Origin of the sequence: Dactylosporangium sp. NPDC051485 (assembly GCF_040682015.1) — a bacterium.
Classification (GTDB): domain Bacteria; phylum Actinomycetota; class Actinomycetes; order Mycobacteriales; family Micromonosporaceae; genus Dactylosporangium.
Window position 1 is genome coordinate 1 of the sequence record NZ_JBFAZW010000008.1, and the last position, 55634, is coordinate 55634.

General features: G+C 70.8%; 55 protein-coding genes, 1 tRNA gene and 1 other RNA gene (1 of these 57 running past the window's edge). 31 read left to right on the plus strand and 26 right to left on the minus strand.

The window, feature by feature from the left end; all coding sequences use genetic code 11:
* Positions 1–158: 158 nt before the first annotated feature.
* Positions 159–386 (minus strand): helix-turn-helix domain-containing protein, encoded by a 228-nt coding sequence (locus AB0M46_RS05990; RefSeq protein ID WP_363333206.1) that lies wholly within the window; start codon positions 384–386, stop codon positions 159–161.
* Between the two features lie 117 nt (positions 387–503).
* Between AB0M46_RS05990 and AB0M46_RS05995 the strand changes: the two genes are divergently transcribed.
* Positions 504–1007 carry a hypothetical protein gene (locus tag AB0M46_RS05995; protein ID WP_363333207.1) on the plus strand — a complete coding sequence of 168 codons (504 nt, stop codon included), beginning with the start codon at positions 504–506 and terminating at the stop codon, positions 1005–1007.
* Here AB0M46_RS05995 and AB0M46_RS06000 read toward each other — a convergent pair.
* Positions 1000–1848, minus strand: a complete 849-nt coding sequence (locus tag AB0M46_RS06000; protein ID WP_363333208.1) for a hypothetical protein — start codon at positions 1846–1848, stop codon at positions 1000–1002. The genes AB0M46_RS05995 and AB0M46_RS06000 overlap by 8 nt on opposite strands.
* A 152-nt stretch (positions 1849–2000) precedes the next feature.
* Here AB0M46_RS06000 and pruA point away from each other — a divergent pair, with 152 nt between their 5' ends.
* Positions 2001–3620 carry an L-glutamate gamma-semialdehyde dehydrogenase gene (pruA, locus tag AB0M46_RS06005; protein ID WP_363333209.1) on the plus strand — a complete coding sequence of 540 codons (1620 nt, stop codon included), beginning with the start codon at positions 2001–2003 and terminating at the stop codon, positions 3618–3620.
* Here the strand turns inward: pruA and AB0M46_RS06010 are convergent.
* Positions 3617–4870, minus strand: a complete 1254-nt coding sequence (locus AB0M46_RS06010) for a hypothetical protein (RefSeq protein WP_363333210.1) — start codon at positions 4868–4870, stop codon at positions 3617–3619. The two genes, pruA and AB0M46_RS06010, sit on opposite strands and share 4 nt — an antisense overlap.
* A gap of 125 nt (positions 4871–4995) precedes the next feature.
* Between AB0M46_RS06010 and AB0M46_RS06015 the strand changes: the two genes are divergently transcribed.
* The 9 genes from AB0M46_RS06015 to ssrA all read left to right on the plus strand — a co-directional run bounded on the left by AB0M46_RS06015 (position 4996) and on the right by ssrA (position 14950).
* The gene (locus AB0M46_RS06015; protein WP_363333211.1) at positions 4996–6933 is read left to right on the plus strand and encodes a protein kinase; all 1938 of its coding nucleotides are present in this window, start codon (positions 4996–4998) and stop codon (positions 6931–6933) included.
* A gap of 81 nt (positions 6934–7014) precedes the next feature.
* Positions 7015–7530, plus strand: a complete 516-nt coding sequence (locus AB0M46_RS06020) for a PadR family transcriptional regulator (RefSeq protein ID WP_363333212.1) — start codon at positions 7015–7017, stop codon at positions 7528–7530.
* Positions 7531–7580: 50 nt separating this feature from the next.
* Positions 7581–8699 (plus strand): peptide chain release factor 2, encoded by a 1119-nt coding sequence (gene prfB / locus AB0M46_RS06025; protein ID WP_363333213.1) that lies wholly within the window; start codon positions 7581–7583, stop codon positions 8697–8699.
* Positions 8700–8898: 199 nt separating this feature from the next.
* On the plus strand, positions 8899–9579 hold the full coding sequence (gene ftsE / locus AB0M46_RS06030) for a cell division ATP-binding protein FtsE (protein ID WP_190251422.1): 681 nt from the start codon (positions 8899–8901) through the stop codon (positions 9577–9579).
* Positions 9580–9646: 67 nt separating this feature from the next.
* Positions 9647–10522: a permease-like cell division protein FtsX gene (gene ftsX, locus AB0M46_RS06035; RefSeq protein ID WP_363333214.1), complete on the plus strand. Its 876-nt coding sequence runs from the start codon at positions 9647–9649 to the stop codon at positions 10520–10522.
* A 350-nt stretch (positions 10523–10872) separates the two neighbouring features.
* The gene (locus AB0M46_RS06040) at positions 10873–12159 is read left to right on the plus strand and encodes a M23 family metallopeptidase (protein WP_363333215.1); all 1287 of its coding nucleotides are present in this window, start codon (positions 10873–10875) and stop codon (positions 12157–12159) included.
* Between the two features lie 424 nt (positions 12160–12583).
* Positions 12584–13063: an SsrA-binding protein SmpB gene (gene smpB / locus AB0M46_RS06045; RefSeq protein WP_363333216.1), complete on the plus strand. Its 480-nt coding sequence runs from the start codon at positions 12584–12586 to the stop codon at positions 13061–13063.
* 69 nt (positions 13064–13132) lie between these two features.
* Entirely contained in the window at positions 13133–14506 is a 1374-nt protein-coding gene (locus AB0M46_RS06050) for an SRPBCC domain-containing protein (protein ID WP_363333217.1), read from the plus strand.
* Positions 14507–14576: 70 nt separating this feature from the next.
* Positions 14577–14950, plus strand: a transfer-messenger RNA (tmRNA) gene (ssrA, locus tag AB0M46_RS06055).
* A gap of 446 nt (positions 14951–15396) precedes the next feature.
* Here ssrA and AB0M46_RS06060 read toward each other — a convergent pair.
* The 4 genes from AB0M46_RS06060 to AB0M46_RS06075 form a co-directional block, all read right to left on the minus strand.
* Positions 15397–15768: a type II toxin-antitoxin system VapC family toxin gene (locus tag AB0M46_RS06060; protein WP_363333218.1), complete on the minus strand. Its 372-nt coding sequence runs from the start codon at positions 15766–15768 to the stop codon at positions 15397–15399.
* Complete coding sequence (locus AB0M46_RS06065) at positions 15765–16016, minus strand: type II toxin-antitoxin system prevent-host-death family antitoxin (protein ID WP_363333219.1); 252 nt, start codon at positions 16014–16016, stop codon at positions 15765–15767. The genes AB0M46_RS06060 and AB0M46_RS06065 overlap by 4 nt, the downstream gene beginning before the upstream one ends.
* Before the next feature lie 290 nt (positions 16017–16306).
* Positions 16307–16723: a DUF4143 domain-containing protein gene (locus tag AB0M46_RS06070; protein WP_363333220.1), complete on the minus strand. Its 417-nt coding sequence runs from the start codon at positions 16721–16723 to the stop codon at positions 16307–16309.
* Between the two features lie 720 nt (positions 16724–17443).
* A complete protein-coding gene (locus tag AB0M46_RS06075; RefSeq protein ID WP_363333221.1) occupies positions 17444–17971 on the minus strand; it encodes a Uma2 family endonuclease in 528 nt (175 codons plus the stop codon).
* Positions 17972–18733: 762 nt separating this feature from the next.
* Here AB0M46_RS06075 and AB0M46_RS06080 point away from each other — a divergent pair.
* Positions 18734–21166: a chitobiase/beta-hexosaminidase C-terminal domain-containing protein gene (locus AB0M46_RS06080; protein ID WP_363333222.1), complete on the plus strand. Its 2433-nt coding sequence runs from the start codon at positions 18734–18736 to the stop codon at positions 21164–21166.
* A gap of 43 nt (positions 21167–21209) precedes the next feature.
* Here the strand turns inward: AB0M46_RS06080 and AB0M46_RS06085 are convergent, their stop codons facing one another.
* Positions 21210–21965 (minus strand): hypothetical protein, encoded by a 756-nt coding sequence (locus AB0M46_RS06085; protein ID WP_363333223.1) that lies wholly within the window; start codon positions 21963–21965, stop codon positions 21210–21212.
* A gap of 153 nt (positions 21966–22118) precedes the next feature.
* Here AB0M46_RS06085 and AB0M46_RS06090 point away from each other — a divergent pair, with 153 nt between their 5' ends.
* Positions 22119–22457, plus strand: a complete 339-nt coding sequence (locus tag AB0M46_RS06090; RefSeq protein ID WP_363333224.1) for a hypothetical protein — start codon at positions 22119–22121, stop codon at positions 22455–22457.
* A 28-nt stretch (positions 22458–22485) separates the two neighbouring features.
* On the opposite strand, the gene AB0M46_RS06095 is transcribed toward AB0M46_RS06090, so the two are convergent.
* The 3 genes from AB0M46_RS06095 to AB0M46_RS06105 are packed head-to-tail and all read right to left on the minus strand — an operon-like array spanning position 22486 to position 25207.
* The gene (locus AB0M46_RS06095; protein ID WP_363333225.1) at positions 22486–23325 is read right to left on the minus strand and encodes a hypothetical protein; all 840 of its coding nucleotides are present in this window, start codon (positions 23323–23325) and stop codon (positions 22486–22488) included.
* 38 nt (positions 23326–23363) lie between these two features.
* The gene (locus AB0M46_RS06100; RefSeq protein WP_363333226.1) at positions 23364–24005 is read right to left on the minus strand and encodes a response regulator transcription factor; all 642 of its coding nucleotides are present in this window, start codon (positions 24003–24005) and stop codon (positions 23364–23366) included.
* Positions 23993–25207, minus strand: a complete 1215-nt coding sequence (locus tag AB0M46_RS06105; protein WP_363333227.1) for a sensor domain-containing protein — start codon at positions 25205–25207, stop codon at positions 23993–23995. Before AB0M46_RS06105 ends, AB0M46_RS06100 begins: the two co-directional genes overlap by 13 nt.
* 112 nt (positions 25208–25319) lie before the next feature.
* On the opposite strand from AB0M46_RS06105, the gene AB0M46_RS06110 reads away from it, so the two are divergent.
* The gene (locus AB0M46_RS06110) at positions 25320–26708 is read left to right on the plus strand and encodes a hypothetical protein (protein ID WP_363333228.1); all 1389 of its coding nucleotides are present in this window, start codon (positions 25320–25322) and stop codon (positions 26706–26708) included.
* On the opposite strand, the gene AB0M46_RS06115 is transcribed toward AB0M46_RS06110, so the two are convergent.
* Positions 26698–27699 (minus strand): sigma-70 family RNA polymerase sigma factor, encoded by a 1002-nt coding sequence (locus AB0M46_RS06115; RefSeq protein ID WP_363333229.1) that lies wholly within the window; start codon positions 27697–27699, stop codon positions 26698–26700. The two genes, AB0M46_RS06110 and AB0M46_RS06115, sit on opposite strands and share 11 nt — an antisense overlap.
* 44 nt (positions 27700–27743) lie before the next feature.
* Here AB0M46_RS06115 and AB0M46_RS06120 point away from each other — a divergent pair, with 44 nt between their 5' ends.
* The 4 genes from AB0M46_RS06120 (at position 27744) to AB0M46_RS06135 (ending at position 30735) form a co-directional block, all read left to right on the plus strand.
* Entirely contained in the window at positions 27744–28532 is a 789-nt protein-coding gene (locus tag AB0M46_RS06120) for an alpha/beta hydrolase (protein ID WP_363333230.1), read from the plus strand.
* 91 nt (positions 28533–28623) lie between these two features.
* Positions 28624–29139, plus strand: a complete 516-nt coding sequence (locus tag AB0M46_RS06125; RefSeq protein WP_363333231.1) for a hypothetical protein — start codon at positions 28624–28626, stop codon at positions 29137–29139.
* A 49-nt stretch (positions 29140–29188) separates the two neighbouring features.
* On the plus strand, positions 29189–30175 hold the full coding sequence (locus AB0M46_RS06130; RefSeq protein ID WP_363333232.1) for an aldo/keto reductase: 987 nt from the start codon (positions 29189–29191) through the stop codon (positions 30173–30175).
* Positions 30172–30735, plus strand: a complete 564-nt coding sequence (locus AB0M46_RS06135; RefSeq protein ID WP_363333233.1) for a GNAT family protein — start codon at positions 30172–30174, stop codon at positions 30733–30735. The genes AB0M46_RS06130 and AB0M46_RS06135 overlap by 4 nt, the downstream gene beginning before the upstream one ends.
* A 160-nt stretch (positions 30736–30895) precedes the next feature.
* Here the strand turns inward: AB0M46_RS06135 and AB0M46_RS06140 are convergent, their stop codons facing one another.
* A complete protein-coding gene (locus tag AB0M46_RS06140; RefSeq protein WP_363333234.1) occupies positions 30896–32455 on the minus strand; it encodes an MFS transporter in 1560 nt (519 codons plus the stop codon).
* 61 nt (positions 32456–32516) lie between these two features.
* Between AB0M46_RS06140 and AB0M46_RS06145 the strand changes: the two genes are divergently transcribed.
* The 4 genes from AB0M46_RS06145 (at position 32517) to AB0M46_RS06160 (ending at position 35196) form a co-directional block, all read left to right on the plus strand.
* The gene (locus tag AB0M46_RS06145) at positions 32517–32966 is read left to right on the plus strand and encodes a MarR family transcriptional regulator (protein WP_363333235.1); all 450 of its coding nucleotides are present in this window, start codon (positions 32517–32519) and stop codon (positions 32964–32966) included.
* Positions 32967–33018: 52 nt separating this feature from the next.
* Complete coding sequence (locus tag AB0M46_RS06150) at positions 33019–33393, plus strand: hypothetical protein (RefSeq protein WP_363333236.1); 375 nt, start codon at positions 33019–33021, stop codon at positions 33391–33393.
* A 62-nt stretch (positions 33394–33455) separates the two neighbouring features.
* Complete coding sequence (locus AB0M46_RS06155; RefSeq protein WP_363333237.1) at positions 33456–34139, plus strand: response regulator transcription factor; 684 nt, start codon at positions 33456–33458, stop codon at positions 34137–34139.
* Entirely contained in the window at positions 34132–35196 is a 1065-nt protein-coding gene (locus AB0M46_RS06160; RefSeq protein ID WP_363333238.1) for a HAMP domain-containing sensor histidine kinase, read from the plus strand. The genes AB0M46_RS06155 and AB0M46_RS06160 overlap by 8 nt, the downstream gene beginning before the upstream one ends.
* 27 nt (positions 35197–35223) lie before the next feature.
* Here the strand turns inward: AB0M46_RS06160 and AB0M46_RS06165 are convergent, their stop codons facing one another.
* On the minus strand, positions 35224–36006 hold the full coding sequence (locus AB0M46_RS06165; protein ID WP_363333239.1) for an S-methyl-5'-thioadenosine phosphorylase: 783 nt from the start codon (positions 36004–36006) through the stop codon (positions 35224–35226).
* A gap of 265 nt (positions 36007–36271) precedes the next feature.
* On the opposite strand from AB0M46_RS06165, the gene AB0M46_RS06170 reads away from it, so the two are divergent.
* From AB0M46_RS06170 to AB0M46_RS06190, 5 genes are all read left to right on the plus strand, one after another.
* On the plus strand, positions 36272–36826 hold the full coding sequence (locus AB0M46_RS06170) for a YqgE/AlgH family protein (RefSeq protein WP_363333240.1): 555 nt from the start codon (positions 36272–36274) through the stop codon (positions 36824–36826).
* 78 nt (positions 36827–36904) lie between these two features.
* Positions 36905–36977, plus strand: a tRNA-Ala gene (locus AB0M46_RS06175).
* Between the two features lie 789 nt (positions 36978–37766).
* Entirely contained in the window at positions 37767–38852 is a 1086-nt protein-coding gene (locus tag AB0M46_RS06180; RefSeq protein ID WP_363333241.1) for a hypothetical protein, read from the plus strand.
* Between the two features lie 733 nt (positions 38853–39585).
* Positions 39586–39948 carry a hypothetical protein gene (locus tag AB0M46_RS06185; protein WP_363333242.1) on the plus strand — a complete coding sequence of 121 codons (363 nt, stop codon included), beginning with the start codon at positions 39586–39588 and terminating at the stop codon, positions 39946–39948.
* Positions 39945–40490 carry a DUF6036 family nucleotidyltransferase gene (locus tag AB0M46_RS06190; protein ID WP_363333243.1) on the plus strand — a complete coding sequence of 182 codons (546 nt, stop codon included), beginning with the start codon at positions 39945–39947 and terminating at the stop codon, positions 40488–40490. The genes AB0M46_RS06185 and AB0M46_RS06190 overlap by 4 nt, the downstream gene beginning before the upstream one ends.
* A gap of 172 nt (positions 40491–40662) precedes the next feature.
* Here the strand turns inward: AB0M46_RS06190 and AB0M46_RS06195 are convergent, their stop codons facing one another.
* Complete coding sequence (locus AB0M46_RS06195) at positions 40663–41010, minus strand: hypothetical protein (RefSeq protein WP_363333244.1); 348 nt, start codon at positions 41008–41010, stop codon at positions 40663–40665.
* Positions 41011–41344: 334 nt separating this feature from the next.
* On the opposite strand from AB0M46_RS06195, the gene AB0M46_RS06200 reads away from it, so the two are divergent.
* Positions 41345–42235: an alpha/beta hydrolase gene (locus tag AB0M46_RS06200; RefSeq protein ID WP_363333245.1), complete on the plus strand. Its 891-nt coding sequence runs from the start codon at positions 41345–41347 to the stop codon at positions 42233–42235.
* 142 nt (positions 42236–42377) lie between these two features.
* Here AB0M46_RS06200 and AB0M46_RS06205 read toward each other — a convergent pair whose 3' ends face one another.
* A complete protein-coding gene (locus AB0M46_RS06205) occupies positions 42378–42638 on the minus strand; it encodes a Txe/YoeB family addiction module toxin (RefSeq protein ID WP_363333246.1) in 261 nt (86 codons plus the stop codon).
* 106 nt (positions 42639–42744) lie between these two features.
* On the opposite strand from AB0M46_RS06205, the gene AB0M46_RS06210 reads away from it, so the two are divergent.
* Positions 42745–43233: a histidine phosphatase family protein gene (locus AB0M46_RS06210; RefSeq protein ID WP_363333247.1), complete on the plus strand. Its 489-nt coding sequence runs from the start codon at positions 42745–42747 to the stop codon at positions 43231–43233.
* Positions 43234–43605: 372 nt separating this feature from the next.
* Positions 43606–43971 carry a hypothetical protein gene (locus AB0M46_RS06215; protein ID WP_363333248.1) on the plus strand — a complete coding sequence of 122 codons (366 nt, stop codon included), beginning with the start codon at positions 43606–43608 and terminating at the stop codon, positions 43969–43971.
* A 654-nt stretch (positions 43972–44625) separates the two neighbouring features.
* Here AB0M46_RS06215 and AB0M46_RS06220 read toward each other — a convergent pair.
* The 5 genes from AB0M46_RS06220 to AB0M46_RS06240 form a co-directional block, all read right to left on the minus strand.
* Positions 44626–45195 carry a hypothetical protein gene (locus AB0M46_RS06220; protein WP_363333249.1) on the minus strand — a complete coding sequence of 190 codons (570 nt, stop codon included), beginning with the start codon at positions 45193–45195 and terminating at the stop codon, positions 44626–44628.
* Positions 45196–45384: 189 nt separating this feature from the next.
* Positions 45385–46209: a hypothetical protein gene (locus AB0M46_RS06225; RefSeq protein ID WP_363333250.1), complete on the minus strand. Its 825-nt coding sequence runs from the start codon at positions 46207–46209 to the stop codon at positions 45385–45387.
* Complete coding sequence (locus AB0M46_RS06230) at positions 46202–46729, minus strand: SigE family RNA polymerase sigma factor (RefSeq protein WP_363333251.1); 528 nt, start codon at positions 46727–46729, stop codon at positions 46202–46204. The genes AB0M46_RS06225 and AB0M46_RS06230 overlap by 8 nt, the downstream gene beginning before the upstream one ends.
* A 160-nt stretch (positions 46730–46889) precedes the next feature.
* Complete coding sequence (locus tag AB0M46_RS06235; RefSeq protein ID WP_363333252.1) at positions 46890–47786, minus strand: DMT family transporter; 897 nt, start codon at positions 47784–47786, stop codon at positions 46890–46892.
* Positions 47783–48916 (minus strand): glycosyltransferase, encoded by a 1134-nt coding sequence (locus tag AB0M46_RS06240; protein WP_363333253.1) that lies wholly within the window; start codon positions 48914–48916, stop codon positions 47783–47785. Before AB0M46_RS06240 ends, AB0M46_RS06235 begins: the two co-directional genes overlap by 4 nt.
* A 72-nt stretch (positions 48917–48988) precedes the next feature.
* Here AB0M46_RS06240 and AB0M46_RS06245 point away from each other — a divergent pair, with 72 nt between their 5' ends.
* Complete coding sequence (locus AB0M46_RS06245) at positions 48989–49741, plus strand: SDR family oxidoreductase (RefSeq protein ID WP_363333254.1); 753 nt, start codon at positions 48989–48991, stop codon at positions 49739–49741.
* Between the two features lie 182 nt (positions 49742–49923).
* On the opposite strand, the gene hpnH is transcribed toward AB0M46_RS06245, so the two are convergent.
* The 5 genes in view from hpnH to hpnE are tightly spaced (each overlapping or abutting the next) and all read right to left on the minus strand, a layout consistent with a single transcriptional unit that may run on beyond the window.
* Positions 49924–50928: an adenosyl-hopene transferase HpnH gene (gene hpnH, locus AB0M46_RS06250; protein ID WP_363333255.1), complete on the minus strand. Its 1005-nt coding sequence runs from the start codon at positions 50926–50928 to the stop codon at positions 49924–49926.
* Positions 50925–52469 (minus strand): 4-hydroxy-3-methylbut-2-enyl diphosphate reductase, encoded by a 1545-nt coding sequence (locus tag AB0M46_RS06255; protein ID WP_363333256.1) that lies wholly within the window; start codon positions 52467–52469, stop codon positions 50925–50927. Before AB0M46_RS06255 ends, hpnH begins: the two co-directional genes overlap by 4 nt.
* Complete coding sequence (shc, locus tag AB0M46_RS06260; protein WP_363333257.1) at positions 52466–54376, minus strand: squalene--hopene cyclase; 1911 nt, start codon at positions 54374–54376, stop codon at positions 52466–52468. The genes AB0M46_RS06255 and shc overlap by 4 nt, the downstream gene beginning before the upstream one ends.
* Complete coding sequence (locus AB0M46_RS06265) at positions 54376–55389, minus strand: polyprenyl synthetase family protein (protein WP_363333258.1); 1014 nt, start codon at positions 55387–55389, stop codon at positions 54376–54378. The genes shc and AB0M46_RS06265 overlap by 1 nt, the downstream gene beginning before the upstream one ends.
* Positions 55386–55634, minus strand: the final stretch of a protein-coding gene (hpnE, locus tag AB0M46_RS06270) for a hydroxysqualene dehydroxylase HpnE (RefSeq protein ID WP_363333259.1). The gene runs 1119 nt beyond the window's last position; only the last 249 of its 1368 coding nucleotides appear in the window; the start codon falls outside the window, past its right edge; its stop codon occupies positions 55386–55388. The genes AB0M46_RS06265 and hpnE overlap by 4 nt, the downstream gene beginning before the upstream one ends.

Sequence of the window (55634 nt, forward strand, 5' to 3'; positions counted from 1 at the left end):
GCCAAACCCTCGGCTGGGACACCCCAGCCGAACGCCTCGCCCAGTTCCTCACCACCAACTGAAACGCCGTGTTGCAACGACCCCTGGAAACCACCGTCAGGGTATAAATCCGAAAAGTCGCGGCACGAAGTGCCCGACTTTTCGCCCAAGGCCCCCGCTCAGTCGAAGTCCGGCTCGACCAGCGGGTTGTTGCGCACCCACTCCGCCGTCTCGGCGTACTTGCGCTCGATGTACTCCTCGAGCTTGCTCCGCTCGATGCGCCACTGGCCGCGCCCGCCCACCTTGATCGCGGGCAGCTCCCCGCTGCGCACCATGTGGTACACCTGCGAGGTCGACACGTTCAACTGCTCGGCGACGTCGGCCATGAGCAGGAATCGCGGCTCCATCGCCTCAGTTTGCCACCGTTTGCCTTCCATTGGTTGCGGCGAAGCCCGTCGACCCAGCATTCGACACGCCCGACGTGCGTGTCGAAACCCGGGCGAGGGTGTAGTACAGGGAGCGTGATGACCGACCTCACGCGCGTGTACCTGCCCGCCACCCTCGCCCAGCTCGCCGTTCTGCGCGAGAGCGGCGAGCTGCCGTCGCCCACCGAGGCGCACGCGGTCACGCCGGCGCTGCGGGAGTGGTACGCCGAGGGCGACGAGGAGGAGTTGGAGTACGTCGCCTTCACCCGCGCCGCCCAGAGCGCCCTGCGGCTGCTGCGCCACGACGCGAAGGCCCCGCGCCGGCGGGTCGTCGTCTCCGTCGACCTGCCGGGGGCGGTGCTGAAGATGAACGGGCTCGAGCTCGGCTCCAGCGACGTCGAGATCGGCGGGCGGATCACGCTGCACACGGTGGCCGCGATCCACATCGACGGGCACGAGGCCGAGGGCGACGTCGCCGCGGCCGCGGACGTCGTCGAGGAGGCGGAGGCGGGCGACCCCGACGCCCAGTTCACGGTGGACGGCGCCGAGGACCACGAGCTGGAGTGGTACGACCCCTCCGAGCTCGACCAGTTGGTCAGCTAGCCCGCTTGAGGGTCCGGCCGACCAGGATCATGGCCGCGAAGGCGCCCGCGAAGACCAGGATCAGGCCGTGGTTGACCTGCTCCGGCAGCCGGTTGGCGATGATCGCCGCGTCGAACTCGCTCTCCTTGGCCACCGCGTGCGACAGCGGCAGCCCGCCGATCCAGCCGATCAGCGCGGCGCCGAGGGTGAGCAGCCCGGGCACGGCCCCGGCCAGCGGGTACGCCGGCCACGGCAGCGCCAGCCCGGTGCGGCGCAGGTATGCGAAGGCCACGGCGCCGGCCGCGATGCCGGTGACGATCGAGGTGGTCAGCTGCATCCGGTAGGAGGCGTCGGCCATGCTGCCGACGGTCTCCTGGTTGCCGAAGAGGTTGACGAGGTCGTTCTGGAAGTACGCCACCAGCAGCCCGATCCCGGAGGCCACCACGCCGGCCGCCGCGCCCGCCGCGATCGCGCTGATCGGGCGCACCGCGGCCAGCAGCCCGCCGAGCACCCCGGCGACCACCACGGTGACGGCGACATAGGCGACCGAGGGCCCCGAGTGGTACGCCAGGAGCATCCCCGCCATCGCGAGCAGCCCGACGGGAAGCCCGCCGAGGCCGGCCGGTAGCAGCCGGCCGCGCGCGTCGGCGTCGGGGGCGAACCGGCCGACCGCCAGCACGCCGACGGCCGCCCCGGCGATCAGGGTCGGGGTCAGCACGGCCGGCAGCACGAGCGCGGCGACCGCGGCCCCCGGCACGTGCCCGAACGCCGAGAAGAGCGTCAGGAACAACAGCACGAGCGCGAACGCCGCCACGAACACGGCGCGCCCCGGCCGCCAGGCTTCCACGGTCGGCTCTACCACCTCAGCACGCTTCGCACCCACGAGAAAGCAGCGTACGCGAGCCGGCGGACCCGCCCACCGCCTGCGGGGCCGGACCCCAAGGCCACGGACGGCCAAGGTGCGAGGATGGAGAAGACCTCGCCAATGCTGCCGAGACGACGTGGGAGACCCTCATGGATGCCTTGATCACCGTGCCCGAGCCGAACAACGAGCCCGCGCGCGGATACGCCCCCGGAACCCCGGAGCGGGCGAGCCTGCAACGCCGCCTCGGCCAACTGGCCGCCGAGCGGCACGAGCTGACCATGACCATCGACGGCGCCGAGCGCATGGCCGCGGGCGCGCCGATCGACGTGGTCCAGCCGCACCGCCACGCCCATGTGCTGGGCGTCACACACAACGCCACCACCGGCGACGCGGCCGACGCGGTCGCCGCGGCCAAGCGGGCCGCCCCGGCCTGGCGCGACCTGCCCTACGCCGAGCGGGCCGCCGTGTTCCTGCGCGCCGCCGACCTGCTCGCCGGCCCGTGGCGGGACACGCTGAACGCCGCCACCATGCTCGGGCAGTCCAAGACCGCGACCCAGGCCGAGATCGACTCGGCGTGCGAGCTGATCGACTTCCTGCGCTTCAACGTGTCCTTCGGCCAGCAGATCCTGGCCGACCAGCCGCGCTCGTCGGCGGGGGTGTGGAACCGCTTCGACCACCGCCCGCTGGAGGGCTTCGTCTACGCGATCACCCCGTTCAACTTCACCGCCATCGCCGGCAACCTGCCCTCGGCCCCGGCCCTGATGGGCAACACCGTGGTGTGGAAGCCCTCGCCGACCCAGCAGCTGGCCGCGCACTACACCATGCGGCTGTTCGAGGCGGCCGGCCTGCCGGCGGGCGTGATCAACCTGGTCACCGGCGACGGCCTGGCCGTCTCCGAGGTCGCGCTGGCCGACGCGGACCTGGCCGGCATCCACTTCACCGGCTCGACCGCGGTGTTCCGCAGCCTCAACCGCACCGTCGCCGAGAACGTCTACCGCTCCTACCCGCGGGTGGTCGGCGAGACGGGCGGCAAGGACTTCGTGGTCGCGCACCCGTCGGCCGACCCGGCGCCGCTGGTCACCGCCCTCATCCGGGGCGCGTTCGAGTACCAGGGCCAGAAATGCTCGGCGGCCTCGCGCGCCTACGTCCCGCAGAGCCTGTGGGCGCGGATCAAGGACGAGCTCGTCGCCACCGCCGAGGGCCTGACCTACGGCGACGTCACCGACTTCACCAACTTCGGCGGGGCGGTGATCGACCGGCGCGCGTTCGACCGGCTGGCCGGCGCCCTGGACCGGATCAAGAACTCGTCGTCCTGCACCGTCGTGGCCGGCGGCACCGCCAACGACGCCGAGGGATTCTTCGTGCGGCCCACGATCGTGGAGTGCACCGACCCGGAGCACGAGGTCTTCACCACGGAGTACTTCGGCCCGATCCTGGCCGTGCACGTCTTCCCCGACGCCGAGTTCGACGCCGTGGTGGCCCAGGCCGAGTCGGCCGCGCCGTACGCGCTGACCGGCTCGATCTTCGCCACCGACCGGGCCGCGATCGACCGGGCCAGCCACGCCCTGCGCTTCGCGGCCGGCAACTTCTACGTCAACGACAAGCCCACCGGGGCCGTCGTCGGCCAGCAGCCCTTCGGCGGCGGGCGCGCCTCCGGCACCAACGACAAGGCCGGCTCCTGGCACAACCTCCTGCGCTGGACCTCGCCGCGCACGATCAAGGAGACCTTCGTGCCCCCGACGGACCACCGTTACCCGCACATGGGTTAGTCCTCTTGCACCGCCGCTGCCGCGACGATCCGCTCCAGCGCGAAGGCGCGATCGTCGCGGCGCAGCCGGCAGAAGGCCTCGATCGTCGGCCCGGCGAGCGCGGCGTGCTCGATCACCCGCTCGGAGGCCCGCCCGCCGGCGTCGACGTACCTGATCCACACGGGCGTCCCGCGCTCGACCGCCTCGGCGAGCAGCTGGGCCTGCGCCGGGGTGAGCCGGGGCGCCCGCCGGCGGATCTGCTCCAGCGGCGACGCATTGCGCTGCAGCGGTACGGCGAGACGCCGCGCCAGCTCGGCAGGGTTCGCGCGGCGCCGCAGGGTCACCCTGCCCGCCTCGGCCTCCGGCACATATCCGGCGGCCCGCAGGGCGGCGATCGTCTCGGCCGGTGGCTCGCTCGACCCGGCCACCGTGGGCGCGAACCGCTCCAGCTCCAGCGCCGCCGCCACCTCGTCGAGCAGGTCGGGGTCCTCGCTCACCACCACGCTGCCGACCGGCCGGACCCGCAGCCGCTGGGCCGGCACCAGCGGCCGCCCATCGGCGAGCGCCCTTCCCACCGGCCCGATCGCGAAGTACCCCGGCTGCGGCTCGGCACAGATGCCCAGTTCGGAGGCGTCGGTAAGGACTTGGTTCACTTTTTCGGATAGATCCGGCAAACCGCCGGTCGTCAGCGGTGCCGTCCAGTGCACGAGCGGGGCCAGGGAGTCGCCGGCCGCGGCGGTGTCGGGCGGAAGGTTGTGCAGGACCCGCACCACGACCTGTCGCAGGGGTGGCCCCGACCACCAGTTGACGAGCTGGAGGACCGGCCGCTCGGTGGTGGTTCTCATGATCCGCAGGCGGTCCGCGGGGATGAGCCGCGGTGCCGGCGGTACTGGCTCGAATGACCCGCCGGTGTCCGATGCATACGGAAAGATCGGCATCAGTCCGTCGCGGCCGGACCACACCAGGGCCCGCTGGGTCAGCACCTGCAGGACCGCCTCGACCTCGGGGTCGCCGGGCGCCCGGCCCAGCTCGGCGGCCAGCCGATCGGGCGGCACGGGCCCGTCGCCCAGCGCCTCCAGCACCTGCAAGGCGGGCAGCGGCAGCGTCTCCAGCACCCCGGCGACCGCGGCGCGGTCGGACAGGCGGGCCGCGAGGTCGTCGAGGTCGGCCGGCGCGGGGGAGGACAGCGCGTCGGGCCGGCGGCGCAGTATCTCGGTCAGCTCGGTGGCGTCGAGATTGCCCAGCCAGCCGACCAGCGCGCCGCTCTTCACGACACGTGACCTTACCGACGCCTCCTCGGCGGAAGGACTCCCCGGTTCGTGCCACGGGGCCGGGCGCTCCCACCCGGTCTGGCGGCGCTCGCCTACCGTCTTGACTGGAGGGGGAGGGACGGGCGATGAAGACGGCCACGGCGAAGACGATTGTGGGCAACCGCTACCGGCTGGAGTCGGAGGTGGCCCGGGGCGCCATCGGCGCGGTCTGGCGGGCGTACGACACCCAGGCGAGCGAGTGGGTCGCGGTCAAGGTGCTACGGCCCGAGGCGGCCGAGGTGCCGGAGCTCAAGGACGGCTTCCTCGGCGAGGCCGAGCTGCTGGCCGGCCTGGAGCACCCCTCCGTGATCCGGGTGAAGAACCTCATGACCGACAAGAACCTGCTGGCCATCGCCATGGAGCTGGTGGCCGGGCCGGACCTGCGCCGCCGGCTGCGCGCCGAGGGGCCGTTGCCGCCCGCGGTCGCCGCCGAGGTGGTCGCCCAGGTCGCCGACGCCCTCGCCTATGTGCACGCCCAGGGGATCGTCCACGGCGACGTGAAGCCCGGCAACCTCCTGGTGCCCACCGACGGCGGGGCCGTCCGGCTCGCCGACTTCGGCGTGGCCCGGCGGCTGGACCGGCCGGCCGGCCCGACCCACGCCACGCCCGAGTACGTCGCCCCGGAGGTGGTGGCGGGCGGCTCGCCGAGCCCGGCGTCCGACGTCTACGCCCTCGGCGTCGTGCTCTTCGAGCTGATCTGTGGCCGCAGCCCGTACCGCGGCGGCTCCCCCAACGACGTCCTGCGCCGCCACGCCGACTGCGTGCCGGTGCCCCCGCCCGGCATGCCGGCCGCGCTCTGGCCGGTGATCGAGGCGTGCATGGAGCTCGACCCGCGGATGCGCCCGACGGCGGCGTCGATCGTGGGGCGGCTGCGCGCGGCCGAGGGGGCGCTCGACGGGTTCGAGCCGCTGCCCCGCCTGGCCGCGGAGGCGGTCACGTTCTGGCAGCGCTCGGCCGAGCTGACCGCGCCGGTGCAGGCGCCGGTGCGGCGGGTGGACTGGGTGCCGCTGCCGACGGCGCCGACTTCGCCGGCGGCGGCGTCGGCCGCGCTGATGATGGCGGTGCCGATCGAGGACCTGCCCACCGAGGTGCTGGCGGAGGTACCGCAGGAGCCTCCGACGGCCGTTGTGTCCGACTCCGCCGATTCGGCCGGTTCGCCCGAGCCACCGACGACGGTCCTTTCTGCGGCCGATCCCGTGGTGGCTGAGATGGTCACGGAGGTGCTGGTCGCCGGGCCCGATGCTGTGCCGCTGTCCGATTCTGTCGCTGTATCCGATTCTTCGGATATTCCGGTCTTGGCGATGCCTGCCGTGGCGGCGGGGGAGCCGCTGTGGGCCGAGTTCGCGCCGGCGGCCGGGATGAGGGTCCCGCCGCAGCGGGACGGGTCGGCCGACGAGCTGCGCCTGGAGTCTTCGCCGGCCCCGGCCGTTGCGGATGGTGAGCCGGTTACGCAGATCGTTTCGCCGGCCCTGGCTGCCGTGGGTGGCGTGCCGGTCACGCAGATCGTCCCCGCCCCGCCGCCGGTGGCCGAGGAGCAGGGGTCGGCGCTGCCCGATCACCTGTTCGACGAGCCGGCCGAGGCGCACGGGGAGCCGTCCGCCCCTTCGGGTGGAGGTTCGGGCGCGGCGCGGCGGCAGCGGCTGGTCCTGGCCGCGATCGGCGGTAGCCTGCTCCTGATTCTCCTGCTCGCTGGCGGCCTCCTCCTGCTGACCGGCAACGGGCAGACGGGCGGCGGCGGGGACAGGAAGGTCAACGCCACCACGCCGGCCCCCTCCGGGTCGGCGGGGGCCGCCCCGGCGCCCAGCGCCACGCCGGAGGCCGGAGCGTCGGCGACGCCGGGCGAGACCGCCGCGGGCGGTGGCAACCCGGGCGGCGCAGGCTCCGGCAACGGCGGCTCGGGGGAGAAGCCGCCGACGAAGCGGCCGACCCCGACGCCGACGAAGACCGGGCTGCCCGGCATCGGCGACCCGATGCCGAGCTTCCCGTCGATGCCCGCGTTCCCGACGTTCCCGAAGATGTCCTAACTCGACAGTCGCAGCGCGACAGTTCACAGTGGATTTGTCGAAATCCTGGACTGCGTCGTCGAAAGATGGCAGCGTAGGGTCATGGCTGATTCTGGAGTCAACGCGACCGCGGCGGCGCTACTGGGCCTGCTGCACGAGGGACCGATGACCGGCGGGCAGCTGATGGCCGCTGCCCAGCGCCGGCTCGGGCCGTACTGGTCGATGACGCGCAGCCAGGTCTACCGCGAGCTGCCCGCGCTGGCCGACGCCGGCTACGTCAAGCTCGGCAAGCCCGGCGCCCGCTCCAGCCAGCCCTATGCGATCACCCCGGCGGGCAAGCGGGCGTTCGCCAGGTGGCTGTCCGAGCCGGCCGGCCGGGAGTCGCTGCGCAACCCGGTGGCGCTGCGGGTCGCGTTCGGCGCCCAGCAGTCCGCGGCCCAGCTGCAGGACGTGTACGCCCAGGCCCAGGAGTACCACACCGCGGCGCTCACCGAGGCGCGGGAAATGGCCAAGGAGGCCAAGAAGTCGGGCGACGACTTCTTCTCCGCCTCGCTGGAGTTCGCGGTCGGCTACCACAAGGCCGCGCTCACCTGGCTCAAGAGCGCGCCGGGAAAGTAGCTGGCCGCGCCGGAGAAATAACCGTGCGCCGCGCGGCGTAGTCTTGATGCGTGAATGCTCCGGACCACGCCGAGTCGCTCAAGAACCTCGACAACACCCTGCGCAACATCGAGGCCGTGCTCGACCTCGACCGCCTGCGCAAGGAGAAGGCCGATCTCGAGGAGCAGGCGTCCGTTCCCAATCTGTGGGACGACCAGGTTGCCGCGCAGAAGGTGACCTCACGGCTGTCCTATGTCCAGGGTGAGATCACCAAGCTCGAGCGCCTCCGGTCCCGGCTGGACGACGCTCAGGTCCTGCTCGAGCTGGCCGAGGCCGAGGGCGACGCCTCGTCGCTGCACGAGGTCGGCGACGAGATCGCCGGCCTGCGCAAGTCGATCGAGGAGCTGGAGGTCCGCACGCTGCTCTCCGGGGAGTACGACGCCCGGGAGGCCCTCGTGACGATCCGGGCGGGGGCCGGCGGCGTGGACGCGGCGGACTTCGCCGACATGCTCCTGCGGATGTACCTGCGCTGGGCCGAGCGGCACGGCTACAGCACCGACGTCTACGACACCTCCTACGCCGAGGAGGCCGGCATCAAGTCGGCCACCTTCGCGGTCAAGGCGCCGTATGCCTACGGCACGCTCTCCGTGGAGTCGGGCACCCACCGGCTGGTGCGCATCAGCCCGTTCGACAACCAGGGCCGCCGCCAGACGTCGTTCGCGGCGCTGGAGGTCGTGCCCGTGGTCGAGCAGACCGACGAGGTGGAGATCCCCGACGACGATCTGCGCGTGGACGTGTACCGCTCCAGCGGCCCCGGCGGCCAGGGCGTCAACACCACCGACTCGGCGGTGCGCCTGACGCACATCCCGACCGGCATCGTGGTCAGCTGCCAGAACGAGCGCTCCCAGATCCAGAACAAGGCCACCGCCATGGGCGTGCTGAAGGCCAAGCTGCTGGCGGTGAAGCGGGCCGAGGAGGCGGCGAAGATGGACGCGCTGCGCGGCGACGTGGCCGGCTCCTGGGGCGACCAGATGCGCTCGTATGTCCTGCACCCGTACCAGATGGTCAAGGACCTCCGCACGGAGCACGAGACGGGCAACCCCACCGCGGTCTTCGACGGCGACCTCGACGCCTTCATCGACGCCGGCATTCGCTGGCGCAAGCAGCGGGAGCTCAGCTCGGCCGAATGATCGTCTCAGCGGAGTCCGTCAATCACGTAACGTAGCGCTGATTCCGCTGTGAAAATTGTTATGTACATCACACTCCAGTGTGGAATCCAGCGCTGCCCTGGGCTTCGCGTCCCCTCGTCGGGTCCGCATTCCCGGCAAAGCGCACATGACGCACGCCGTGTACTTGGCGCGCTTGTCACACCGCGTAGACTCACGTCCCGTGATTCGGCTTGACCACGTGACGAAGACGTATCCGAAGGCGTCTCGCCCCTCCCTTGACGATGTTTCCGTCAACATCGAGAAGGGCGAGTTCGTCTTCTTCATCGGTCCCTCCGGCTCAGGCAAGTCCACGATCATCAAGCTGCTGCTCCACGAGGTGACCCCCAACCGGGGCAAGGTCGTCGTGAACGAGCGCGACGTGACGTCGATGCGTTCGTGGCGCATCCCGGCGTTCCGCCGTCAGATCGGCTGCGTGTTCCAGGACTTCCGGCTGCTGCCGAACCGGACGGCGTACGAGAACGTGGCCTTCGCCCTCGAGGTCATCGGCAAGTCGAAGGGCGTCGCCCGCCGCGTCGTGCCCGAGGTGCTCGAGCTCGTCGGTCTCGGCGGCAAGGAACACCGCTATCCCCACGAGCTGTCCGGCGGCGAGCAGCAGCGCGTCGCGGTCGCGCGGGCCTTCGTGAACCGGCCGCTGATCCTCCTCGCCGACGAGCCGACCGGAAACCTGGACCCGGACACGTCGATCGAGATCATGCGACTGCTGGACAGGATCAACCGCACCGGCACGACCGTCGTCATGGTGACGCACGACTCCAACATCGTGAACCAGATGCGGCGCCGGGTCGTCGAGATCGAAAGTGGCCGGATCGTGCGGGACCAGCCGCGCGGTGTCTACGGCTGACCTCCAGCCCTAGTCCGCACCGCCCCCGTCCTCCTGCTGGGCCCGCTGGGAAGGAAACCCCCACCCGATGCGCGTGAGATACGTCCTGTCCGAAGTCCTGACCGGGCTTTGGCGCAACGTCACGATGACGATCGCCATGATCATCACGATGACGGTGTCGCTGACCATGCTGGGCGCGAGCCTCCTGCTCTTCTTCCAGGTCGGCAAGATGGAAGACTTCTTCTACCAGCGGGTAGAGGTCTCGGTCTTCCTCAACGGCAACGTCAAAGACGACCAGCGCAGCAACATCGAGAGCGCGATCAAGTCCAATGCCCTCGTCGACTCGTACAAGCACGAGACCAAGGACGAGGCCTGGACCCGCTTCACCGAGCAGTTCAAGGACGCCCCTGACCTGATCAACTCGGTGAAGAAGGACTCGCTGCCCGAGTCGTTCCGCATCAAGCTCAAGGACCCGAACAAGGTCCAGGACTTCGCCGACCAGTTCCGCAGCCAAGAGGGCGTCAGCGACATCATCGACCAGAAGCAGCTGCTGAAACGGGTCTTCGACCTGCTCGGCGCGCTGCAGACGCTGGCGCTGACCGTCGCCGTGGTCCAGGGCGCGGCCGCGCTCTTGCTGGTTGCCAACACCATCCAGGTGGCGGCGTACAGCAAGCGCCGCGAGGTCGCCGTCATGAAGCTCGTCGGCGCCTCGAACTGGTTCATCCAGATGCCGTTCGTCCTGGAGGCGGTCTTCGCCGGCCTGATCGGCGCGATCCTCGGCTTCGGCGCCCTGATAGCCGCGAAGGTATTCTTCATCGACGGCTCCCTCAAGGCGCTGACAACGGTGCTACTACCGGTCGACTGGAGCAACATCTGGCTGATGCTGCCGGTCCTGGCCGGCGCTGGCGGCCTCGTGAGCGCCGTCACCGCCTGGGTCACGCTGCGCTTCTACGTGCGCGTCTGACGCCGCGGCCCTCGCAAGGGCGGGTCCCCACTCGGGGGCCCGCCCTTTGCGTTTGCCCCGCGCGTGCGTGGGCCTCCGCGCGGCGCTCTGCGCGTGCGTCCCTGGCCTACGTCTGCGCGTGCGTCCTCGTGTGGCGTCTTCGCTTGCGTGTTCGCGGGGTGTTCAGCGTGTGCGCTCGCGTCTGGATCCTTGGGTGCGCCTTGCCCTCGCAGCGCTCCCTGGTGGCCGCGTTCGGCATGCCCGTTCGCGTGGGCGTCACCCCACGATTGGTGCTTTTCCCCCGGAAATGCGGACTTATCCAGCTATGTCAGCATACGGTGACCCTCAAGTGGTACTGGAGGGTTGCTTCCGTGAACCGAACCCGGATCCTCGCCGTCGTCGGCGCGGTCGTCATGCTGCTCGGGCCGGGCGCGGCCGGGCACGCCGACACGAGAGACGACAAGGCCCGCCTCGACAGGCAGTTGCAGGAGACCCAGGCGACCCTGGAGGCGGCCACGGACAAGGCCCAGCAGGCCGCCGCCGACCATGACCGCGCCGCCGCCGCGCTGCCCGGGGCCCAGGCCGACATGGCCGACGCCAAGGGCAAGGTCATCGCCGCCGACGCCACGGCCCGGCAGGCCCAGCGCGACCGCGATGCCGCCGACGCCGCCATGGACGCCGCCGACGATGCCTACCGGGACGCCCAGCGGCAGGTCGACGCGGCCAAGGTCGACGTGTCGGTCTTCGCCGCGGCGGCGTACAAGGGCGGCGGCTTCGCCCAGTTCAACTCGATCTTCGACATCTCGGACCCGACCGACCTGGCGGTGCGCATCGAGTACCTCGACCACGTCGCCCAGGCCAAGCGGGAAGCCATCGACGAGCTCACCGTCGCCCGGATGTCGGCCAAGCAGCGCAGCAACGTCGCCGTCCTGGCCCAGCAGCGCGCCGACCAGGCCGCCGCCGACGCCGAGCGCAGCCTCGCCAATGCCCGCACCGCCCAGGCCGGCGCCGAGAAGGCCGCCGCCGACGTGCAGAACCTGCTCGACCTGAGCGCCCGCGCTGAGGCCACGGCGAACGCCGAGCGCAGCGCTGTCCTGGCCCGGTACCAGGAGCTGAAGCGGGAGAGCGACCGCGTGGCCGAACAACTGCGGGCCGAGGCCAACGCCGAGACCCGCAAGGCGAAGGCCTCCTCCCGCGGCGGTGGCAGCGCTGCCCCGCTGACCACTGCCGTCGGCCCGTCGTCCGGCGGCGCGTTCTTCCTGATGCCGGTGCACGGCTGGAAGTCGAGCAACTTCGGGATGCGCTTCGACCCGGTGTACAAGGTCTACCAACTCCACGCCGGCATCGACGTCGCGGCGGGCGGCGGCCAGCCCATCGTCGCCGCGGCCGACGGCGTGGTGGTGCGCGCGGGCCCGTCCGGCGGCAACGGCAACTACACCTGCATTTCCCACGGCCTGTACCAGGGCAAGGGACTCGCCACCTGCTACGCCCACCAGTCGGCGATCCTGGTCCGCGTGGGCCAGCGCGTCCGGCGCGGCGAGCTGATCGGCCGCGTGGGCACCACGGGCGCGTCGACCGGCTACCACCTCCACTTCGAGGTGCGCCTGAACGGCTCCCCGGTCCAGCCCCTGGACTGGCTCCCCGCCTGCCTCTGCTGAACCGCCCGTCTCCGTTGATGCCCGGCGGCGCGTCGCGACCTGCTGAACCGCCCGCTTCCCGTGGATGCCGGGCACGTCGGGTGCTGAACCACCCGGTAACTGCAGATGCCCGATATGTCGGGTGCTGACGTGCCGCGACCTGCCGAACCGCCCGCTTTTCGCCGATGCCCGGCATGTCGGGTGCTGGCATGCCGCGGCACGCTGAACCCCCGGTCTCCGCCGATAACCGACATGTCGGGCGCTGCGCGCCACGACATGTCGGATTTAAAGGTCGTCAGGCGAAAAATTCGATAAGTCGTGGCGCGCAGCGCCCGACTTATCGAGATGATCTTCGGCGGCGCGAGCCCTTCGCCGCGCCGGCGGCAAAATGGTCTTGCCGGGCGCGATACTCTTCAGACCGGTCGAGTAAATGCTGGAGGGGTCGATGCCGCGCGAAAAGGGACGCAAGCTGGTCGCGTCCAACCGGAAGGCGCGCCACGACTACGAGATCCTCGACACGTTCGAGGCCGGCATCTCGCTGACCGGGACCGAGGTCAAGTCACTGCGGGCCGGGCGCTGCTCCCTCGTGGACGCGTTTGGACAGATCTCCGACGGCGAGGTCTTCCTGCATGCGATGCACGTCCCGGAGTACACGATGGGCACCTGGACCAACCACGCCCCCCGGCGGATCCGGAAGCTGCTGCTGAAGCGGCAGGAGATCGACCGGATCGGGGTAAAGGTGCGGGAGAGCGGCCTGACCTTGGTGCCGCTTTCGGTGTACTTCTCCGACGGATGGGCGAAGGTCGAACTCGCCCTCGCGCGCGGTAAGAAGGCCTACGACAAGCGCCAGACACTGGCCAAACGCGACGCCGACCGCGAGATCGCTCGCGTTATGGGCCGCCGCGGCAAGGGAAACGCGGAGTAAGCGCTCCCGCGCGCGTGAGTATCGCGCGCGCACTCGGCAAGCAATGCGTTGAGGCCATATAGTCCGTGCGTGACCGAGATTCGGGTCGATGTGGACCTCGAGCAGCCACCGTCGCTGGTGTGGCGCGCGTTCACGGAGGCCCATCTCGTCACCAAATGGCTGCCGACGGCCCGGTTCATGGTCCGCGACAACGGCACGTTCACCTTCCAGGCCCACGACCTGGAAGGCCTGGAAGACCCGATCGAGGGCGAACTGGTCACGATCGAGGCCCCGCACCGGCTGGTGCTGCGCTGCCAGGGCACCAACCTGCACACGGTCGTGGCGATGACCCTCACCGAACGGGAGGGTGGCAGCCACCTCACGCTGACCCAGAGCGGGTTCCTCGGCCCGCAGGGGACGATGCGGCGCAGGGTGCTGCTCTCGACGTACACCTCCGTGTTGGAAGGCCTCCTGAGCGCCGCGCTGGCGAGGATCGCCGCGGAGGAACCCGACGCCGGCGAGCCCCCGGCGACGACGTCCCAGTGGCGCAACGCCGGCGGGCCGTTCAACCGCCTGCCGCGGCAGGTCAACTCGCCGAGCCGCTCGGCGCCGGGCCTGAGCTCGCAGCGCCGCTCGACCGCGGGCCCGCGCCCGACCACGTCCGTCCCCGGCTTCGCCGCCGCCGTCCTGGGCGCCCACACGACCGGCGTGGCCAAGGTGCCGACGGAGCCCGTCCCCGCCCAGCGTGTCGCCTCTCGCCCCGCCACGGTGCGCACGGCGCGGCTGGGAGACATGGCGGTGAGGGGCGGCATCGCGGTACGCCGGGGATGGCGATGGCTGGCGGGCGCCCGCGACTGGTCGGCCGACCGCCGCAGCCAGGCCGTCGCAACGGGCGCCGCCGCCCTGCTGCTGCTCGCCATGGCCGGCGTCCTGATCGGCAAGGCCACCGCGCTGCACCCCGCGGACCCTCCGCACACCGGCGGCGACACCTCGTCACCCCTGCAGGCCAGCGCCCCGGCCGTGGCCGCGCCGCAGGCCTCGACCCCCCGTCCGGTCGCCCCCGCCGCGACCCGCTCGTCGGCCCCGGTGGCGTCCCCCACGCCGAGCCCGTCCACCCCCAGCACGGTCGGCCTGGCCCAGCCGACCGCGACTTACAAAACCGAAAACCTGACCCTCACGTCGTACCGCGTAACGCTCACCATCACCAACCCCGGCCCGGCCGCGGCCGACGACTGGACCGTCGCCATCGTCCTGCCCCTGCTCGACCTGAACGTCCGCAACGTCGACGGCGCCGTGATGTCCCGCTCCGGCCTCCGCGTGATCTTCACCCCGGTAGACGCCACCCGCACGATCGCCCCCTCCGCCTCCGCCGCCTTCCGCTTCGAGGTGGCGGGCCTGGGCGTCCGCAACGGACCGTTCACCTGTCAGATCAACGGCCACCCTTGCACCGGCATACCGGGATGAAGTTCGGGCCGGGAAGCGTTACGCTTGATCCGTCGCACCGAGGTGGTGCGACAGCCACCACCACCCGCGCGGGGGTGACTGGTTTCGACTTTGTTTGTGGCGATAGGGGAAGCGAGCCGAGGAAGCCGACGTTGTCTCGCGAATCAGTCGTCGGAAAGTTATAAGCGCCAACTACAAGCGCTCCGAACTCGCTCTCGCTGCCTAAGCTAGGGTGAAGTTCTGTCGGTCTGGGATCGCCTTCGGCCCAGTAACCGGCATCAGCTAGAAGGCTGGCCAACCGAGTCTCGTCACGGGGCTCGCGCGGCGAGATTAATCGTGACTGGGCCCGTCATACCAACTCGCTCGCGTGATTGGTAGGGCCGAGTAGAGGCACAGCGAGCTGCGCTCGGAGAAGCCCTAACAAAGCGACGAAGGACCCGGGTTCGATTCCCGGCACCTCCACTGGAGATGATCAAAGCGGTGGCCCACCGATTCGGTGGGCCACCGCTTTGCTGGGCGGACGGCCGTTCTAGGGCCGGCGACGGCGGTGCCGATCGATGAGCTGTCCATCCTCTGCGTAGAAGAAGCGCCAACCGTTCGTCTCGGGATGTTGACGGCCTGGATTCAGCGTTTTGACGACTTCGACCGCGGCTTGGCTCGGTGAGTTGTATGAGCGAACCAGCTCGTGCCTGGTCGCCTCGGTGATCCGGATGCGTTCGGTCTCGAGATTGAGGAACCCGGCAACCTCTCCGCGCCGCGTCGGAGCGCGGCGGCCAGTTCGTCGCGCAATGGCCCCGACTCCGCGTCCGCGATCGCGTCGTGGAGCCGCTCTTGGGCGCATGGTTGCGTAGGGGCCGCGGCAGCTCGTTCGGCGCAGTGTGCGGGAGCCGAATGGGGCCTGCGGTTCCGCGCTAGAGCGGAAGGACGCTGACGTCGTACTTCTGGATTTCGGGATCGCGGGTGGCCAGTGTCAGGCCTTCGACCTGGGCCTGGGCGATGAGCATCCGGTCGAAGGGATCGCGGTGCAGCAGGGGCAGGCGGCCGGCGACGATGGCGTGTTCGGCGGTGATCGGCAAGGGTCGAAAGCCGGCGTCGCGGACGCGCTCAGGTAGGTCGGCTGGCTGGAGCTTGCCGAGGGCCTGCTTGATGGCCACTTCCCAGACGGTTGCCGCGCTCAGGTAGACGTCCGGCTCGTGGTCGAGCTGGTCCTTGATGTCGTCGGGCAGGGTTGGATCGTTGGCGAGCCACCACAAGACGACGTGTGTATCGAGGAGAAGGCTCACGACGTCAGGCCGAAGTCACGGGCAATCGCGTCGTTGACATCGGATGAGTCCCAGTCCTCAGCCATGGTCAGGCGGCCGGCGAGCGAGCCGCGGCCGACGCGGTTGACTCGGCGGTTCAAGGGGATGACCTTGGCCACCGGTGTGCCGGCCCGACTGATGACGATCTCCTCGCCGTGCTCAACGCGGTCGATGATCCTCGAGAGGTTGGTCTTGGCGTCGTGGATGTTGAATGCGGCTGCTTCGGACACTTGGACCTCCTTAGCTAACAGTCTAGCTAACAGGCGTTCGACTCGTCCGGCTGGACCGAGGGCCGGCCTTCTGGGGGCAGCCGCGATGGGTAGCGCCGAGGTTCCCGACGCGGCGGTGGCGGGCGGTGTGGGACGTGACGCATCGAGGTGGGCAGGGGTGGACTTCGTCGGCGAGGCCGTGCGCGCAGGTTAAGCTTGACGTGACTCCGTCACGCCTTGATCTCGATGCCGATGACCTGGCCTTGGCGGCTTTCCAGGACCGCGTCGACCTCGACTTTGTTGTGGTCGCGCTAGTGGTAGATGTCGACGAGTTCCTGGGACCAGGTCGTCTGGCGGGCCAGTTCGGAGAGCACAAAGCCTTCGAGTAGCGGACCGAATGGGGCGCCGGGACGGCGAAGCGCGTGACCGTCCAAGGCGAGCAGGCGGGCGGCGATTCCCGAGTCGATGAAGACGAGCTTGGCGGTGCTGGTGGCGCGGGTGCCAAGGTTGCGTGACCAGCCGGGTATGCGCTTGACCAGGAAGACCTCTTCAAGAAGCTGCATGTACCGCGCGATGGTGGGACGGGACAGCTGAAGTTCCGACTCGAGACTTCCGGCGGCAACGAGAAGGCCGGACCGCGCGGCGAGCAAGCGGATCAGTGTGGTCAACTGCGGTGCTCGCTCGATCTCGGCCAGCTGAGTCACTTCTCGGTCGATCAGATTCTGCACGTAGGAGTCGAGGAAACGGCGCCGGCGGCGCGCGTCGGTGCGGGCGACCGCCTCTGGCAGTCCTCCGCGGACGACCCTTTCCGCATAGTCGATCCGGGTTACCGCACTTTCGTGCCGGATGGCCGGCCCCAGCCGGAAGGCTGCGTCGATGAAGCCGTCCGGAGTGCGGTCGATCTCCCCTTCGTTTCGCGACGGTCAGCCTTTCGATATGCGAGCGAAGCGCATCCGATCCGCGAGGAGATCACTTGCGCTCCTGGCCGTCAGGCGTTGCGTCGATGGGGGTTAAAGTAAGCCATCGTTACCTCCACTGGAGACCAACTTCGGCGGCCATATCCCCGATGGGAGGGCCGCCGAAGTTGTTTCCAGACCTCACGTGGGCCGAGCGGTCCAGGTGGCGGATCGGTAAATGGCCTGGTCCAGGCAGGTCGGACACAAGGTCGGGACGCTAAGTCGACCGGCAAGTCGGTATTCCCACGCACGACGCGAGCCCTGAACATCGACGCTATGGACCTGCTTGGGGTGTGCGCCGCGACGGTGGGGGTTGTTGTAGCCGGTCTCGCACCACTCGTTCGGCTTGCCCCACTTCGATGGGTACTTCGGAGCGAGCACCGTACGCGGCGCCTGGTGGCAATTCTGCGAGCGTCGAGATCTGCATCGGGCCGCCGACGGCGCTATTGACCGTGGACTGCAGTCGGTCGAGCGCAACCGGTGATGGTGAGTTCAGCTCAGTTCGGGAACCTCGCCGGCAAGGAGATCCTCGAGCGCAACTGAGCCGTACTCCGCGTAGCGATTGCCGTCGAGACGGAACTGTACGACGATGTCGTCGGGTTCGACGCGCCAGAAGAGTGGGATACCGGCCTCGGCGTATTCGACCGGCTTGAGCCAGCGGTCCATGCGTTCCGAGCCTTTGGAGATGATCTCCACAGCGAGTGCGACCGATGCCGGGTCGAGCCAGACCGTCTCGTCCGGCACGGGGCCCTTGGTGACCACGAGGTCCGGGATCCGGCCGTTGAGCTCGTCGGCCGCGGTCCGCACGCCGGGTGCGATATTCACGCGACCTCGATAGCCGCGCATTACGAACCATGTGGAGAGCAGGCCGCTGATCTCCTGGTGGCGCCACGTGCTTGGCGGCATGACGACTAGGTTCCCTTCGCTCAGCTCGAAGCGGTGGTTGCTGTCGGCTTCGGCGAGGCGGGTGACGTCGTCCAGGGTGAGTGGCCGGTTGGGCAGGTTCGATGCGACTGTCATGTCGTGCCTGCCCTCTGCAGTCTCGATCGCCTCATGGTCCCGGCCGCCGGGTCATCACTGGCCTGTTGAGTCCTGGTCCAGCGGATAGGCATGAGTTGAGTATAGGGCCAGAAGGCTACTATCAGGCAACTGGCTGGTCCATAAGCGAGCGTTACCCCCACCGCCGGCGGGAGATCTTGCGGAACGAGATCCCGGTGCCGGCCAGCCGCGCCCGCTCGAGCCCCGGCTCCAGGGAGAATCTGATCACGATCGGTTAATCCTGCCGGCCGGCGCACCGTTTGCCGGTTGAAGATCGGCGCGGCTGGGGGTCGCCGGTTCGGAGCAGGCATCGTCCGCCGTCGGTGGGCTGGAGGCTTCGCGTGCTTCCCGCTTGGCGCTCGGGTGTCGGATCTTGTGGCATTTCCCGGCGGGGGCGGAGTGATGCGGACGAAAGCAAAACGGCTGCATCGTTGATTCACGTCGGTTTATGTCCGACAAAATGTTTCTGGGGTGTAACTCTTCCGTTGCCAGAGTTGCCAGTCTACCGTCACGCTACGTGTGAGAGCGCTCTCACATCGCGCCGCCCAACCCCGCCGCATTTCGATGCTTGGAGGCGTTCACCCCATGAATTGGAGCCGTCGAGACCCAGCTCAACATCAATCGCTGTGGCGTACCGGTCTGGCCAAGTTGGCTGTCGCCGCGTCCGCCGTCGTCCTGGTCGTTGTCGGCAGCAGTGGCCCAGCTGCTGCCGCGCCCGGGGACTACACCCAGAGCGTCACGCAGTTGAGCGCGACGCAGGCCCAGATCTCGTTCACGCCGACGACCCCCGCCCGTTATGTCGACGTCCACTATCTTTCCCCCAACGCTGGTCAGCAGAACTTCCGCATGACCAACAACGCCGGGACCTGGCAGCAGACCGTCGGCTCGCTGACCAGTGGCTTCGTGTTGGAGTACTGGTTCACCTACGAGAAGAACGGCCCGCAGTTCGATACGCCGCACTTCTTCTACACCCAGGGTGGCACCAGCACGGTTGCCACGCCGACGTTCAGCCCGCCGGGCGGGACGTACACGACCGCGCAGTCGGTGACGCTCGCGACGGCGACGGCGGGGGCGAGCATCCGGTTCACGTTGGATGGCTCGACGCCTACGGCGGCTTCGACGTTGTACACCGGTCCGCTCACGATCTCGGCGACGACCACGGTGCGGGCGATCGGCGTGCTGGCCGGTCAGACGGACTCCGCGGTGGCCAGCGCGACCTACACGATCAGCGCTGCCGGCACGGTTGCCACGCCGACGTTCAACCCGCCGGGCGGGACGTACGCAACCCCGCAGTCGGTGAGCCTTGCGACGGCGACGGCGGGGGCGAGCATCCGGTTCACGTTGGATGGCTCGACGCCTACGGCGGCTTCGACGTTGTACACCGGTCCGCTCACGATTTCGGCGACGACCACGGTGCGGGCGATCGGCGTGCTGGCCGGTCAGACGGACTCCGCGGTGGCCAGTGCGACCTACACGATCAGCACCGCGACCTCATGTACGACCCAGCCCGACATCCCGGACTTCGGCCCGAACACGCGCATCTTCGACCCGAGCATGTCCACCGCGACCATCCAGGCGCAGCTCGATGCCGACTTCAACGCGCAGAAGGACACCCAGACCGCCCAGATGGCCAGCCGGCGGGTGGCCCACCTGTTCAAGCCGGGCACGTACAACGTGCGCGACGATGTCGGCTTCTACACCTCGGTCGCCGGCCTCGGTCAGGAGCCGGGCGGCGTGACGATCAACGGTGACGTCACGGTGGACGCCTTCAACGCCTCCGATGCCGGCAACGCGACGCAGAACTTCTGGCGTTCGGCGGAGAACCTGAGCATCGTCCCGAGCAGCGGCTCCGACCGCTGGGCGGTGTCGCAGGCCGCTCCGTTCCGCCGGATCGACGTCCGCGGCAACCTGTGGCTCTACCCGGCGAGCTTCGGCTTCGCCAGTGGTGGCTACATCTCCGACACGAGGGTGTCGGGGCAGGTCTCGTCCGCCTCGCAGCAGCAGTGGTACACCAAGGACAGCGCCCTCGGCAGCTGGAACGGCAGTGTGTGGAACATGGTGTTCTCCGGCACCACGGGTGCCCCGGCGAACTCCTTCCCGACGCCGCCGATGACCACGCTGGGCACCACTCCGGTGTCCCGTGACGTGCCGTACCTGTACATCGACGGCACCGGAAAGTACCGCGTGTTCCTGCCCTCGCTGCGCACCAACGCCTCCGGCCCGAGCTGGGCGGGCGGCAGTACACCCGGCTCGTCGCTGCCGATGAGCCAGTTCTATGTCGTGAAGACGGCCGACACCGCCTCGACGATCAACGCCGCGCTGGCGTCGGGCTGCAACCTGTTCTTCACCCCCGGCGTCTACCACCTCAACCAGACCCTCAACGTGACGAGGGCCAACACCGTCGTGCTCGGCATCGGGTACCCGACGCTCATCCCGGACAACGGGGTCAACGCCCTGCAGGTCGCCGACGTCGACGGCGTCCGGATCAAGGGTCTGCTGTTCGACGCGGGCACGACCAACTCGGCGGCCCTGTTGACGGTCGGCCCGTCCGGCTCGACCGCCGACCACACGGCCAACCCGACGACGCTGCAGGACGTGTTCTTCCGCATCGGCGGCGCGGCTGTGGGTAAGGCGACGAACAGCCTCGTCGTCAACAGCAACAACGTGATCGTCGACCACACCTGGGCCTGGCGCGCCGACCATGGCAACGCGGGCACCGTCGGCTGGACGATCAACACGGCGGACACCGGCGTGCTGGTCAACGGCAACAACGTCCTGGCGACCGGCCTGTTCGTCGAGCACTACCAGAAGTACGAGGTCGTCTGGAACGGCCAGAACGGCAAGACGATCTTCTTCCAGAACGAGACGCCGTACGACGTGCCGGACCAGGCATCCTGGATGGCACCGAACGGGCTCAACGGGTACGCCGCGTACAAGGTGGGGCCCAACGTCACCACGCACGAGGCATGGGGCTTGGGCAGCTACTGCTTCTTCAACACCAACCCCGCGGTGAACCTCTACCACTCGTTCGAGGTGCCGAACACCGCCGGCGTGCGGTTCCACAGCGTGCTGACCGTATCGCTCAACTTCAAGGGCACCATCACCCACGTCATCAACGACACGGGTGCGGTCACGCCATCGGGCACCACTCCGGTCAAGGTGACGAACTACCCGTAGGCCCTGAGGCCGGCGGCCCCTGCCACGAGGCAGGGGCCGCTCATCAGTAGGTCCGCACGAAGGTGGCGGCCGCGTCGGGGTCGACCAGCGACGTGGTCGTCCACCGGTTGTCGCCACAGGTGTACGGCTGCGGGTTGCTCGTCCCGGTGGGGTTGGTCTTGAGGACCTGCTTGTTGTCGACCAGGACGGTCATCGTCATGGTGCCGGTCTTGGCGCTGAACAGGATCTGGTGGTTGGACGTGCGCAGGCTCTGGCGGTACTGACCGCTGAACTGCAGCGTGACCGCGCGTCCGTCGGCGGCCTTGCCGGTGTACGTGACTGCCGAGTAGTCCGAGACGGAGTCGCCCTCGGCGGTGATCTCCTGCTGCACGCCGGAGCCGGTGACCCTGACCTTGCCGAGCGGCTTGCCGTCGGCGATGAGGTCGGTGAAGTCGAACGTCGACTTGTACTCCAACTGCTTCCAATTGCCGACGAGGCACATGTCGATCGGCCCCGTCTGCGGCGCTTCGGTGCTCGTCGCCGCGGACGGCGTGACGGCCTTGTTCTCGGTGGCCTGCTTGTCGTCGGACTGGCGCCGGATCGCGATCACCACCACGATGCCGACGGCTACCACGGCGAGCACCACGAGACTGCCGATGAGCGCGAAGATCCGCGCACTGCGCTGCGGCGGCGGAGACGGCTGGTACGCCGGTTGCGGTGCCGCGGAGTACGGCTGCGCCGAGTAGGGCTGCGCGTTGCCCGGACCGTGCCCCCCGTCGACCGGCGTGATGTCATAAGACTGGCCGTTCCACTGCGTCATAGATGGTTCTCCCCCCGATGTCACCCGGTCGGGATACAGGGTGTCACAACCCGCGACGGGCATCGAGATCGACGACGCTCACCTGGTGCACCGTGCGATGGCCCCGCACGACGAACGGAGACCGCTTTGGCAGAAGGCTGGACACTCTCTGACGTGTGGATGCTGCGGTCGATCGGCGGGGAGGACCCGGCCCGTGGGTCGTCCTTGCGCCAGGTGATCGCTGTGGCGGACTACCTGAACCATGCGATTCCACGGGAGGACGAGTTCGTCGCGGCGGTCAGCCGGCTGGCCGAGGCCGGGCTGGTCGAGTTCGACGTCGCGGCCGACCGTTACTGGCGCACCGCGGCGGGCCAGTCGTCGGCGGCGCACCGTGGGAGCTTCACCGCCGGGCTGGCCGCATTGCCCGAGCTGCCATCGGCGAGCCCGTCGCTGGCGCTGCCCGCCGGGGTGTTCTCGTCGGCGGTGGCCGGCTACCTGCAAGGCTCGCCATGAGGCGCACCGACTAGCTAGACCGCGCTGGCTACCGGATGCCGTGGACGTCGATCTGGTCCGCCGCGGGGTCGGGGCGGCCCTCCTCGATCATGCTCATGACGGTGAGGGCGATGGCCCGGACTCCGAAGGCCACCGCGGTGAACACGGCCAGCTGGACGGGGTTGATCCCGGCGTCGCTGTTGACCGTGACGGACGGATCGGTCGTGACCTCGGCGCTGATCAGGTACTGGACGATCGTCAGGCCGACCGCCAGCAGCGTGACGGCGGTCGCTCTCGCCTGGCGGCTGGTGGCCCCGGTTCCCAGCCACACGGCCATCCCGGTCGTCACGCCGAGCCCGGCGGCGATCATCGCGGCGTTGGCGACATCGATCGTCGTGCTCGTATCGGTACGGCCGGAAAATGCCGCCTGCAGGCTCATCGCGGTCATCAGCAGACCGGCCGCGATGCCGCCGCCGATCGTCCACAGTGGTCGCGGGTGCGCGGCGGCGAACCAGAAGATGCCCACCGTGAACAGCACGGCGATCGCGGTCAGGCCCATGCTCGGGGCCAGGAAGAAGTGGACCTCGTAGTCGCTCATGTGGATGGTGGTGGCGGCCACGAAGAGCATGTCGTCGCGCGCGGTCTCGATCAGCGCCCAAGCGGCGACCAGCACCAGCAGGAGGCGGTTGCGCACCGTCCGCCGCTGGTCGGTCATCCGGACCAGGCAGAACACGGCCAGCAGGGAGCCGATGCCATTGCCGAGGAGTACTCCGAGGACGAACCAGACGTGGTGGTCCACAGCGTGCTCGGCCTCCTCATAGATGCGGCTCGAAGAAGTCGCGACGGCTCGGGGCCGCCGGCGGTGCGCATCACCGTACACCGCGGCCATCGATGTCGGCGTACATGTCCGGCCTCGACCGGCGGCGATCAGGGCTCCTGATTGAGGTACGCCAGGACGGCCAGGACGCGGCGGTGGCCGGTCGTGGACGGGGGCAGGCCCAGCTTGGCGAACAGGGCGTTGATGAGGTTGCTCACCGACTTCTCCGTGATGGTCAGGGCGTCGGCGATGGCGGCGTTGGAGCGGCCCTCGGCCATCAGGCGGAGCACCTCCCGCTCGCGCGGGGTCAGCCCGTCCAGGCTGCTGCGGCGGTGCAGCAGCTGGGACACGACCTCCGGGTCCATCACCGTGTGGCCGGCCGCGACCTGACGGATGGCGTCGATGAACTGCTGGACGTCGCCGATGCGGTCCTTCAGCAGGTAGCCCACGGCGCCACTGCGGTCGGAGAGCAGTTCGCGGGCGTAGAGCTGCTCGACGTACTGCGAAAGGATCAGCACCGGCAAGGCGGGGGACTCGGCGCGGGCGGCGAGGACGGCGCGCAGGCCCTCGTCGGTGAACGTGGGAGGCAGCCGCACGTCGATCACGGAGACGTCGGGGCGATGGGCCAGCAGGGCCTCGGTCAGCCCGGTGCCCTCGGCGACGGCGGCGACCACTTCGAAGCCGTAGGCGGTCAGCATCCGGGTGAGGCCGTCGCGTAGCAGGGGCTGGTCCTCGGCGATCAGGACGCGCACGGCAGCTCCATGGCCAGCGTGGTGGGGCCGCCTGCGGGGCTGGCGATCCGCAGGGTGCCGTCGAAGGCGGAGAGCCTTCGCCGGATTCCTTGCAGGCCGGTGCCCTTGCCGGCGTCGGCCCCGCCGCGGCCGTCGTCGGAGACGGTCATGCTCAGGCGGTGGCCCTTGTCGATCACGGCGATCCGGATCGTATCGGCGCCGCTGTGGCGGATGGCGTTGGCCAGGCACTCGGCCAGGGCGAAGTACGCGGCCGACTCCACCGGGGCGGTCAGCCGGCGCTCCAGGCGCAGGTCCAGGTCGACCGGGACGGCGCTGGACAGGGCCAGGGCCCGCACGGCGCCGGCCAGGCCGCGGTCGGCCAGCACCGGGGGATGGATGCCGCGCACCAGGTCGCGCAGCTCGGTCAGGGCGGTGCCCGCGCTCGCCTTGGCCTCGGCCATGAGGGCCTTGGCGGTGTCCGGATCGGCGTCGATCATGTTCTCGGCCATGCCGATGTTCATGCGTACCGCCACCAGCCGCACCTGCGCCCCGTCGTGCAGGTCCCGTTCGATCCGGCGCAGCTCGGCCGCCGAGGCGTCCACGGCGGCGGCGCGCGTGGCGGTCAGGTGCTCGACGCTGGCCGACAGCCGCGCCTTCGCGGTCGGGCCCAGCAGCGCGCGGGCCAGCCGGGCCTGGGTTTCGAGGAGAAGACCCGGCGCACGGTACGCCAGGAAGACCAGCCCCACCCCGGCCGGCACGAGCAGCCAGGCCAGGGCGGCCGAGCGGTGCGTGAACTCGAGCACGGCCGGGTCGAAGCCGGTGGGGTCGGGCAGCAGCGCCCGCAGCAGCGGCGCCGTCAGGCACTGCAGGGCGGCCTGCCACAGGCCGAAGCCCACGGCCACGCCGGCGATCCCGAGCGCGAACTGCGACGCCAGCCAGGCCAGGTCGCGCCACGTCGCCGGGTCCTGGAGCAGGGCGCGGGCCCTGGGCAGTACACCTGAAGGCACCGGACGATAGGGGCGGGGCACCTCGAACCGATCGCGCTGCAGGCCGGCCAGGCGGCGCACCATCCAGGCGGCCGCGGCGAAGAGGACGAGCCCGAGGCCCCCGAGCGGCGTGGCCGGCGCCGACAGCAGGACGAGGGCCAGCAGGAACGGCGCGGGCAGCCCGATCGCGGCGCCGAGCGCCAACCGCCCGAGATCGCGGATCACGTTGCGAACCATGGCGATGAACCTAAGGAAGCGAGCCGGTCGGGGTCGACCGGGCAGGCCCCCCAATGGATCCGGGTGTCTGCACCTTGGCGCCGGGCGCCCCGCGTCGGTGAGCCTTCTCGGCATGAAGCGATGGCTGATGGTAATGCTCGTGATGGCCGGGTTCGCCGGGCTGGGCGCGGCCCCCGCGGCGGCGGCCCCCGGCGACGTGTCCGCGACCGAGGTCTCGTTCGAGGGCGCCGGCGGCGTGGTCCTGCACGGGACGGTCCTGGCCGGCGCCTCGGCGGCGGGCCGGCGACCGGCGATGGTGATGCTGCAGGGGGCGGGCAACCGCGGCCGGCAGGCGATCCGGCCCGACGCCGAGGCGTACGCGCGGCTCGGCGTCGTCGTGCTCATCTACGACAAGCGCACAGTCGGCTACTCACTGTTCCATCGCGACTACTCGGTGCTGGCCGACGACGCGCTGGCCGGCCTGCGCCTGCTGGCGGCCCGCCCCGACGTCGACCCGGCCCGCCTCGGCCTGTGGAGCGCCTCCGAGGGCGCGTTCGTCGCCCCGCTCGCCGCGGCCCGGTCGGCCGACGTGAAGTACGTGATCGCGACCGGCGCCGTCGGCGTCGCGCCGGCCGTCCAGACGCGGTGGCAGTGGGGCGAGTACCTGCGGCACTTCGGGGTCTCCGGCTCGCTGACCCGCACGATGCAGGGCCCCGCCTTCCGTACCGTGGTCGGCGCCGGGCTGTTCACCGAGGGCGACTTCGACCCGCTCGCCGGGTGGCGGGAGGTGCGCCAGCCCGTCCTCGCCGAGTGGGGCGAGCTGGACCACGACGCCATGCCGGAGCTCAGCGCCCGCCTCATCGCCGGGGCCCTGCACGACGCCGGCAACACGCACGCGACGTTTCGGACCGTTCCGGGTGTACGGCACACCCTCCACCTGACCGCCGACGGCGGCTTCGACCACTTGGCCGCCATCCCGTCGGACTACGGGCGGTACGAGGCGGCCTGGATCGACGCCCCCGCGCCCACCGCCGCCGAACTGCCCGCCGGGGGCGGCCCGGTCCCGGCCGTCGCGCCGCTGCGCTGGTACGAGTCCTTCGGGCTGCAGGTCGCCGGCTTCGCGCTCCTCGTCGTGGGCTTCGCCGCGTTCCCGCTGACGGCCGCCTTCCGGCGGGTGCGCGGCCGCCGGTTCGCCCCGCCGGTGCGCCGCCCGGCCCGCTGGCTGGCCGGCGCCGGCCTGGCCGCGACCCTCGGTGCCCCGCTCTACCTGTTCTTCATGATGGCCGTCGCGGCCCAGGTCGTCGGCCCTACGCTGCTCGGCCGTCCGCTGCCCTGGCTGCTCCTGCAGCTGCTCGCCCTGGCCACCGTGGTCGCCCTGGTGTGCACCGCGATCGCCTGGCGCCGCCACCGCGGTGAGATCTCCGCCCCGGAGCACGTCCGCCTGACCCTGCTCGTCACCGCCGGCGCCCTGTTCCTCCCCTTGGCCGTCCACTGGGGCCTGCTGGCCGGCGTCAGAGGCTGAGCGGCAGGCCGAAGCGGTCGAAGACGGCGAGGTCGATGAAGGACGTGATCTCGACGATGCGGTCCTCGCGCAGCGTCAGCACGTTGAGCGACCAGGCCTCGTAGGGCCCGTCGGGGCCGGGGCGCAGGTAGCTGGCGACGGCGGGCTGGGCGTTGGCGGCCGTGGGCAGGTGGCGCCAGTTGCCGCAGGTGGCGAGCGGCAGCCGGACGGCGAAGTCGGTGACGGCCGGCAGCCCGCGGTACCAGTGCGCCTGCGGCGGCATCGACCAGGTCACGTCGGTGGTCAGCAGCGCCACCAGCCCGGCCGCGTCGCCGTGCTCCAGGGCGGTGGCGTAGGCCTCGACGATCTTGCGGATGCGCTCGTCGCCGATGCGGCGCAGGGTCGGCTGCTGGGGCATCGGCGGAACCTTCTCGGCCAGCGTGCGGCGGGCCCGGGCCAGCGCGGAGTTCACCGAGCCGACCGTGGTGTCCATCATCGCGGCGATCTCGGCCGCGGCGAAGCCGAGCACGTCGAACAGCAGCAGCGCGGCCCGTTGGTTGCCCGGCAGGTGCTGCAGCGCGGCGACGAAGGCCAGCTCCACGCTCTCCCGCCGCTCGAGCACGACGTCGGGGTAGGGGCTCAGCCAGGCCACGTCGTCGCGGGGCTGGTCGGTGACCGCGGCGTGCTCGCTGGACGGGCCCAGGTCCATCGGCAGCGCGCGGCGGCCGCGGGCGGCGATGAGGTCGAGGCAGGTGCGGGTGGCGACGGTGAAGAGCCAGGCGCGCAGGGAGCCGCGGCCCTGGAAGCCCGACAGCCCGAGCCACGCCCGTACCAGCGCGTCCTGCAGCGCGTCGTCGGCGTCGTGGACCGAGCCGAGCATCCGGTAGCAGTGCGCGTGCAGCGGCCCGCGCAGCGGCGCGACGAGCCGGGCGAAGGCGTCGTCGTCGCCCTTGCGGGCCCGCTGGAGATCGTCGGCAAAATCGGGTGCCAGAAGGCGACGAGTCGGGGCCATCGCGCCGGTCTCCTATCTGAGCGCACGAAAAGGAGGTACTTGACGTGAAGAGTGACACCCTGCGCGTCCCCGGCGCCACGCTGCACTACGAGCTGCGCGGCGACGGGCCGCTGCTGGTGCTGGTCGGCGCGCCGATGGGCACCAGGTTCCTGAATCCCCTGGCCGACCAACTCGCCGCCGACCATACCGTGCTCACCACGGATCCGCGGGGAATCGGCGCGAGCATGCTCGACGATCCGGAGTCCGACTCCAGCGCCGAGCAGCGGGCCGACGACGTGGCCGCGCTGATCGCGCGCGTCGATGTGGGCCCGGCCGCGGTCTTCGGCACCAGCGGCGGCGCGGTCACCGCGCTGGCCCTGGCGCAGCGGCACCCGGCGGCGGTGCACACGGTGGTCGCCCACGAGCCGCCGGTCAACGATGTGCTGCCGGACCGCGACGAGCGCAACGCCGCGATCGAGGACATCATCGCCACCTACGAGGCCGGCGACGTGCCCGGCGCGTGGAAGAAGTTCCTCGTCAACGCCGGCGTGACCGAGCAGCAGGGTCCGCCGCCGGGCCCGCCGGACGCGCAGCAGATCGCCGACGAGCGGCACTGGTTCCGCCACGAGATGCGCGGCACGACCTACTTCCGGCCCGATATCGAGGCGCTCCGGGCGGTGAGGGTCCTCATCGGGCTCGGCGAGGAGTCCGCCGGGCAGTTGCTGGACCGGACGTCCCACGCGATTGCCGAGCTGCTGGGCACAACGCCGATTTCATTCCCGGGCGGGCATATCGCATTCGTGATTGATCCGCCCGGTTTTGCCGCCAGATTGCGCGAAATATTGCGTTCGTGAGCTAGGTCACGCCGTCGGCCGGCCAGGCGTTCAGCAATTCTTCAGTTGCCCCCGCGACACTCGAAAAATGGTCCGGAGGTGGCGGAAAGGTTTGTTGATCGCCCTGGCGGTCGCGCTCATCGCATTTCTTGGATTGACGGCGCGGTACTTCGTGTGGCCGCGCCTGCCCGTGCTCCCGCCCCACATCGACGCGATCGTCGAGCTGGCCGGGCCGGGCGACGACGACCGGGACCGGCTTGCCACGCAGCTGGCCCAGGCGCGCCGCGCGGACTACCTCGTGCAGTCCACGCTGCCGTCGGACGCCGCATCGGGCCGGTGCCTGCCGGCCCCGCCGGGCGTGACGCTGCTGTGTTTCCACCCCGACCCGGACACCACCCGGGGCGAGGCGGAGGCGATTGCCCGATATGCGAGAGAATTTGGCTGGAAATCTGTCGTCATTGTGACAACGGCCGATCATGCATGGCGCGCTCGACTGCGCGTAACCCGCTGTTTCCCGGGACAGGTATACGTGGCGACCTCGCATTTGCCGCCGCTGTACTGGTTCCGGCAGATCCCGTATCAATGGGCCGCTTCGGCGAAGGCCGAACTCGTCCAGACCACCTGCTGAGCCGGGCCGCTGTTGACCTGGAGCGCGCTCCAGGTGGCAGCGTGCAGGCATGACGAAGACGCGATTCCTGGGACGCAGTGGCATCGAGGTCAGCGCGCTCGGCGTGGGCTGCTGGGCGATCGGCGGCCCCTTCTGGGGAGGCGATCAGCCGTTCGGCTGGGGCGAGGTGGACGACGACGAGTCGATCCGGGCCATCCGCCGCGCGCTCGACCTCGGTGTCACGTTTTTCGACACCGCCAACGTCTACGGGGCCGGGCACAGCGAGCGGGTCCTCGCCCGCGCGCTGGAAGGCCGCCGCGACGAGGTGGTGATCGCCACCAAGTTCGGCTGCACCTTCGACGAGCAGACCCGCCAGGTCGGGCCGGACGACGGCAGCCCGGAGGGCCTGCGCCGGGCCGTGCACGAGTCGCTGCGCCGGCTCGGCACCGACCGCATCGACCTGTACCAGCTGCACATCAACGGCCTGCCGATCCCACAGGCGCTGGACCTCGTGCCGGTGCTGGAGGAGCTGATCGAGCAGGGGCACATCCGAGCGTACGGCTGGAGCACCGACTTCCCCGAGCGGGCCGACGCGTTCGCCTCCGCCGGCGCGCGCTGCGCCGCGATCCAGGCCGACATGTCGGTCCTGCGGGGCTCCTACGAGGTGCTGCCCGTGGCCGAGCGCCACGACCTGGCCGTGATCATCCGCGGCCCGCTGGCCATGGGGCTGCTCGGCGGCCGCTACACGGCGGGGTCGGAGCTGCCGCGCGACGACGTGCGCGGGCTCAGTCCGGAGTGGATGACGTACTTCACCGACGGCCGCCCCACGCCCGAGTTCCTGGCCCGCATCGACGGCATCCGCCAGGTGCTCACGTCGGGCGGGCGGACGCTCGCGCAGGGCGCGCTGGCCTGGCTGTGGGCGTACGATGCCCGGACAGTGCCGATCCCGGGCTGCCGGACCGTCGCGCAGGTCGAGGAGAACGCCGGCGCGCTGGACCACGGCCCGCTGATGCCCGCCGAGCTGGCCGACGTGGAAAGGTTGATGGGCCGGGGATGAGACCCGCCGAGCTGCCCGCCGGGGCACTGCTGCGCCCGATCGAGCCGGACGACGACGTGGCGCTGCGCGAGGTGAGCCTGCGCAACCGCGAGCGTTTCCGCCGCTCGTCGCCGGCTCAGCCGGAGGCCTTCTGGACCCCCGCGGGGCAGCGCGAGCGGGTGGACACCGCGGTGCGCCGCAACGCCGCGGGCGAGGCGTGGACCTGCGTCATCGTCCGCGGCGAGGCGATCCTGGGCATGGTGACGCTGAGCTCGATCGTGCGCGGCCCGTTCTGCAACGCGAGCATCGGCTACTGGATCGACGCGGCGGAGGAGGGCCGGGGCGTGGTGTCCGCGGCGGTCGGCGCGGCGTGCGCGGTCGCCGAGGCCGAGCTCGGCCTGCACCGGGTGGAGGCCAGCACGCTGCCCGGCAACGTCGCCTCGCAGCGGGTGCTGGACAAGAACGGCTTCGAGCGCTTCGGCCGGGCCCGCGACTACCTCTACCTCGACGGGCAGTGGCAGGAGGCCGTGCTCTACCAGCGGATCCTGCACGACCGGCCGCCGGTGCCCGGGTCGGCCTGAGCCGTGGCCGGGCCGTTGCGCCCGTGCCCGCGCCCCGGCCGCCGGCCCGCGCCCCGACGAGGGCGGGTAACCGGCGGCCGATCCGTTCATCGCTGCGCGGCTCCGTTCACCGCGGGACGCCGCCGAGGCCGACGCGGGTGGCGACCTGCGGCGGCTCGGTTCACCGCTGCGCGGCCAGGGCCGGCTCCTGCTCGGTCTGCGGCGCCGGGGCGCGGCGGGCGCGGAAGGCGAGCAGCAGCAGTACCGCTCCCAGGAAGGCGACCACCGCCGCGGACGCCGCGGTGGCGTGCATGGCCGTGATGAACGCGGAGTTGGCCGACTTGGCGAGGTCGGGCCGGTGCAGCGCGTCCGCGACGGCCCGGGTGCGCTCGGCCGACGGCGCGGCCGCGTCCCGGGCGGCGGCGGGCAGGCCGGCCAGCGCGGGCTCGATCCGGTCCCGGTACGTCGTGGAGAGCACCGTCCCGAGCAGCGCGATGCCGAGCACGCTGCCGACCTGCCGGACGGTGTTGTTGACCGCCGACCCGGCGCCCATGCGGTTCAGGGGCAGCACCGAGATGACGGCGGCGACGGTCGGGGCGATGGTCAGGCCCATGGCGGTACCGCTGACGAAGCTCACCGCGCAGAACCAGAACAGCGGCGTATCCACGTCGAAGAGCAGGTTGGCCAGGAACGCCGCGGCGACGACGAGCAGGCCGCCCCCGCTGACCGCCCCGACGCCGAAGCGCTTGGCCAGCCGGGCGCCGATCGGGGAGCCGATGGCCACCCCGATCGCGCCGGGCAGGAAGGTCAGGCCGGTGTCCAGGGCGCTCATCCCGCGGGCACCCTGGAGGTAGAAGTTGCCGTAGAACATCTGCCCCGTGATGGCGAAGAACAGCGCGGCCAGCGCGAGGTTGCCGGCGCTGAACCGCCCGTTGCGGAACAGCCGCGGGTCGAACGAGGGCTCGGGGGAGCGCCACTCGAAGACCGTGAACGCGACGAGCAGCGCCAGGCCGGCCAGCACGGAGATCCACACCTGCGGGCGCGCCCAGTCGGTGTCCTGGCCGGCCTCGATCAGCCCGTAGGCGAGCGCGGCCAGGCCGGCGGTGGACAGCAGGAGCCCGATCGGATCGGGGCGCCGACGCTGCGCGAGCTTCGGATTCGGTACCACCACCGCGATGCCGATCAGCGCCAGCGCCACGACGGGGAGGTTCACCAGGAACACCGAGCCCCACCAGAAGTGGTCCACGAGCACCCCGCCGAGCAGCGGGCCCAGCGCCACGCCGACGCCGCTGGAGGCCCCCCAGACGGCGATCGCCCCGGCCCGCCGCTCGGGCGGGAACGTGGCGCCGATGATCGCCATCGAGGTCGGCATCATCATCGCGCCGCCCAGGCCCATCAGGCCGCGGGCCAGGATGAGGCTGGTGGCGTCGCCGGCCCAGGCCGCCCACACCGAGGCGGCGCCGAAGCAGAGCAGACCCAGCACGAGGATCGTGCGGTGGCCGTAGCGGTCGCCGAGCGCGCCGGCGGCGAAGAGCGCGGTGGCGAAGATCAGCGCGTACGAACCGACGGCCCACTGCAGCTGGCCCGGCGTGGCGCCGAGGCCGGCGCGCGGGTCGGCGAGGCGTTCCAGCGCGATGCCGAGGATGGTCGTGTCGATCCATATGAGTACCGCGGCGAACACCAGCACCGACAACACTCGGCGCTGCCGCGGTAGGCTGATTGGCAGGTCCCTGACGGTCATGTTGCCACACTCGCAGGATCGTCAGGTTCCTGTCAATAGTGCCGGCGCGCACAATGGTTGGATGACCACCGAAGCCGCCTGCTCGACGTTCCTCATCCGCCACGCCTGGCTGGCGCTGCGCGGACACGTGGCCGAGGCGCTGGTCCCGTACGACCTGTCGCTGGCCCAGTTCGCGTCGCTGCTAATGCTCGACGAGGAGCCGGGCATGTCCGTCGCCGACGTGGCCCGCAAGTGCTCCACCGCCCGGCAGTCGGCCAACGAGATGCTCGGCGGGCTGGAGCGGGCCGGCCTGGTCGAGCGGCACCCGCACCCGACCGACCGGCGCTCGCAGCAGATCTTCCTGACCGGCGCCGGCCGGGTTCGCCTCGGCGAGACGCTGCCGGTCGTCCAGGCCGTCGAGGCCCGCCTCGCCCAGGGCTTCACCCCGGACCAGCTGGCCGTCGTGAACGCCTGGCTGCAGCGGATGACCGAGGTCACGCCCGCGGGTCTCGAGGAGATTCCGACCCTCTGATCTTGCCTAAGTGTGTCTCGCGTCACATCATGGAGTGTGCGGGAGGTGCAGCATGGAACTGCTCGGCGGCATTCAACGCATGGAACACGCCATCCAGACACCGGTCGGCGACCCGGCGTGGCGGCCCGCGATGAGCCGCGCGGTGGCGCAGCTCAAGGCGGCGTTCGCCGAACAGGTCTCCGGGCTCTACGCCGAGGTGCTGGACGACGCGCCTTGGGTGGCCCCCTACCTCGACGACCTCGCCGGCCGGCACCGCTCGGTGCGGACCGCGCTGGACGAGCTCGAGGGCCGGCTGCGCGACCCGGGGACGGACGAGGACGTGCGCTGGGAGGCCGATCGCCTCATCCGTGAGGTGTGGCAGTACCGGCAGAAGGGCGCGGACCTGCTGTACGAGGCCTACGAGACGGACCTCGGCGGCGAGACCTGACGGTTCGCTTACGGCCCGCCGCCACGCATGGTGCCCCGTGCCCTGCGCTCTACGCTCGAACGATGGGGCAGCGCGTGCTCGTCGTGGACGACGACCCGACCGTCAGCGATGTCGTCCGGCGGTACCTGGAGCGGGAGGACTTCGCCGTGCGCCTCGCCGGCGACGGCCGGGCCGCCCTGGACGCCTACCGGGCCGAGCGGCCCGACCTCGTGGTGCTCGACCTCATGCTGCCCGGCATCGACGGGCTGGAGGTCTGCCGCCGGCTGCGGGCCCAGGACCCCGGCCTGCCCATCATCATGCTCACGGCGCTGGGCGAGGAGTCCGACCGGGTGCTGGGCCTGGAGATCGGCGCCGACGACTACGTCACCAAGCCGTTCTCGCCCCGCGAACTGGTCCTGCGGGTCCAGTCGGTGCTGCGCCGCGCCGCGCCCCCGTCGCCCCAGGCCGGCGAGCTGATCGACGGCGAGCTGCGGGTCGACGCGGCCCGGCGCATCGCCACCCTGCGCGGCGCGGAGCTCGCCCTCACCGTGCGCGAGTTCGACCTGCTGGTGTTCCTCATGCGCAACCCGGGCCGGGTGCTGCGCCGGGCCGAGCTGCTGGAGCAGGTGTGGGGCTGGACCTTCGGCGACCAGTCGACCGTCACCGTCCACATGCGACGGCTGCGGGAGAAGGTCGAGGACGACCCGGCCGAGCCCAAGCGCATCCTGACCGTCTGGGGCGTGGGGTACCGGTACGAATATGCGTGACGTCCTGCACACCTTCCTGATGGCCCTCGGCGGGGCGTTGGCGGTCGCCGTGGCCGGCCTCGGCGCCCTGCGCGCGCTGCGCGGCCGGTCCGTCACCGCCCACATCGCGGTGCTCCTGCTGGTCACCGTGCTCAGCGTGCTCGCCGGCATCCTGGGCGCCGCCATGCGCATGTTCATCTCCGACCACGACCTGCACGTCCTGCTCATCGTGGTCGGCACGGCGGCCACCGTGTCGCTCGCGGTCGGGCTGTGGTCGGGCCGGCGCCTGGCCCGGGCCAGCATGTGGCAGGCCGAGGCCCGCGAGCGCGAGCGGGAGGCCGAGGCCCGGCGCCGGGAGCTGGTCGCCTGGGTCTCGCACGACCTGCGTACCCCGCTGGCCGGCCTGCGGGCCATGGCCGAGGCCCTCGACGACGGGGTCGTCTCCGACCCGGAGACCGTGGCCGACTACCACCGCCGGATCAGCGCCGAGACCGACCGCATGGCCGGGCTCGTCGACGACCTCTTCGAGCTGTCCCGGATCAACGCCGGGGCGCTGCGGCTGTCGCTGGCCGACGTCCCCCTGGGTGACGTGGTCTCCGACGCCATCGCCTCGGCCTCGCCCCTCGCCGCCGCCGAGCACATCAGCATCGTGGCCGAGCCGTCCTCGGGCTGGCCGGTCGTGCGCGGCTCGGTGCCCGAGCTCTCGCGGGTCGTGGACAACCTCATCCGCAACGCCATCCGCTACACCCCGCCGGACGGCACGGTCACGGTCACTGGCGGCCAGGACGACACCGGCGGCTGGCTCGCGGTCAGCGACACCTGCGGCGGCATCCCGGAGGCCGACCTGCCTCGGGTCTTCGACGTGGCCTTTCGTGGGGGCACGGCGCGTACACCCGCGAAAAACGCCGGAGGGGGACTGGGCCTGGCCATCGTGCGCGGCCTGGTCGAGGCCCACCACGGCACCGTCGCCGCGGACAACGTGGGCGGCGGCTGCCGCTTCGTGGTGCGGCTGCCTACCGCAGACCGTCCAGCGCGCGCCGACATGGGTCGTCGGGCCGCTCCGGCAGGCGCGGGATGACGTCGAGCAGCTTTGTGGTGCGGCTGCCTACCGCAGGCCGTCCAGTGCATGCTGACATGGGTCGTCGGGCCGCTCCGGCAGGCGCGGGATGACGTCGAGCAGCACCTGGCGCAGGCGGCCGGTGTTGTCGGCGAACACCCGGAAGACCTCCTCCTGGGTGACGCCGTGCTCGCCCTCCACGCCGGCGTCGAGGTCGGTGACCAGCGCGATCGAGGTGTAGCAGAGGGCGAGCTCGCGGGCCAGGACGGCCTCCGGGTGCCCGGTCATGTTCACCACCGCGCCGCCGATCGCCGTGAACCACCGCGACTCGGCCCGGGTCGAGAAGCGCGGCCCCTCGACCACCACCATCGTGCCGTCGCCGGCCTGGATGCCGTGCTCGGCGGCCACCTTCTTGACCACGTCCCGGCCCGCCGCGCAGTACGGGTCGGCGAAGTTCACGTGGACGGCGCCCTCGTCGTAGTACGTCTGCACGCGCCCCGACGTCCGGTCGATCAGCTGGTCCGGCACCACGAACGTGCCCGGCCCGAGCTCGGGGCGCAGGCCGCCCACCGCGCACGGGGCAAGCACCTGGGCCACGCCGATCTCCTTCAGCGCCCACAGGTTCGCCCGGTAGGGGATCCGGTGCGGCGGGAACCGGTGATCGCGCCCGTGCCGCGGCAGGAACGCGGTGCGCCGCCCGCCCACGGTGGCCACCGTGATGGGGTCCGAGGGTGGGCCATACGGCGTGTCGACCACGTGTTCCTCGGCGTCGTCGAGCAGTGCGTAGAGCCCCGAGCCGCCGATCACCGCAACGTCCGCGAGTGAGGTCACGGAACAGACCCTAACCGGGACGCGCGGGTCAGGCTATGGTGCGAGACATGACCCTCGCACCCCGCCTCGCGAAGATCCACCCGGCGCGCCCGATCTTCGGCCGCCCGGTCGGTCATGTTTGCTGGTGGGGCTGATGTCCATGCACGGGGATCTCGGTGGGATGGAGGGACACTCGTCCGGTCAGCCCCCGACGGGCCGCGGCTCACCGCGCCCCGGCTCGTCAGGCACCGGCCGAGGCACGTCCAGACAGCGGCGAGGGAGGGCGATGGAGTCGTTGACCGGGCGCTTGCTGGTGGCGACGCCCGCGCTCCGCGACCCGAACTTCGAGCGGACCGTCGTCCTGGTGGTCGCGCACGAGGAGGGCGGCGCGCTAGGCGTCGTGCTCAACCGCGCGACCGAGGTCCAGGTGGCCGACGTCCTCGGCGGTTGGGGCGCGCTGGCGGGGGAGCCCCCCGTGGTGTTCGAGGGCGGACCGGTGCAGCCCGAGGCCGCCATCTGCCTGGCACGCACCCGCCCCGGCGTGCAGGACCTGGCCGGCTTCAACCGCGTCTCCGGCGCCGTGGGCACGGTCGACCTCTCGGGCGACCCGGACCTCCTGGTCGCGGGCGTCCTGGGCGTGCGCGTCTTCGCGGGCTACGCGGGCTGGTCCCCGGGCCAACTGGAGCGCGAAATCGAGGGCGGCTCGTGGTTCGTCTTCGACGCCCTGCCGAGCGACGCCTTCGCGCCCCGGCCGGACGACCTGTGGCAGATGGTCCTGCGCCGCCAAGGCGGGCTGATGGCGGCCGTGGCGCACTATCCGTCGGACCCGACGCAGAACTGAGGGGGGTACCCGTTCGCCCCTCTCCGCCAGTGTGTGTACTATTCCTGAGTGCCCGCGAGAGCGGGTGAAACACCAGATGGGGCCGTGGCGCAGCTGGTAGCGCACCACACTGGCAGTGTGGGGGTCAGGGGTTCGAGTCCCCTCGGCTCCACCCATCGGAGGCGCTCCCTGCTCAAAGGCGGGAGCGCCTTTTTCGCGTTGCGATGGGTGGTTTTTCGCGCTCGCTTCGCTCGCTCCCCAATGGGGGAGCTTCGCTCCACCCATGCCCCCTCCGACCCTCTCGGCTTGCGGTCGTCTGATGGGGGGGGCGCCCTTGTGCGGAGCTTTTCGGGCTTGCTTCGCTCTCCGCCCGCCATCGAAAGGCGCTTCCTGCTCAAAGGCGGGGGCGCCTACACGCCTACCACCTTCACTCCCGAGATTGCCGGGGCCGCGAAGCGATCGAGCAGGAAGCCGGCGGGCGGCAAGATCTGCAAGGTCAGCCTTGACCAGGTACGCGCATTGCGAGCCGCCACCGGCGACGATTTCCAGCTCTACGACGGCCGGTGCCGCCACGTCGCCGAAAGCGTCCGAGCAGGTGCCACTGGCGTAGTGGCTGTGCCACTTTGCACCTTCCTGCCGATTTGCCCGATCCGTCGAACACGAACGCGTTGCAGCGCACCATCAACCGCACGCAAGCACTCATCGACAGCACAAGGACGTGCGCGGAGCGGATCGCCATGCTTACCCAAACATTTGATGTCCAGCCTTAATCAATAATGAATGAAGACCATGGTCATGGTGTGACCTGGCCGGATTAGTCACTGGGTCGCGTTTGTGGAGGCTGATGAGGTTGCCCGCCGGGTTCTTTCGTCAGTTGGGTCTGGCGGGCAATCGTTCGTGTCCACCGGGCCTGCTGGTGGAGCTGGCTGCCCTGACGGTTCATGAGGATGTGCGGGCGGAGTTGGCCGGTCGTGCGGAGTTGCCGGGAGCGGTGCTCGCGGAGATGGTCGGGGCGGGCGGTCCGCGGGCCGAGTTCACCGTGGTCGGGAATCGGGCCTGCCCGGCCGACGTGCTGCTGGGTGTCTATTTCCGTGCGCGGTGGTCGGCGGCGGAGGGGGCCGGTCTGGAGCATGTGCGTATGATCGCGGCGCTGGATGCGGTGGAGCATCGGAACTTCCCGCCGGATGTGCTGGGGTTGCTGGCGCGGGGGTTCGCGCCGCTGGTGCCGGGCGGGTATGAGGCGGTCGCCGCCGCGATGCGCAATCCGTCGCTGCCGGGGGATGGTGCGCTGCTCGGGTCGAGGGATTCCCGGGTGGCGGTGCGGGCTTCGGTGGCGGCGAACCCGGCGATCTCCGCACGGATTGTGCGGGCGCTGCGCTCGGATGAGCGTTCGGAGGTGCGTCTGGCGCTGGCCGGGAATCCGGCGGTGCTGGACCCCGGCCTCCGGGAGTCCCTGCTGGAGGGTGTCGTGGCGCTGCGCTCGGATGCCGTGGCCGGGCTGGACGGTCTTCCGCGCGAGCTGATCCCCCGGCTGGTCGGTCTCGTCTCGGACGCGGGGTGGCGCGCCCTGGCCGGGAATCCGTCGGTCCCGGCGCTCGTCGTCGAGCGGATGCTCGCCCAGGCCGCGACGGCCGATCGACGTGCGTGGGCCGAGCTGGCCCTCCTGCGGCGGAGGGAGTGCCCGCCCGGCATCGTCGCCAAGTTCGCCGCGGACGTCGACTTCCGCCGGCGTGCCCTCGCGGCCGCGAGCCCGGGCCTGTCGGGCCGGCACCGGGACCTCCTGGCCGGCGACGGGCAGGCGCTGGTCCGGGCGAAGGTCGCGGCCGACCCAGGCACGCCGCCGGAGATGCTCGAGTCGCTGGCCGCAGACGCCGACCGATCGGTACGAGCGGGGGTGGCCCGGAACCCGGCCACCCCCGCCACGCTGCTGCCGACGCTGTCCCGCGACGACGACCGGATCGTCGTGCTGACCGCCGCGCGCCACGCGAACCTGCCGATCAGCGAGATGCGAGCCATCGTGCAGGGAAGCGCCGCGAGGACCACGTAGACCCGCGTCGGCGACGTCGGCTGGAGGTTTTCGGCATCCGTCTCCTAGCGTGTGCACCGCGGAGCAATGTCATGGGGCGGAGCGGATCAGCCTCGAACCGACACGCTGGAGGTCCTGCGTCGAGCGGCTCGGTGTGTTGGTACGTCAGGGGCGGCCACCTCGCCCAGCTTCCGCAGCACCCGTGAGGAGCAACCTCCGGAGGCGGCCGCCAGGTCGGCATATCAGATTGTCGTCGCGGCGGTGCGCTTCCCCCTTCCACCCGTGGCGTGCCACATCTGTGCCACTCGTGGAGGTGGATCGCGGTCGGCAACGGGTAGCCCTGGGGAATCCGGCGTCCGGTGGGCGGCTGACCTGCGCCATGTCGGCGGGCTGTTCAAGATCGGTCCTGGCAGTGTGGGGGTCAGGGGTTCGAGTCCCCTCGGCTCCACCCATCGGAGGCGCTCCCTGCTCAAAGGCGGGAGCGCCTTTTTCGCGTTGCGATGGGTGGTTTTTCGCGCTCGCTTCGCTCGCTCCCCAATGGGGGAGCTTCGCTCCACCCATGCCCCCTCCGACCGTCGCTTGCGGTGCTTTCGGCTCGCTTCGCTCGCCACCGCATCCCCATGTTGGCGGCCGCCCACGGTGCCCTTGCTGTTCCTGCCGACGTCTTCAGGGGCGTCCTTGCGGTGCGGTCTTGGGTCAGCGTGGTCCTGGTTGTACTACGGTCGTGTTCGTGATCGGTCGGAGGTACGAGCCCATGACCCTGGTTCGATTGGGCGAGCTGCTCGTCGATGTCGACGAGTTGCACCGATGGCGGCTGGTGGCTGAGTTCCTGGAGGAGTACCGGTGGGAAGCTGTAGGGTCCCGACGTCGGCTGCTCGATGACGAGCCGGCGGCCACCGGAGATGAACACTGGGACGTCTTCCTTGCGGCGTTGGCCGAGCATTTGGCGGCGCGGGATGGCTCCGCCGGCCCGCCATGGGCAGAGCAGCGATCGCTCGACCGGTTCTGGTTCCCCTTCAACACCCGCGCGGCCCGTGTCGACGCTGTGGTGCATACGCCAGCAGCCTTCCGGCGGCGTGGAGTGTACGTGGCGCCGGGCGAGTTGGAGGTAGCGTGAGCGCAGCCGATCCACTTCTCGATCGAGACGCGATCGAGACCGCTTTCCGGGCACTTGGCGATCGCCTCGCACGTCGTGGTGTGGTGGCAGATCTGTACGTCTTCGGCGGCGCGGCGATGGCACTGGCTTACGACGCCCGCAGGGCAACCCGGGACATCGACGCCGTCTTCCAGCCGCACGGCATTGTTCACGAAGAAGCGATGGCGGTGGCGGATGCTCTCGGCCTACCGAGATGGTGGTTGAACGAACAGGCCAGCGTGTACGTGGCCCCCGGCAACGACGCGGGTGCCCGCCGCATCTTTGACCATCCCGGCCTCCGGGTTTCAGCAGCGTCGCCAAGGCATTTGCTTGCCATGAAGGTCCTGGCCGCGAGGCGCCGCGACGCCGAGGACATCCGGTTTCTCGTGAATCACCTGCGATTGGCCAGCGTGGATCAGGTGTTGACGATCTGCAGTGAGGTCTTCCCGGATGAAGAGGTGCCGGCCCGAGCCCGGCTGGTCCTCGAGGACATCTTCGAGGAACGCGAAATCACCTCAGGCTGACTCCACGGCGGTCGCCGTCCGTGACCACCCTCGGTGTTCGTGCCAGATCCGTGCCAGACGCGAAAGCGGATCACGGTTCCGGGCGGGAGTCGCGGGAAGTCGGATGGGCCGTACGCTCTGACCTGCCTGCACGTCAGCGGCTTTTGCGAGTCCAGTCCTGGCAGTGTGGGGGTCAGGGGTTCGAGTCCCCTCGGCTCCACCCATCGATCGGCGCTCCCTGCTCAAAGGCGGGGAGCGCCTTTTTCGCCTTCGCGATTCGTGGACTCTTCGCGCTCGCTTCGCTCGCTCCGGGCGGGGGCTTCGCCACCCGCACCCCCGTGTCGGTGGTCGTCCTTGTCGCTTCCGTTGCGCGCGTTCTTGCTCGCCAGGAGTCGTAGTACGTACTGGCCCAGTAACCGCCCCCGGCGTTACCGCCCAGTCCCAGCACCGGCCGCAGCGGATATCCCACGTTGATGAAGAGGAAGGCCGCGATGACCACCACGAGGCCGGTGCTCGCCATCGCGAACGGCAGCGCGGCCATCCCCGTACGATCCGCCGGGACACGATGGCCCGCCCCGCACGCGGCAGTCCGGTCAGCGCGTCACCGAGCCGCCGCCACATGGACGGCGCGTAGGTCTTCCCCACGAAACGGCCGATCATCACGAGTCTTCCGGTTCTCATGCCCATACTCTTCGGCCCTCGACGCTGTCTAAACCATCCTGGTTCGCCCGGATTTTTCCGTCCGGTTCCATATCCGATCTCAGGGATCGAAAGGGGTTCGTTCCTCGGGGCTCGAACCGGAGGATCGCCGTGGTAGCGACCGGCTCGTGGCGCGGCAGCCACCGTCGGGGTTCTCGGCGCTCATACTGTCGGTTATGGATCTGCAAGTGCGCGCGGACGACGGTTGTCGCCTGTGGGCGAACAGCACCGGTGATGGTGACCCACTGGTTCTCTGTCACGGGGGTCCGGGCCTGTGGGACTACTTCGATGACGTTGCCGAGCTTTTGCGCGGTACGGCGCGGATCGTCCGGTGGGACCAGCGCGGCTGTGGGCGTTCTGAGCGATGCGGCCCTTACTCGGTCGCCCGGTCGATCGCCGACCTCGACGCGGTGCGGGAGCGGTCGTCCGTAGCGCGAATGGCTTTGCTGGGGCACTCGTGGGGTGCGCACCTGGCGTTGCGGTACGCCATCGAACATCCCGACCGGGTCAGCCACCTCATTTACGTCTCCGGAACCGGCATTGATCCCGAGCGCGGCTGGCACCCGCACTACGAACGTAACCTGCGCCTGCGGCTCGGCAACCGCCTGGGGCGGTGGGAGGCACTCAGCGCCCGCACTCGCACGCCAGCAGAGGACCGCGAATGGGCTGTGCTGCAATGGTCGGCCGACTTCGCTGACGGCAGCGCGGCGCTGCGACACGCCGAGCGCATGGCCACGCCATGGCTAGGCATCAACTACGACTGCAGCCAGGCGGTCAACGCCGAGGTCAAGCAAGAGCTCCGCGACAACGACTTCGTTCTGCAATGCCGTGGGCTCGACATTCCCGTGCTCATCGTTGACGGTGTAGAGGACATTCGTCCCCGCTGGGCGGTCGACTCGCTGTACGAAGCATTGCCCGACGTCGAACGCGTGAGCCTCGCCGGCGCCGGCCATCTGCCCTGGGTCGAGCACCGCGACGACTTCGGTCGAATCGTGAGCCGTTTCCTGGCCGACAACCGCCGCGCCACCGGCCGGCAGCGTCGCCACGAGCCTGCGGATCCGGGATAGCGCGAACCCGAAGATGGGTCGTGCTGCCAGACCGCTGGTGAATGCTCACCGGCAAGCGGAAGCGTCAGTTTCGATGGCTCGTTTCGCTCGCTCCCCAGGCCACTGTCTGTCGTCGCGGTCGCATCGGGCGAATTCCGTGCGGTCATTGGTAGTGGTAGCGGCAGGAGATGATCGTGACCTCGCCTGGCGCGACGGCGTAGACCAGGCGATGCGCATCGTTGATGCGGCGGGAGCGCAGGCCGGCCAGATTGTTCCTCAGGAGCTCTGGTTTGCCGATCCCGGCTCCGTCCGGATCGCGTTTGATGTCGGCAATCAAGGCGTTGATGCGCCTGAGCGTCTTCCGGTCCTGCGTTTGCCAGTACAGATAGTCGTCCCAGGCGGGGTCGGTCCAACTGGGCCTCACGCGCCAGTATCCTCAGGCTCGATGGGCGTTACGTCGCGTATCAGCGCCTCAAGGTCGGCGGCGGCCGGGCGCGCGGGTACCTGTTCGTCCCGGCCGAGCAGGCGGCGTGAGTGCCCTGTACGCCAGCACGACGCCACGAGCATCGGAGACAGCGCAGATCATCGGCGGGAAGGTAGGACTCGCAGCGCAGCAACGGCCGGCACTTCGCGTACCTGACGCGGGCGCCGCCGAGGGCCACGTGTGGGCCGACGCCCGCGAACGCTGGCCGCTCGATCCGCACAACCTGATCCGTGCCTTGCCCGATGACGCTGAACCATGGCCGACCTACCTCGACCGCGCAGCCGCCGACCTCGATGAGATCTTGCATCAGCACCTGGGCGGTCGGATTGTGATCGTTGGCCACACCGAGACGGTGAGCGCCATGTACGCACCACTCCTCGGCGTACACGACCTCGGGCGCTTAAAGGTCGATCTCGGCCACTGCGAAGTAAGTGTGTGGCGTGCCGTCGGGGAGTGGCCCGGCGCGCAGCACAACTCGCAGCGTTGGTCACTGCGCGATTTGATGTCAACAAAGTTTACTGATCTTGAGTTATGATAAATGGGTGCGCTCGCAACTGGAGCGGGCCTGCTATGCCGATGTTACGACGGCTGGTTAGGCCGCGCTGTGGAGTTGGGCTGGGTGCCGTAACAACAACTGCATCCCGATAACGTGCTGAATGGACAGTCCACCAGCGGTGTCCACCATGCGACTACCGGCCAATGGTCGAGCAGCCTCTGGCAGGTACCGAGCATCTATCGCAATATCAGCATCTGGGGTCACTACGACGGCACGTGCGACCATGCGGGCGCGGATGGAGTCGTGTACCACTACTGCTGAGAGTCGCCAGGGCCGAGTTAGGGCGGCCCGTCACTGTCTTTCTGGAGGGCTCGAAGAATGCGGCTCGTCGGTCATAGAGGCGGTTTCGGAATGGAGCGCAAGTCGCGCACTGTCGCCGTGGTTGTGCTGATGTCGGTGAGTGCTCTGTTCTCGGTGTTCATGGCGATCGGTATTCCGTCGGTGGGGACCGTTACGGTAACCAATCGCGACGGGTCGGTGGTGGGTCGCGACGCAACTATGTACTGGCCGTGGCTCATGGTATGGCAGGTTGCGCTCGTGGTGACGGCATTGCTTGCGATGGCATCCATCGTTGCTTATGTAAAGCGCAGGTACGCGTTGACGCTGCAATTGTTGCGTGTTACGGCGGTCATCGGGTTGATTACCACATTGATTCCGGGGCTGTTGGCTTTCGTTGCTTTTCAAGTGACCCGTAATAGCCCAGGCGACTCGCAGTAGCAGAGGCTGATGCGGCGCCAACCAACGGCGCCGCCTGTCGTCGGAATCTGCCGATTGACGGGCGGCGCCGTCGTCGTTTTCGTTGTGCCGAATCGTTGGCTGAGCGAGCATGTGTTGGGCGCGGCGGCAGATGATGACCCCCGTGTACTGCGAGGCGCGGTCTGCCACACTGGCGGGTTTGCGGCACCGGCGCAGCGAAGCCCGGGGCTGCACCCCGCGGGGTGCTCTACCGCGTGCCGCGCCGCGAAGCGGCGCCTCGATGTAGTCCAGGGGAATTCGCGACCGCGACCGGAGGCGGGCGGCGTTGTCGCCGTCGCGGCGTCGTGCCACATCCGTGCCACATGTATAAGAGGATCATGGTATCTGGCGGGGAATCACGGGAATCGATCATGTATCAAGGCTCTGACCAGCGCGCACGTCGAGGGCGATATCAAGATCGGTCCTGGCAGTGTGGGGGTCAGGGGTTCGAGTCCCCTCGGCTCCACTCATCGAAGGCGTACCCTGCTCAAGACGCAGGGTGCGCCTTTTCGCCGTTGCGATTCGTGGATTCTTCGCGCTCGCTTCGCTCGCTCCAGGCGGGGCCTACTGACGGTTGGGGGTGAGGGTCGGACAATTTGGTTCGCATGCCTCTACGGCGGTCGGTGGCGATTGCAGCTACTTTGCGGCGAGCTGTTCGAGATCAGAAACGGTGAACGTGGGGGCTGTGTCGCTGATTCTGGCCAGCGTCCCGGCTGAGTCGAGTGGGTATTGGGCTTGGTCGGGATTGAGCAGCGACGCGGGGACGTCGGGGTAGACGGTCAGAAATAGGATGTATCGGCCGCCCTCGCGCAGGGGCTTGGCGCCTGCCTCAACGAACGTCTGTCCGTCGAGCGTGCCGCCGAGCTGCTTGATCGCGACCGTGCTGTCGATGTTGGCGTCGCCCTTGTACACCTTGTGCACTTTTGCTTGAAACACCGTCACGACGGTCGGTGTGGCGGTGGTGTCCTGCCCATTTTTCGTGCCGGCGTTCGGGTTCGATTGCGGGTCGTTTGCCGGCGGGGTCGACGAGTGAAGGTATTGCGTTTTTGTTCCCTGGTTGACGGTAGCCTCAATGACGAGGTCGGCTTTGTTGAACAATGCCGGCAAGTCGGAGTACGCGGGGTAGTCGGCCTGATATTCGATGACCTGATGCTGGGCCGGCACCGTGGACGGCGTGTCGTTGTGACCGCATCCGGCCAGCGTCATAAGGAACATGCTCGTTACGGCGATCGAATACAGCGTCCTGGTAGACAATGGACTTCCCCGCTTCAGGAGTAACAGTGCCGGCAACATGTCAGACGTTGCCGAACGCGCAGCGGTTCCGTGTCGGTGGTCGGGCTCGTCGGGCCGCTCGGCGCTGGTTCGCCCTCAACGCTCAGACCAGACCAGACGGGGCTAGGGGGTCGGGGAGGTTTGCGGGGTGCTGGGGGATGGGGTGCAGCTGGGGTTGTTGCGGTTTTCGGTTGAGGTTGGGAAGTGCCAGAAGCTGAAGGCCGCGGTGGCGTGTTTTTGCAGCAGGTTCAGGTAGGCGCTCGGGGTGTCCTGGACCGAGTTGGGGATGGTGGACGGGATCGGCTTTGTGGTTTGCAGGGCCACGTAGCCCTCGCCGCAGGGGGTGGGGAGCGTGTTGATGTTGGGGGCCGGGACGGTCGGTGACGCCTTGGTCAGGTAGCGCTCGGTGGTGGAGGCCAGGACGATGAGCTGGCGGTTGCGGTCCCACACGTAGCGGGCCTCGACGAAGCGCAGGCGGTAGGCCGGGCACTGGTCGAAGTAGTCGGCCGGCCGGATCGAATAGGGGACGCCGTTGAGTACTTCGCTGCCGTACACATAGGGGTCGCCGTACGCGGCGCCGTCCGGGGGTGTCGCGCACTTCGACGGCTTGGCGGTGGTGCTGGTGGCGGGGCCGCCGGCCTGCGCGCCCGGGGGGCCGGCGGTGGTGGTGATGATGGTGGTGGGTGGTGCCGAGGTCGGGGCGCTGGGCCGGATCGGCGCCGGGGTGTCGGAGATGGACGGGTCGGGCGGGCGCGGGGCGTTGCCGAGCGTCGGCAGCACGGCCAGGGCGAGCACGGCGGCGACGGCGACGGCCACGGCGGTCAGCCTGCGGCGCTTGCGGCGGCGCAGGACGCCCGGGATCGACTCCGGGCCGGGCGGGCGGGCGGCGCGCATGGACTGGTCCCGGAACGCGTCGAAGCGCTCCCGCAGCGGGTCCCGCTCAGCCATTGCCCGACCGCCTGTCGTCCAGGCTGAGCAGTTCGTTCAGCATCGTCCGGGCGCGGTGCAGGCGGGCCTTCACGGTGCCCTCCGCGGCGCCGGTGAGGGTCGCGATGTCGCGCACCGGCAGGTCCGCAACATAATGCAGGATGACCGCCTGCCGGTAGATCGGCGGGAGCTTGGCCAGCGCCCGGGTCAGGTCCAGCGACAGTCCGTCCGGGCCCTCGACGTCGGGCTGCGTGAGGTCGCGGCGCCAGTGCAGCAGGCGCCGGGCGCGCCGCCAGCGGCTGATCGCGAGGTTCCAGGCGACCCGGCGGACCCAGCCGACCGGGTCCTCGAAGCGCGAGATCGCCGACCACCGCGCGAAGGCGCGCGTGTACGCCTCCTGGACGAGGTCCTGCGCCTCGGCCCGGTCGCCGACGAACGCGTGGAGCTGCGTCAGGAGTTGGGGGAACGTCGCCGCGTAGAAGTCGGCGAATTCGGGGGCGACGACCAACGGTGCGGTACTCCGGTCTGGAACGAGACCCATGCAGCCTAGATCGACTTCGTTGGCCGCGGAGCCCCGTGTCGCCGCGACCATCGAAGCGATTCCTTCCCGAATTGGTGGAAACACCTTCTACACGCCGAGCCGGGCGGAAGGTTGCATGGAATTTTCTGGGTACTTCCCCGTGCGCGGGGCCGGCGGCGGGTCAGGGCGCCGGGCCGGGCCGCGGCTGTTGCCGGCGGACGTCGGACCGGGCGGTGCTCGCCAGCCAGACGGCGCCCACCATGACGATGACCGCGAGCACCTCGATCGCGAGGCGCGGCCCGCTGGTGGCGATCTGCTCGTGGAACGCGGTGACCCCGATCGCGACGCCCACGGCGGGGTCCACGGTGGTGATCGCGGTGAGCGGCACGGCGATGCGCGAGCTCTGGAAGGCGTCCTGGTTGAGGAGCACGGCGCCGATCCCGACGACGACGAGGGCATAGGTCTGCCCGCGGGTGAAGATCCCGAGCGGATCCCTCGACAGCTGTGCGGTCAACGCCTTGAGCAGTGAGGCGGCGACGCCGTACAGCAGTCCGCTGGCGATGCCCAGCAGCACGGCCCGGGCCGCGTCGGCGGCCCACCAGCCGCCGATCAGGCACGCCGCGAGCACCGGGCCGGCCCAGAGGGCGACGCTCAGCCAACCCTCCACCGACGGTTCGGCCACGCCGGCGCGGGGCTGGGCGGCGAGCAGGAACGCGGCCAGGCCGGCCCCGCCGAGGACTACCACGAGATAGTCCCGCGCCTGGCTGCGCCGCCGGTTGAGCGCGACCGACAGCGGTATGGCCAGGAACTGGCCGGTGATCAGCATCGGCTCGACGAGGATGAGCGGCCCGTAGCTCAGCGCCACGGCCTGCAGTCCGGTGCCGAGGCCCTCGGGCAGCCAGGCCAGCAGCCACTTGGGCCGCCGCATCAGGCGCAGCAGCAGCCGCGGGTCGAGTGGCTGCGCCTGCTGCTCCTGCTTGGCCTCGCTCTGCTCCAGCGCCGCGCCGACGCCGAACGCGGCCGCCGCGCCCAGCGCCGCTACGACCGCGATCGCGTCGATCTCGCCCGATGCCGTCACCGGTGACCGGCGAGGGCGCCGAGGGCGAGGTCGGCGATGCCGGCGGCGGGATCCGCGGCGAACAGTGCGAGCCCGGCATCGCGGGCCCGGCGGCCCAGGTCGCCGTCGGCGAGGCCGGCGAGCGCCGGCCCGAGCTGGCTGCGGCCGCGGACCAGCGTGGTCACCCCGGCCTCGGCCATGGTGGCGGCGCTCGCCTTGCCGTGGCCGGGCAGCGGCCGGTAGGTGAGCACGGGCAGCCCGCAGGCCATGGCTTCCAGGGCGGTGAGTCCGCCACCGTTCTCCACGAGCACGTCGGCGGCGCGCAGCAGCCCCGGCATGTCGTCCACCCAGCCGAAGACGGGCCCGATCCCGGCCCGCAGCATCCGGCGCCGCAGCGCCGTGTTGCGCCCGCAGACCGTGACCGGGACCGCGGCGCCCGTGGCCGCGACGTCGACCGCCGCGGTGGCCACCTCGCCGACCCCCCACGCGCCGGCGACGATCAGCGCGAGCGGGGCGTCCGGCGGCAGGCCGAAGCGTCGGCGGGCCTGCGCCTTCTCGGCCGCCGACGCCGGGCCGCACCGGGCGGAGACCAGCCGACCGGCCACCCGCACGTCGGCCGCCCCGTAGGCGAGCGCCTGGGCGCGGCCGGTCTCGTGCGCCACGTAGTGGACGTCCACGCCGGGGGAGACCCAGATCGGGTGCGCCGCGAAGTCGGTCAGGTAGGTGATCACCGGCGCGTCGATGTGGCCGTCGCGGCGCAGGGGGCCGAGCAGCTGGCTGGCGATCGGGTAGGTCGACACGATCGCGTGGGCGCCGGCGGGCAGCGCACGGCGCAGCCGCGGACGCACGGGGCGCAGCAGGGCGCGCGTGATCGGTGCGGCGCCCCGGAAGCGGCAGGCGATCGCGAACAGGCCGTCGTAGATCCACGGCAGCCGTAGCAGCATGCCGTGGTACGTGCCGCGCAGCAGCCGCCCGAGCCCGCCCGGGAACACGTCGGTGACGTCCAGGCAGTCGACCTGGAAGCCCCGGTCGCGCAGCCGGGCCGCCAGCTCGCGGGTCGTGCCGTCGTGCCCGGCGCCGACGCTGGCCGAGATCACCACGACGCGGCGGCGCGCGCCGGCGCGGACCGGGTCAGACTCGGTGGTGGACATGCCGGGCGCTCTACCGCGAAGAGCGGGGTTCTAACCCGGCGGACGCCGGAACCTGGCAGAAGGGGCAATCCGATGCGGATCGCGGACCGGGTGGCGCTGGTCACCGGCGCCTCGTCGGGCATCGGCCGGGCCGTGGCGCTGCGGCTGGCCGACGCGGGCGCGCGGCTGGTCCTGCACGGCCGGGACCAGGAACGTCTCGCGGATCTGGCCGGGCGCACCGGCGGTGTCGCGGTGCCGGGCGACCTTGCCCGGCCGGAGGAGGCGAGCCGCCTGGCGCAGGAGGCGACCCGGCTCGCCGGTGGCGTGGACATCCTCGTCAACAACGCCGGCGTGGGCTGGGCCGGGGCCTTCGGCGCGATGGCGCCGGCCGACATCGAGCGGCTGGTCGCGGTCAACCTGGTCGCGCCGATGCGGCTCACCCGGGCCCTGCTGCCGGCGATGTGCGCCCGGCGCGACGGTTACGTCATGTTCGTGACGTCGATCGCGGGGCGCACGGGCGTGGCCGGCGAGGCGGTCTACGCGGCGACCAAGGCCGGCCTCGACACCTTCGCCGAGAGCCTGCGGCTGGAGACGCGCGGCTCGGGCGTCGGGGTCGGCGTGTTCGTGCCCGGGGTCGTGGCGACGGAGTTCTTCCAGCACCGGGGGCGGCCGTACGAGCGGCGCAGCCCCCGGCCGCTGCCCGTGGACCGGGTCGCGGACCTGCTCGTGCGGACCGTCGCGGCCGGCGGCGCGGAGCGGTACACGCCCGGCTGGCTGCGGCTGCCGGTCGCGGTCCGCGGTGCGGCCCCCGGGCTGTACCGGTGGCTCGCCGGCCGGTTCGGCTGACGCGGGCCCTTCGCAAAAGCCGCAAAGAGCGCTGACACGGGCCCTTCGCAAAAGCCGCAAAGAGCGCTGACACGGGCCCTTCGCAAAAGCCGCAAAGAGCGCTGACACGAGCCCTTCGCAAAAGCCGCAAAGAGCGCTGACGCGGGTTCTTCGCAAAAATGCGAAAGCCGCGGCGGCCGGCGTTATCCCTTCCGCAGCGCCCGCAGCGACTGCTGCAGCGACGACATCGTCGCCAGCACGGCCGTGGGCTCGTAGCCGCAGTGGGCCATGCAGTTGGCGCACCGCGGGTCGCGGCCCCGGCCGTAGCTCTGCCAGTCCGTCGTCTCCACCAGCTCCCGGTAGGTGCGGGTGTACCCGTCGGCCATCAGGTAACAGGGGCGTTGCCAGCCGAACAGCGAGTACGACGGCACCGCCCAGGCCGTGCAGGGAAAGTCGATCCGCCCCTCGAGGAAGTCGAGGAACAGCGGCGAGTGGCTGAGGCGCCAGCGCTGCCGCCGGCCGTCGGCGAAAGCCTTGCGGAACAGCTCGCGGGTCTGCTCGACGCCCAGGAAGTGCTCCTGGTCCGGAGCCTTCTCGTAGGCGTACGCCGGGGAAATCATCATCTCGTCGACCTTCAGCTCGTCGTTGAGATGGTCGAGGACGTCGATGACGGTCTGCGGCGTGTCGGTGTTGAAGAACGTCGTGTTGGTCGTGACCCGGAAACCGCGTCGCTGCGCCTCGCGCACCGCGGCCACGGCCTCGTCGAACACGCCCTCCTTGCATACCGAGGCGTCGTGACGCTCCCGGAGGCCGTCGATGTGGACGGTGAACGCGAAGTACCGCGAAGGCTTGAACTTGTCGATCTTCTTCGGCAGCAGGACGGCGTTGGTGCACAGGAACACGTACTTCTTGCGCCGGACGAGCTCGGCGGCGATGACGTCGATCTGCGGGTGCATGAGCGGCTCGCCGCCGGCGATGGAGACCATCGGCGCGCCGCACTCGTCGATCGCGGCGAGCGCCTGCTCGACGGGCATGCGGCGCTTGAGGATGTCGGCCGGGTGCTCGATCTTGCCGCAGCCGGCGCACTTGAGGTTGCAGGCGAACAGCGGCTCCAGCTCGACCAGCAGGGGAAACTTCTCACGGCGGCGCAGCTTCTGGCTCGCCAGATACCGGCCGATGCGTAGCCGTTGGCGCAGGGGGATGCTCATTGCCGTACCTCCTTGGGCAGCGTGAAGCGGACGTCCTCCTCCACGGCGGTGTGCTCGCGGACCGTCCTCGCGCCGAGACCGGACAGCGCGCCGACGACCTCGTCGACGAGCACGGGCGGCGCCGAGGCACCGGCGGACACCCCGACGGTGCGGGCGCCGGCGAGCCATCGCAGGTCGATGCCGCCCGCGCCGTCGACCAGGTACGCGGGCGTCCCGGCGCGCTCGGCGACCTCGACCAGGCGGAGGGAGTTCGACGAGTTGGTGGAGCCGACGACGATCATCGCGTCGCAGGCGCGCGCGACCTCGGACACCGCGCTCTGCCGGTTCGTCGTGGCGTAACAGATGTCGTCGGACGGCGGGGCTGCGAGGCTGGGAAACCGTCGCCGCAGCACCGCGACGATGTCGGTGAGGTCGTCGGCGGCGAGGGTCGTCTGGACCAGGTACGACACCCGGAGCGGGTCGTCGACCTGCACCTGCTCGGCGTCCCGGACGTCCTGGACGAGGCGGATCCGGTCGGGCGCCTCGCCGATGACCCCGTCGGTCTCCTCGTGGCCGGCGTGCCCGATGAGCAGGATGGTGTGGTCGTGCTCGGCGAACCGGCGGGCCTCGCTGTGGACCTTGGTGACGAGCGGGCAGGTGGCGTCGATCGTGGCCAGTTGCCGGGCGGCGGCGGACGACCGTACCGCGGGCGAGACGCCGTGCGCGGAGAACACGGTCACCGCCCCGGGCGGGATCTCCTCGACGTCGTCGACGAAGACCGCGCCCCGCCGCGACAGGTCGGCGACCACGTGCGTGTTGTGGACGATCTGCTTGCGGACGTACACCGGCGGCCCGTGCATCTCGAGGGCGCGCTCCACGACGAGGATGGCGCGCTCCACCCCGGCGCAGAAGGAGCGGGGCGCGGCGAGCACGACCCGGCGTACCGTCGTGGCGGCCGCCCACTCCTGCAGCCCGGCGGCGACGGCCGGCAGTGTCGCCAGCGCCGTGCGCAGTTGCCCCAGGGTGCTCGGCTGGACCAGCGCACCGGTGTCGGCGACGACCCGCACGCAGGCGATGGGGCGGTCCGCGTGCCCGGCGAGCAGCCAGGCCGACTCCAGGTCGACGGCCAGCGCGCCGGTGGCGGCCAGGCGTGCCCGCGCTTCGCCGCGGACCAGTCGCTCGGTGCTGACCACCGGGCCGGTGCGGACGGTGAGCCCCTGGCGGCGCAGCGCGTCGCCGAGCATCGCGGCCGAGGGAAGGGCGATCGTGGCGGGGCGGGGATCGCCGGCCCACGGGGCGGCGCGGACCTCGGTGGCCACCACGACGTCGCCGGGCCTGAGCGTCTCGTCCAGCCCGCCGCCGACCCCGGCCACGGCGAGGGCCCCGGCGCGGTCCACGGCGGGCAAGCCGGCGGCGCGTTCGGAACGGCGGCGGCCGGCGCCGGTATGCACGACGGTGCCGGCCGGGCCGGGCCCGGCCCGGCGCAGCGCCGCCGCCTCCATGCGCATCGGTGCGCAGAGCACCCAGTCGCCGTCCGTGCGCTGCCGGGCCGGTGCACTCATCGATCCTCCTGTGCGGTGTCTCGCAGGATGCGGCCGAGGGCGCTGATCGGGAACACCAGCCGGTACAGGTGGTAGTTGATGGAGAAGTCGCCGGGGAAGCCGGTGCCGGTGTACTGCGGCTCGTCCCACGTGCCGTCGGGGCGCTGGGTGTCGATCAGCCAGGCCAGCGCCCGGCGGGCCGCCGGCGAGTGGTGCTCATCGGCGGCGTGCAGCGCCAGCAGGGCCCAGGCCGTCTGCGACGCGGTCGACGCCCCTCGCCCGCGCAGCGCCGCGTCGCGGTACGAGCGCATGTCCTCGCCCCAGCCGCCGTCGCCGTTCTGGTGGTGCAGCAGCCAGTCCACGGCCCGCCGGACGGCCGGGTGCCGCGGCCGGATCCCGGCGGCGGCCAGGGCGGGCAGGACGCAGCCGGTGCCGTACACGTGGTTGGCGCCCCACCGGCCGAACCACGAGCCGTCCGGCTCCTGCGCCCGGATCAGCCATCGCACGCCCCGGCGGGTGGCCGCCGAGCCCGTCAGCCCCTGGGCGCACAGCGCCTCCACGATGTGGGCGGTGACGTCGGCGCTGGGCGGGTCGATGACCTCGCCGAAGTCGCAGAACGGCAGTTCGGCGACGAGCGCGCGGTCGTTGTCCGCGTCGAAGGCGCCCCAGCCGCCGTCGCGGGACTGCATGCCGACCAGCCAGCGGGTGGCCCGGTGCAGCGATGGATGGTGCCGCAGCGGGGTCCGCCGCAGCGCGAGGACCACCTCGGCGGTGTCGTCGGTGTCCGGGTAGCCGTCGTTGTCGAACTCGAACGCCCACCCGCCCGGCGGGACGTGCCGGCGGCGGACGGCCCAGTCGCCGCGGACCGTGATCTCCTCGGCGGCCAGCCAATGGCCGGCGCGCACGAGCGCGGGATCGTCGGCCGGCCGCCCGGCGTCGGCCAGCGCCGTGACCGCGAGCGCGGTATCCCACACCGGCGACTGGCACGCCTCCAGCCGGCGTACCGTCCCGCCGGGCGTCTGCTCGCGCACGGTGAAGCGCTCCAGCCCCTCGAGCCCGGCCCGCAGGACCGGATGCGTCAGCGGATACCCGAGCAGGTGCAGGGCGATGAGCGAGTACACCCATGGCGGCTGGATGCCGCCCCAGGAACCGTCGGCCTCCTGCCGGGCCACGATCCACTCGGCGGCCCGGCGCAGCGCATGGCGGCGCAGCGAGCGGCCGGCGACGCGCTCGTAGCCGCGCGCGGCCCGGTCGAGCTGGTGCAGCCAACCGGCCCGGCGCGACAGCGGCGGCGGTGGCGGTGGCCGCCGGCCCGAGCGCAGCTCCGGCAGCGAGAACCCCAGCGACCGCACGGGCCGCGTCGCCCGCACGATCGACAGCGGCACGATGGTCTGCCTGGCCCAGCACGCGAAGTCGTACACGTTGAACGGCACCCACGCGGGCAGCAGCACGAGCTCGGGCGGGATGGCGGGCAGCAGCCGCCAGGGCCACTCGCCGAACAGCGCCAGCCAGATGCGGGTGAAGACCCGGCTGTGTTCGACACCGCCGTGGTCGCGCACGAACGCGGCGGCCGCCGCCATGTGCGGCGCGTCGGTCGCGTCGCCGGCCAGCCGCAGCGCCGTGTACGCCTCGATGGTGGTGGACAGGTCGCCCGGGCCGCCGTGGTACGTCGCCCAGGCGCCGTCGTCGAGCTGCCGGGAGCGGATCCAGCGGGCGGTCTGCGCGGTCAGCTGCTCGTCGCTGATCCCGAGGAACCGGCGCAGCAGCAGGTCCTCGGCCTCCATCGTCACGTTGGTCTCGAGCTCGCCCTTCCACCAGCCGGCCGGGTCCTGCAGGCCGAGCAGGTGCGTCGTCGCCCGGTCCAGGCCGGCCCGGACCTGCTCGATGAGCCCGTCGCCGGCCGCTGGTCGCTGCAGTACCCGGGTCATCAGTGCTTGCGCCCCGTTACGAGGCGGGCGAGGTCCACGAGGTCGCCGTGCACGTCCGAGGGCAGCTCGAGCGCGGCGAGCTCGGCGAGCGCGCGCGTCAGATGGCGGTCGGCCTCGCGCTGGATCCAGTCCCGCGACCCGGCCTCCTCCAGGAGCCGCCCGGCGGTCGCGAGATCGGCCTCCGGCAGCCCGCCCGTGGACGCGTACAGCGCGCGGAAGGCGTCGCCGGCGCGGGTGCCGGAGGCGAGCGCGTGCACGATCGGCACCGACTTCTTGCCGGCCCGCAGGTCGGACCCCACCGGCTTGCCGGTGCGCGCGGGCTCGCCCCAGATGCCGAGCTGGTCGTCGACGAGCTGGAAGCTCATCCCGAGATGGGTGCCGAAGCGGGACAGACCCTCGGCCAGCGCCGCCGGCGCGCCGCACAGCAGCGCCCCCAGCGCGCAGGCGCACGACATCAGCGCCGCGGTCTTGTCGGCGGTCATGGCGAGGCACTCGTCGAGGCTGACGTCGTCGCGGCGCTCGAACTCCAGGTCGGCGGCCTGCCCGGCGATCAACCGGTGCACGTCCGCGTCCAGCCGCCGGGCCGCGACGGCGCCGCCCGGCCGTCCGTCACCGGCGAGCGCGTCGTGGGCCATGATCATCAGGGCGTCGCCGGCGAGGATCGCGGCGGGGGTACCGAAGACCACCCACGCGGTCGGCCGGTGCCGGCGCGTCGCGTCCTGGTCCATGATGTCGTCGTGCAGCAGTGAGAAGTTGTGGGCGAGCTCGACGGCGGCCGCGGCATCGACGCCGCGCTCGGGCGGCTGTCCCGCGGCGCGGGCCGACAGCAGTGCCAGGGCCGGGCGGATGCCCTTGCCGACGGCGGCGGTGGGCGCGCCGTCGGCGTCGCGGTAGCCCAGGTGGTAGGCGGTGACGCGCTGGTTGCGGGGATCCAGGCGGCCGATCAGCTCTCGCATCCGGGGCTCGACGAGAACGGACACCTGATCGAGGCAGGCGACGGTTGCGATGGTCAACGGGTGCCCTCCAAGTCTCGGTCTGCTGACACGAGGTGGGCGAGCACGACGTCGGCTGCGCGGTGACCGCTGCGCACCGCGCCCTCCATCGTGTCCGGCCATCCCGTGTCGGTCCATGCGCCGGCCAGCACGAGGCCGGGCAGGCGGGTCGCCGCGCCGGGTCGCAGCGCGCCGGTCCCGGGAGCCTGGCGGAAGGTGGCATGCGGCTCGCGGGTGACGAACGCCTCCAGCAGCCGCGCCGAGCG

What these genes read in the sequence shown, in the direction of transcription:
- AB0M46_RS06170 (WP_363333240.1), top strand. Translation starts at nt 36,272, where the DNA reads ATGGAGTCGTTGACCGGGCGCTTGCTGGTGGCGACGCCCGCGCTCCGC.
- AB0M46_RS06195 (WP_363333244.1), bottom strand. Translation starts at nt 41,010, where the DNA reads ATGGCCGCGCTGCCGTTCGCGATGGCGAGCACCGGCCTCGTGGTGGTC.
- AB0M46_RS06240 (WP_363333253.1), bottom strand. Translation starts at nt 48,916, where the DNA reads ATGTCCACCACCGAGTCTGACCCGGTCCGCGCCGGCGCGCGCCGCCGC.
- AB0M46_RS06085 (WP_363333223.1), bottom strand. Translation starts at nt 21,965, where the DNA reads ATGACGCAGTGGAACGGCCAGTCTTATGACATCACGCCGGTCGACGGG.
- AB0M46_RS06225 (WP_363333250.1), bottom strand. Translation starts at nt 46,209, where the DNA reads ATGGCTGAGCGGGACCCGCTGCGGGAGCGCTTCGACGCGTTCCGGGAC.
- AB0M46_RS06140 (WP_363333234.1), bottom strand. Translation starts at nt 32,455, where the DNA reads ATGACCGTCAGGGACCTGCCAATCAGCCTACCGCGGCAGCGCCGAGTG.
- smpB (WP_363333216.1), top strand. Translation starts at nt 12,584, where the DNA reads ATGCCGCGCGAAAAGGGACGCAAGCTGGTCGCGTCCAACCGGAAGGCG.
- AB0M46_RS06110 (WP_363333228.1), top strand. Translation starts at nt 25,320, where the DNA reads ATGAAGCGATGGCTGATGGTAATGCTCGTGATGGCCGGGTTCGCCGGG.
- AB0M46_RS06160 (WP_363333238.1), top strand. Translation starts at nt 34,132, where the DNA reads ATGCGTGACGTCCTGCACACCTTCCTGATGGCCCTCGGCGGGGCGTTG.
- AB0M46_RS06015 (WP_363333211.1), top strand. Translation starts at nt 4,996, where the DNA reads ATGAAGACGGCCACGGCGAAGACGATTGTGGGCAACCGCTACCGGCTG.
- AB0M46_RS05995 (WP_363333207.1), top strand. Translation starts at nt 504, where the DNA reads ATGACCGACCTCACGCGCGTGTACCTGCCCGCCACCCTCGCCCAGCTC.
- AB0M46_RS06020 (WP_363333212.1), top strand. Translation starts at nt 7,015, where the DNA reads ATGGCTGATTCTGGAGTCAACGCGACCGCGGCGGCGCTACTGGGCCTG.
- AB0M46_RS06135 (WP_363333233.1), top strand. Translation starts at nt 30,172, where the DNA reads ATGAGACCCGCCGAGCTGCCCGCCGGGGCACTGCTGCGCCCGATCGAG.
- ftsX (WP_363333214.1), top strand. Translation starts at nt 9,647, where the DNA reads ATGCGCGTGAGATACGTCCTGTCCGAAGTCCTGACCGGGCTTTGGCGC.
- pruA (WP_363333209.1), top strand. Translation starts at nt 2,001, where the DNA reads ATGGATGCCTTGATCACCGTGCCCGAGCCGAACAACGAGCCCGCGCGC.
- AB0M46_RS06105 (WP_363333227.1), bottom strand. Translation starts at nt 25,207, where the DNA reads ATGGTTCGCAACGTGATCCGCGATCTCGGGCGGTTGGCGCTCGGCGCC.
- AB0M46_RS06215 (WP_363333248.1), top strand. Translation starts at nt 43,606, where the DNA reads ATGGAGCGCAAGTCGCGCACTGTCGCCGTGGTTGTGCTGATGTCGGTG.
- AB0M46_RS06200 (WP_363333245.1), top strand. Translation starts at nt 41,345, where the DNA reads ATGGATCTGCAAGTGCGCGCGGACGACGGTTGTCGCCTGTGGGCGAAC.
- shc (WP_363333257.1), bottom strand. Translation starts at nt 54,376, where the DNA reads ATGACCCGGGTACTGCAGCGACCAGCGGCCGGCGACGGGCTCATCGAG.
- AB0M46_RS06155 (WP_363333237.1), top strand. Translation starts at nt 33,456, where the DNA reads ATGGGGCAGCGCGTGCTCGTCGTGGACGACGACCCGACCGTCAGCGAT.
- AB0M46_RS06130 (WP_363333232.1), top strand. Translation starts at nt 29,189, where the DNA reads ATGACGAAGACGCGATTCCTGGGACGCAGTGGCATCGAGGTCAGCGCG.
- AB0M46_RS06185 (WP_363333242.1), top strand. Translation starts at nt 39,586, where the DNA reads ATGACCCTGGTTCGATTGGGCGAGCTGCTCGTCGATGTCGACGAGTTG.
- AB0M46_RS06145 (WP_363333235.1), top strand. Translation starts at nt 32,517, where the DNA reads ATGACCACCGAAGCCGCCTGCTCGACGTTCCTCATCCGCCACGCCTGG.
- AB0M46_RS06095 (WP_363333225.1), bottom strand. Translation starts at nt 23,325, where the DNA reads ATGGCCGCGGTGTACGGTGATGCGCACCGCCGGCGGCCCCGAGCCGTC.
- AB0M46_RS06245 (WP_363333254.1), top strand. Translation starts at nt 48,989, where the DNA reads ATGCGGATCGCGGACCGGGTGGCGCTGGTCACCGGCGCCTCGTCGGGC.
- AB0M46_RS06150 (WP_363333236.1), top strand. Translation starts at nt 33,019, where the DNA reads ATGGAACTGCTCGGCGGCATTCAACGCATGGAACACGCCATCCAGACA.
- AB0M46_RS06075 (WP_363333221.1), bottom strand. Translation starts at nt 17,971, where the DNA reads ATGACAGTCGCATCGAACCTGCCCAACCGGCCACTCACCCTGGACGAC.
- AB0M46_RS06230 (WP_363333251.1), bottom strand. Translation starts at nt 46,729, where the DNA reads ATGGGTCTCGTTCCAGACCGGAGTACCGCACCGTTGGTCGTCGCCCCC.
- AB0M46_RS06115 (WP_363333229.1), bottom strand. Translation starts at nt 27,699, where the DNA reads ATGGCCCCGACTCGTCGCCTTCTGGCACCCGATTTTGCCGACGATCTC.
- hpnH (WP_363333255.1), bottom strand. Translation starts at nt 50,928, where the DNA reads ATGAGCATCCCCCTGCGCCAACGGCTACGCATCGGCCGGTATCTGGCG.
- AB0M46_RS06220 (WP_363333249.1), bottom strand. Translation starts at nt 45,195, where the DNA reads ATGACGCTGGCCGGATGCGGTCACAACGACACGCCGTCCACGGTGCCG.
- AB0M46_RS06255 (WP_363333256.1), bottom strand. Translation starts at nt 52,469, where the DNA reads ATGAGTGCACCGGCCCGGCAGCGCACGGACGGCGACTGGGTGCTCTGC.
- AB0M46_RS05990 (WP_363333206.1), bottom strand. Translation starts at nt 386, where the DNA reads ATGGAGCCGCGATTCCTGCTCATGGCCGACGTCGCCGAGCAGTTGAAC.